Below are 57,359 nucleotides of genomic sequence, written 5' to 3'. Positions count from 1 at the left end.
AAAAATACCATCTGTGGAGGACTGTAATGAGTTCTGTAATAACAAAAGAAATGAGTAGTGATAAGCTTTACGGTGAAGCACATATCACGCCAGGGATGCAATCAATAGCGGCAGGAGCATTTTCAGTGCGGCCTAAGCTTCCTTCCATCACCGGAAGCAGGTTTTGGGCTGCTTTTTTAGTTTTTTTATTTCATGCATCACTGCCCAGCGATCTCGCCCCATTTGCCAATCCGACGATTCAACATATCTATACCGTTATTGTCGGCAAAGCTGGTTGGCTGGGAGTGTCATACTTCTTTATTTTGAGCGGGTTTATCATGGTATGGTCCGCGAAAGATACGGATACCGTTGGTGATTTTTATCTGCGGCGTTTTGCTAAAATTTATCCAACACATTTCCTGACATGGTTGGTTGCATTTTTAATTGGTGCAGTCAGTGTTTATCAATATAAATTATGGTCGACCAATCTGCTGTTGGTGAATACCTGGTTTAACGATGTACATTACTTTTTCGTTGGTAACCGGCCGAGTTGGTCTTTATGCATCGAAGCGATGTTTTATCTCTCTTTTCCATTCCTTTACCGGATTATGAAGACGATCCCGACAAAGCATGATTTACTTGCCCTGTTGTTGGTCACAATGACATCGTTAGCAGTCCAGGTTGCGATCTATCTGTGGGCTGAACCGAATAAAATGATGGGAGCATTCCCTATTTCTCAACATCATTTCTGGATTTCGTATATTTTCCCTCCGGCACGTATTTTTGAGTTTCTGGCCGGTATGTTTGCTGCACGACTACTCATCAATGGCCGGGCAATTATGTTGTCGAAAACGGTATCACTTGCCTTACTGGTGGCAACGTATATTGCTTCTATGTATATTCCATACCAATTTAGTATGAATGTCGTATTTATCATTCCTGTTTGCTTGTTAATTACCTCTTTTGCCGGCGATGACTTGAAAACCAGGAAAACTGCATTGAATTCGCCAACCTCGGTTTGGTTAGGAGAGATCTCTTATGCATTCTATATGGTTCATTTCTTAGTACTGTTTTATTTTTTGAATTTAACGGCAGGGAGAAAGTTTGATTTAGCTGAAGGAATAGGGCTTATCGCTGTTGCTCTGGTTCTGTCAATTGCTTTCGCCGCTTTTTTATACAAATACTTCGAAGTACCAATGATGAAAACGATTCTGGCAAAGTTTCGGGAAAGAAGGTTGGTCAGCCTGCGCGAACCCTCATGATGACAGATTGAATATTCAGCATTTCTGGTGGGAGGCATGCGTCAATGAGATGCACTCCCACGCTTTACTGCTTAATCAGTATGAAAGCCGTAGCTTTCTACAAGATTTTCCTTGAATGACAACATATCCCCGCTAATCACCTTTACCGATCGTCTTCAATAGGTAGGTGTATTTTATAATGTGGTGCGAGCATAATTTATGCAGTTCATATGAGTTAGTTAATAACCGATATCGCGCAGCCGAGGATCCTGGAACACAGAGGTCATCATACCGGTGAATTTGGCGATATCCAGATAGGCACAGTCTGTTCGGTACACCAACTCTATTTTGAAGTCATTGAACTGCCCGGAGAGCTGATGAATCTTAATCTTGCTCTTAACTTCACTACTAATAGAACAGCGCAACACCAACGATACCCCTTTACCCGCGGCAATGCTTGAGAACAGCACTGGATAAGATCCGCATTCAACGACACGTTTTGGCGTGATATTGCCTTCATTGAACAGCACATTGAAGTTGCGCGTAGACGTTGCACATTTTTTACTACTGAGCAAAAAGACTTCGCCATCCAGACTGGAGATATCAGTAATGGGAGGTTGATTTTTCTCGGTGATAATTACCAGCTCGCTTGAGAGCAATATGGAACGTGCATGTTGTGTATTGGAAAATCCGGCGCCAATAATTACTGCATCAAATTCGTTTTTATCAAAGGCGCTGAGCAAACTAATTGTGTTGCCGATTGATATGTCGATGTTCCAGCCCAGCTCCTGGCCTAAATCAATCAAGGAACTAATAATATAGGGGGGTAAACATTCAATTATTCCAACTCTTATCGTCAACTGACTGCTTTTAGAGTAGGAAATGTTGTTTTTGCAATCGTCCGCCAGGTTCAGAATTTTGAGTGCATACTCATAAAGTATCTGGCCTTGCGCTGTGGGAGTGCATCCTTCGGTTTTCCTGTCTAACAGGGTGACATCCAGGTTGTCCTCGAGACTTCGTATTCGGTGGGAAATGCTTGATTGCACTCGATTCAGGCGCTCTGCGGCTTGGGTTATATTCCCTGTCTCCACCACCGTCACGAACGCAAGAAGTTCACTTAGCTTCATTTGAGACCTCATGCTAAAAGTTGGTTTAATGTTGCAATTGTATTTATAATTTGTGACGTTTGTTTTGTCATCATGTTTCTAATTGCCAGTGTTGGTAGTGCTGGCCAGAGAGCGTCACAGCGAAGACGTTCGACATCAATAAGCTTATTCGTATATCAATTCGTATGTCCTGAATCTCCATTGCAATGAGCCATGCTCTGTTGAATATCATTAAGGTATCAATCTTTTCGATGAATACCTCGATTTTATTCGCTGGTTTTTTATTGCTGCGCCAATTACGATTTAATCAGTAAGGCCAATTATTCATTTTATAATCAAGTGGTTACGCATCCTCTTGTATTCAGTTATCTCGCTTTTCTGGCCTTTATTACTCGTATTGATGAAACCTTCATTTCGTTTATGGGATAAAACATGGCGCACGCTGAGTTTGATAAAATAATGATCGATCTGGTTGATTATGCCTACGAGCAAACAGCCTTTAATAATGAGACGCTCCGGATGGCGCGTTTTTGTCTGCTGGATTCAATTGGCTGCGCGATAGCCGCCTCTACAGATGCCGACTGTTCCAGACTCATGCGCAGCGCGCAATTCAGTCGCAACCCTCAGGGGGTCCCGGTCATGGGGACGCCATTGCGGTTAGGGCCAATCGAAGCGGCTTTTCAAATTGGTTCGATGATCCGCTGGCTTGAGTTTAACGATACCTGGCTTGCGCAAGAGTGGGGACATCCGTCCGATAACCTTGGGGCAATCCTGGCCGCTGCCGCGTGGCGGAGCCTCTCCGATAGCGCCCAGCCAGAGGTGAGTATGGCGGCGGTTCTGAACACCATGGTCAGGGCGTATGAAATTCATGGCGTACTGTGCCTGTCGAACTGTTTTAATGCGCTAGGTATTGATCATGTCGCGCTGGTCAAGGTGGCTTCGGCGATTGCAGCTGCACAGATCATGGGATTATCGAAGGATCAGGCGCTGAGTGCGCTTTCCAACGTGATAATTGATGGCCATGCGCTCAGAACTTACCGACATGCACCTAATGCAGGCACCCGTAAATCATGGGCCGCCGGCGATGCCACAGCTCGCGGACTGCAATTGGCACTGTTTGCCCAGGCAGATGAGATGGGGTATCCGACGGCGTTAACGGCTAAACGCTGGGGATTTGATGATGCGGTGCTACGCGGTCAGTCGTTCAACCTGACGCGAGATCTCTCAGACTTCGTCATCAATAATATATTGTTTAAAGTTCCCAATCCTGCTGAATATCATGCTCAGACCGCGGTCGAGGCGGCAATTAACCTGCGTGAAAAAATACTTGCCGCCGGTTATTCACCTGAATCAATCGAATATGTTCGCGTAGAAACGACGCGTCCGGCGATTCAAATTATTGATAAATCAGGTGTGCTGAATAACTCAGCCGATCGCGACCACTGCCTGCAATATATGGTAGCGGTAGGGCTACAAACTGGAAATCTGACGATTAGGGATTTCCATGAGCCATTGGCCTGCGATCCGCAACTGGAAGCCTTACGCCACAAAATTACCTGCACTGAACGTCCTTCTTTTACCGAAAGCTACTACGACCCAGAAAAACGCGCGATCCCGAATGCGCTGTACATTAAATGTCGTGGAATGACGGAGGAGATTGCCGAGCTTATTGAATATCCGCTTGGTCACGTCCGCCGTCGTGAGGAGTGTTTTGACGCACTGCTAACCAAATTCCATCTGAATCTTTCAGACAGCCCGCTACGCGATCGGGCGGACAGACTGGCCGATATCCTGACCACTGGCCCGGCGCTTGAGACTATGTCTGTTAATGAGTTCCTGAAACTTTTTTCCTGGCATTAATCCATTTCTGAATCATTGACATAAATTTATAACGCTAAAGGTGAATGAAGTGAAAAAGGCAATACTGGTTGGCTGTGGTGCGGAGATTGGCGCAAATCTGTTGATTCAAAACGATCCGCAGAATGATGGTTTCGTGGTGCAGACCGTAGTAACGAATCCGCCTGCTACTGATAAACACTATCCGGAGTTACGTCCGATTGATGGCATTGTGGCGCGTCTGGCGATGGCGCAACCTGGCATCCAGTCCCGGGTCGAGATAATCAATGACGATACGCTGCAAATTGACGGTCGTGAAATTCATTTCTTCTTTGGCGATTTAGCCAAAGTGTGCCCACCCGTTAACGGGCGCTTTGATATCGGTTTTATTGCCACCAGCAAACAGGATATGGATCAGCACAGTCCTGTGGCTCGCAACATGCAGGAGCTGGCCAATGTAGTTCTGGGTGTCGCTGAGGCTGATAGCCTAAAAAGTATTTATGGCTGCCTTGGCGATCTGACGAGTGACGATATCAGTACGATTCAGCGTAAGGTAGTAAGTTCTGGTATGTACTGTTTGGGTTCCTGCCAGACCAATGGGATGCATGCTTCATTACGTGTTGTGGTTGAGGCACTAAATGCTATCCATGGCAACGCTTCGCAAATTGTGTCGGTTGAAACCGATATTGTGCATCCAGATACGCCGAATGGCGTACTTGGCACTCGCTCCTTTGAAGGCCGTATGCAGGATGCTCGCGACAATCTGCGTCCCAGCTTCTCGCAAATTGCCATGAGCCAGAAAAAAGTTATGCCGTGGGCGCCGTTGGTGAATACGGTGTCGCTTCGCGCGCCAGTTCATGCCCCTGGCTATCAGATTAACCGCTTTATCGTCGAAGATAACGGTGCTTTAACGACTGGTTTAATTGAAGCTGCCATTGAGCGCGTGAACAAGCAGCATCCTCATGTAGTGATGGCCTCGCGGTCGCCTCTTGGGGGACGCGCTTATGCTTATGAGCGCCGCTGTTCGACAATTCTCTCTGACGCTAACCATTTACTCATTCTTCGACCCGCATATCTGGCGAAGCAGAATCTGAGCGAAGTGATTATCCAGTCCTTTGTTAACAATTCGGTAGGGTATACCGCAGTTGTTCGCGCCGTTGCGCGCAATATTGCCCAAGGTCTACCGGTGGCGACCTTTCAGGAGATTGAAAAATGACACGTTCCCATACCGTTGATTTTTTAAATTCTGGTTTTGTGGTGAAAACCGCCATGTCTCCTGATTTCAATAGCAAGCTAAAGGCTGAGGTTGAGCAAATCCGCGCGTTACATGCTCTTTACCCGGAGCTGATGGTGCCGGTGTTACACGAGGGGGTTGCCGCCGGACGTCAGTTTTATGTTATGGAAAAGAAAGCCTCACTTCCGCTATCGGCTATCGTGCTTGATGAACAAAGAACGCTCGCGGCGCGACGCAAAATAGTTCTGAATGCCCTGGAGAACATCCAAACCGCGATTGGACTGGAGATAGAAAACCAACCTGCACGGGTCAGCGATATGCCAGCCAGGTTGCAGGAGGAGTGGGAAGCTACGCGATTTGCGCACGATCTGTTTGATAAACCGGTTTTACTGAATGGCGTCCGTTTTAGCATTACCGCCAGAGAGGTTATCGAAAAAGCGATCGAGATGGCGCGTGGTGAAGAATTCCGATCGGTAGAAAAGGCTCATTTCAATTTTCACTTTGGCAACGTGCTTTATGACGAAGAACGTTCATTGACTCATTTCATCGATCCTGATTTTTCCGTCAGTGGCCTCGATCCCCTTTTCGGCTTTTCGCGCTTTGCTTTTTCGTTCTGGCATGAGCTGGCAGCCGAGGTTGAAGACGCAGTGAAAATGGTTCCGATGTCTGACGCGCTCATGTTTGTTCTGGCGAAACAGGATTACGGCAATATTCTCAGCGAAATTCCGGAAATTGGCGGTATTTCCGGGCTACTGCCGATAATGGGCGAGAATATGCGTCATCGCTTTTATGTCCTCACCGCTTACTGCTTCCTCAGGAGCATCCGTATTAATGGCAGCAAGCAGCCGTGGAAAACGCCGCGCTCTCCGGTTATCGCCCGGCCTGAGGAGGTACTTATGCTTGGGATGCTGACCTATCTCGAAGGGGCAAGCGTCGCGAGCGAAAGTCTGTGCGCGTAATTTCATTCTAATAAAGGACCTGCGGATATGTCGTTGGTAAGTAGTAGTACTCTTGATCAAGGTTTTGAGGCGCCGAGGCGCTATTTAGCCGCCGCGGCCATATTAATTGGCGTGCTGATGGCGGCGCTGGATAGCTCTATTGTCAATATCGCATTGCCCACCATTGCCAGTGCGTTACAGGTCGATTCGGCGTCCAGTATCTGGATCACCAACGGCTATCAGGTAGCCAGCGCGGCGACGATGCTGATTTGCGCGTCGCTGGGCAGCAGAATCGGTGAGAAGCGTTTTTACACGGCGGGAATGGTGTTATTTACGCTCTCTTCGCTGGGCTGTAGCCTTGCGCCGACCTTTGGCGTACTGGTTACCATGCGGATACTACAAGGGGTAAGTTATGCGGTCATGATAAGCGTGGGGCTGGGATTATATCGGGTTATTTTTCCACCTCGCGCGCTAGGAACGATATTCGGGCTGAATGCGCTGGCCTTTGCGGTTGGCACGGCAATCGGTCCGGCGTTGGGCGGACTTATCATTTCGTATCTTTCCTGGCCGTGGCTTTTCTATATCAATATCCCGCTTGGCGGCGCTGCGATTATTTTCTCCCTGATTTCATTAGGGGCGGATAACGAAAAGGAGAAGGGCTTTGATTGGGCAGGGGCTCTGAGTTCGGCAGCGGCATTGGGCTTGATGGTGGTGGCAGTCGATCAAATTGGCCGCTGGGAGAGCCTGACGCTTATCTATTGCGCGGCGGCGTCAGTGGCGTTATTTGCCTTCTTTATTATCGTCCAGACGCGAGCAAAGCACCCCTTATTGCCGCTTGATATATTTCGTTCACGGCAATATAGCTTTGCGGTGCTTTCATCCGTCTCTATGTTCGTGGCTCAGGGAATGGCGCTGGTCGGCTTACCGTTTGTGTTGCAACATAGCTATCACTATTCAGTACTTGAATCGGCGTTTATCTTTACGCCGTGGCCGGTAGCTGTCGCCTTCTGCGCCCCGGTAGCGGGAAGACTGTCAAACCGTTTTAATCCGACGCAAATTTCTACCGTCGGGGTGGTTATCTTTTGTCTTGGCTTAGGGTCGTTGGCGCTATTGCCGCACGCCGCGACGGTGAATGATTTCTTGTGGCGCGTTGCCGTTTGCGGGGTGGGGTATGGCTTATTCCTGCCGCCAAACAATAAGGAGATGTTTGCCAATGTCTCAGCAAATCGCACGGTAACGGCCTCCGGCGTGCTATCAACGGCCAGGACGACAGGGCAGTCCATCGGTGCGGCGCTGGTGGCGATGGTCATTGCGCTGTTGAACGGCTTAACCGGCCCAGGCGGCGCACAGTTTGCCGTTTATGTGTTTGGCTTCGCCTGCGCTATTGCGGCAATATCCTCTATTGCCAGCACTTTACGCTTGCATCGCTAAAGAAGGGAATGCCGGTAGTGGTGAAAATGCAACCGCTACTGGCACGTTCGATTATGTGTTTTTAGCATTTTTACCCGCTTAGTTCCGGTATAAAAATTTTAATACATTCAGCAAAACAGATTGTTTTCTTTCGTTATAATAAGGCACTTGAATGCGCTGACGCCCGGACTGGACCTGCTTTCTGATGCTGGAAATACAAAATATCGCCTGCCTGCGGGATGAACGAACCCTTTTTACCCACTTATCGTTTTCGGTACAGCCCGGCGAGATTATTCAAATTTCAGGCCCCAACGGCGCGGGAAAAACCTCGTTATTACATCTCTTAACCGGGTTATCGACGCCAGAAGAAGGGGAAATTCTCTGGCAGGGCAAACCGCTGCGGCGCATTCGCGATGGCTGGCATGCGCAGCTCTTATGGCTCGGTCATCAGGTGGGGGTGAAAGGGGCGCTAACGGCGGACGAAAATCTGCGCTTTTACCATCCCGAGGCGACCATTGATGCGCGCTGGCAGGCGCTGGCGCAGGTTGAGCTGGTGGGCTTTGAAGATGTTCCGGTAGCGCAACTCTCCGCCGGGCAACAGCGGCGCGTCGCGCTCGCGAGACTATGGCTCAGCCGCGCGACGTTCTGGATTTTAGATGAACCTTTCACCGCGCTCGATGTGGCTGGCGTGCAAACGCTGACCACCAGGCTGGAGCAGCACGTCGGCCAGGGCGGTGCGGTCATCCTGACCACCCATCAACCCCTGCGCCCGCTCTGCGTTCCCTTACGCACGATTATGCTGAGCGACGATGAGGCGGTCGCGGCATGATCAAGCAGATATTCTGGCGCGACCTGCGCCTCGCCTTTCGCAATTACGCCGAAATTATCAACCCGCTGTGGTTTTTCCTGATTATTATCACCCTGTTCCCCCTCAGTATCGGCCCCGAACCGCAGCTGCTCCGGCAGATTGCGCCGGGCATTGTCTGGGTGGCCGCGTTACTCTCTTCGCTGCTGGCAATGGACCGACTGTTTCGCGATGACTGGCTGGATGGCTCGCTGCAGCAACTGATGCTGATGCCGGTGCCGCTGTCGCTGGTAGTGCTGGCAAAAATCGCCGCGCATTGGGTAGTCTCCGGGCTGCCGCTGCTGATAATCTCCCCGCTGATCGCTATGTTATTCGGACTTTCGACGGCGGAGTGGCAGGTGCTGGCCTTGACGCTGTTAATGGGCACGCCAACGCTGAGCTTTATTGGCGCCATCGGCGTGGGGCTGACCGTCGGCCTGCGGCGCGGCGGCGTATTGCTGAGCCTGCTGGTGCTGCCGCTGATGATTCCGTTACTGATTTTCGCCACCGCCGCCGTGGGCGCGGCGCAGATGCAGTTGCCGGTTGACGGCTATATGGCCATTCTTGGCGCCTTTCTGGCGGGAAGCGCCACCTTAAGTCCGTTTGCTACCGCGGCGGCACTCAGAATTAGCGTGCAATAATTCCCGTTCCCTCGGGGCAATGAGGCAAAGAAAATGTGGAAAGTGTTACATCAACTCGCCATTCCAGAGCGCCTGTATAGCGTATGCGGACGATTCATTCCGCTAATGGCTATCCTCAGCGCGCTGTTTCTGGTGGTGGGCTGCGTCTGGGGATTTGTCTTCGCCCCGGCAGATTATCAACAGGGCGAAAGCTATCGCATCATGTATCTGCACGTCCCGGCGGCGATGTGGTCAATGGGGATTTACGGCTCAATGGCCGTGACCGCTTTTGTCGGCCTGGTCTGGCAGATGAAAATGGCGGATAAAGCGGTGATGGCGATGGCGCTGCCAGGCGCGGTTTACACCTTTATTGCGCTGGTGACCGGTTCCGCGTGGGGAAAACCGATGTGGGGAACCTGGTGGGTCTGGGATGCGCGTCTGACATCCGAACTGGTCCTGCTGTTTTTATACGTCGGGGTGATTGGCCTGTATCACGCTTTTGACGATCGCCGGCTGGCCGGGCGCGCCGCCGGGATACTGGTGCTGGTCGGGGTGGTCAACCTGCCGATTATTCATTATTCCGTGGAGTGGTGGAACACCCTGCATCAGGGCTCGACCAATATGCAGAAAACCATCGACCCGTCGATGCGAATGCCCTTGCGTTTAACCATTTTCGGTTTCTTATTCCTCTTTATTACTCTGACATTAATGCGTATGCGTAATTTAATTCTGTTGCAGGAGCGCCGCCGTCCGTGGGTCGTGGCGCTGGCTGGGGCTAGCAAGCGCGAGGAGAACTCATGACCAGCGCTTTTCACTCCTGGAGCGATTTCTGGCAGATGGGCGGCTACGCCTTTTATGTCTGGCTGGCGGTTGCAGTGACGGTCATCGCGCTGCTGATTTTGTTCATCCATACCCGCTGGCAGCGCCGGGCGCTACTGGCGGATATACGTCGGCAGATGGCGCGCGAGCGCCGGGTATCGGCGGCGCGTAAGCAAAGCTCAATGAAGGGAGATGCGTTGTGAATCCTCGGCGTAAAGTACGTCTCTGGCTCGCCTGCGGAGTGATTGGGGGGCTGGCGCTGACCGTTGGTCTGGTGATGTATGCATTAAGCTCCAATATCGATCTCTTCTATACACCGGGCGAAGTGATATACGGCAAACGGGAAAATGGCCAGAAGCCAGAGCCGGGGCAGCGTCTACGTATCGGCGGCATGGTGATGCCCGGCAGCGTGAAGCGTGACGATAAAACCCTCGATGTGACCTTCAAACTCTATGATGCCCGCGGTGTCGTCGAGGTGAGCTATACCGGGATCCTGCCGGCGTTGTTCCGCGAAGGGCAGGGGGTTGTAGCACAGGGGACGCTGCAGGACGGGACGCATATCCGCGCGAAGGAAGTGCTGGCGAAACACGATGAAAATTACACCCCTCCGGAAGTGAAAGAAGCGATGGAAGAGAATCATCATCCGGCTGAGAAGCCACAGGGAGCCGCGCAATGATCCCTGAAATCGGCCTCTTCCTGCTGTGCCTGGCGCTGGGCATTTCCTGCCTGCTGGCGCTATTTCCCTCCTGGGGCGCGATGCGGCAGGATGCGCGGATGATGGCGCTGGCGAAGCCGCTGTCGGTAGCGATGTTTGCCGCCATCCTCGGGGCGTTTCTCATTCTGGTGTACGCCTTTGTGGTGAATGACTTCACCGTTCTGTATGTCGTCAGTAACTCGAATACGCTGCTGCCGGTGTGGTATCGCGTAGCGGCGACCTGGGGGGCCCACGAGGGATCGTTGCTGCTATGGGTATTGCTGATGAGCGGCTGGACCTGCGCGGTCGCGGCCCTGAGCCGTAATATTCCGCTGGAGGCCTCTTCGCGGGTGCTGGCGGTAATGGGGATGATCTCCTTCTGCTTCCTGGCGTTCATCCTGCTGACCTCAAATCCGTTCGTGCGCACGCTACCTGATTTCCCCATCGAAGGGCGCGATCTGAACCCGATGCTGCAGGATATCGGGCTGATCTTCCACCCGCCGATGCTGTACATGGGCTATGTGGGTTTCTCCGTGGCCTTCGCTTTCGCCATTGCGTCGCTGATGACCGGGCGTCTTGATAGCGCGTGGGCGCGCTGGTCGCGCCCGTGGACGCTGGCGGCGTGGAGCTTTCTGACGGTCGGTATCGTGCTGGGGTCGGCGTGGGCCTATTATGAGCTCGGCTGGGGCGGCTGGTGGTTCTGGGATCCGGTAGAAAACGCCTCTCTGATGCCGTGGCTGGCGGGAACGGCGCTGATTCACTCGCTGTCGGTCACCGAAAAGCGCGGCAGCTTTAAATCCTGGACCGTGCTGCTGGCGATTCTGGCGTTCTCGCTGTGCCTGCTGGGCACCTTCCTGGTGCGTTCCGGGGTACTGATTTCCGTACACTCCTTCGCTTCCGATCCTACGCGCGGCATGTTTATTCTGGCGCTGTTGGTGATCACTATCGGCGGTTCGCTGCTGTTATTCGCCATCAAAGGCGGCAAGGTCCGTTCCCGGGTGCGTCACGAACTGTGGTCGCGCGAGTCGCTACTGCTGGGCAACAATGTGCTGCTGATTGCCGCCATGCTGGTGGTACTGCTGGGGACGCTGCTGCCGCTGATACACAAGCTACTGGGGTTAGGCAGCATTTCTATCGGCGAGCCGTTCTTTAATTCCCTCTTTATTGCGCTGATGGTCCCGTTCTCGCTGCTGCTTGGCATCGGGCCGCTGGTGCGCTGGCGTCGCGATGAATTCCACAAGCTGCGTAAACGGCTGCTGATTGCCGCGGTGGTTGCCATCGTACTGGCCATCGCACTGCCGTGGCTGATGCAGGATCGTATTAAAGCCATGACCGTGGTTGGCCTGCTGATGTCGCTATGGGCATTCGTGCTTACCGTGATGGAAGTGGTGGAGCGCGCCACCGACCGCCACCCCTTCTGGCGCGGGCTGACCCGCCTCGGACGCAGTCACTGGGGAATGGTCGCCGGCCACGTAGGGCTGGTGGTCACCGTCATTGGCATCGCCTTCAGTCAGAATTACAGCATCGAACGTGACGTGCGGATGAAGCCGGGCGATAGCGTCGATATCCACCAGTATCACTTTGTGTTCCGTGACGTGCGGGATATCACCGGGCCGAACTACTTCGGCGGTGAAGGGGTGATCGAAGTTTCTCAAAATGGCCGTCACGTGAGTACGCTGCGGGCGGAAAAACGCATTTACAGCAGCAGCCGCATGGAGATGACCGAAGCCGCCATCGACGGCGGGCTGGTACGCGACCTGTACGCTGCGCTGGGTGAAGAGCTGGCCGACGGTAGCTGGGCGGTGCGCTTGTACTATAAACCTTTTGTTCGCTGGATCTGGTTCGGCGGGATGTTAATGGCGTTTGGCGGCGTGCTGTGCATCCTGGACCCACGTTACCGCTTACGTAAATCACTGCCGGAGAACGCGTGATGAACCGCAAAGTCTTATATTTACCGCTGGCTATCTTCCTGATTCTGGCGGCGGCGCTGATGTGGCAACTGATGCGCAATAGCGACGGCGACGATCCTACCGTGCTTGAATCTGCGCTGGTGGGTAAGCCTCTGCCGGATTTCCGCCTGGCGTCGCTGGAAAAACCGGATGTCATGCTGGATCCCTCTAACATTATCAATGGTAAACCGGTGCTGATTAACGTCTGGGCCACCTGGTGCCCCACCTGTCGGGCGGAGCATCAGTATTTGCGCTCCCTGGCGGCGCAGGGCATTCGCATCGTTGGCATCAACTATAAAGACGATCGCCAGAAAGCGGTGAACTGGCTGCACGAATTGGGCAACCCGTATACGCTGGGGGTGTTTGACGGCGACGGTATGCTGGGGCTGGATCTTGGCGTGTATGGCGCGCCGGAAACTTTCCTCATCGACGGCAAAGGCATTATCCGCTACCGCCATGCCGGCGATGTGAACGAGCGGGTCTGGCAGCAGGAGATTCTGCCGCTGTGGAATAAATACAGCCAGCAGGGGGGCGCGTGAAATATCTTCTCATCACTTTACTGACGGCGCTGTTCTCGTTTCAGGCGCTGGCGGCGATTGATACCTATCCATTTAAAGATGAGGCTCAGGAGCAGCAGTTCCGCCAGTTGACCGAACAGCTGCGCTGCCCGAAATGCCAGAACAACAGTATTGCCGATTCGAACTCGATGATTGCCGCCGACATGCGCAAAAAGGTCTGGCAATTGATGGAGCAGGGACAAAGCAATCAGCAAATCACCGATTACATGGTGGCGCGCTACGGCAACTTCGTCACCTACGAACCGCCGGTGACCCCCGCGACGAGTATCCTCTGGCTGCTGCCAGCTTGTTTTGTTGTGGGCGGCGCGCTGGTGATTTTCCGTTTAAGCCGTCGCTCACGGGCTGAACGCGTCAGCGAACTGAGCGCGCAGGAACAGGAACGCCTAAAGGCGCTGCTTGATGACAATAAAAGGACCCTGAAATGATTGTCGCTTTGCTCATCATGTTGGTTTTACTGCTGGGAACCGCGGCGCTGCTGTTTATCCCGTGGAGCGGCAGACAGCGCGTTGACCGCAATACCATGAACCATATGATTTATCGGGCGCGCCTGCAGGAGCTTGATGAGGACATTTCAGCGGTGAACGCGGCGCAGCAACAGCAGCTGGTTGACGATTTACGCTTGAATTTATTGGAAGATTTGCCCGAATCTGCCGAAACGAATCACAAAAATAGTAGTTATTGGGTGTATATTCTTGGGGTTATTATACTAACCTCTTTATGCGTAGGGGTTTTTATCCGAACGAGTTACATGACCCGCGTGGTTGAGTGGCAGCAAGTTGTCCAGCAAACGCCGCAGTTGATGCAGCGGGTGATGGATCCACAGGGCAAACCGTTGTCGGAAGAAGAGCTGTTTCGACTGGCGCTGGGGCTACGCACCCGCCTGCAGCAATACCCGGCCGACCAGCTGAGCTGGACGATGCTCGGCAGGTTGCAGCTGGTGCTCAATAATCCAGGAGCCGCGTTACAGGCGTTTGATAAGGCGCGACAGCTGGCGCCAGGCAACGCCGATGCGCAACTGGGATATACCGAAGCGTTACTTCACTCTACGGATCCCAACGATAGCCGTGAAGCCCAGCAACTGCTCGATACGTTGCTGAAGAATAACCATAACGATGTACGGGTGCTTAGCCTGGCGGCGTTTAACGCCTTTGAGCACCAGCAGTATGACAAAGCGATCGCGGCGTGGCAGCTGATGCTGCAACTGTTACCGGCGGATGATGCTCAGCGAGAAATTATCATTCGTAGTATTGACCGGGCTAAAAAAGAACAAGCCGCTACACTGAAATAATTAAAATAACGTGAGTATTGCTCGAAGGCATATTGGATTTGCAATGGGTTATCGCTCTGAAATCACAGGATAATCATCCCCGGCTGATTATCCTGGCTCCGAAAATCTCCATAAATACAGTTGGATTAGAAGGTGAGTGCAATCGTTATAGATTTATTTATATAACGATTGCCATCTGGCAGGGACTTTTGCGTCTTTCATTTAGGAAAAGGGTTAAATAATAAGATGAGTAAACTTTCACTGGAACGCTCTGGTAGGCGAAAAATTATATTTATCGCCTTGCTGGTTGGGATCATTATTGGCGTGGTATTGCTGGCTGGTACCGCGACTATTATGCATAAAACCAGCGATACTGAATTTTGTGTGTCATGTCATACCATGCAGCAGCCTCTGGCGGAATATCAGGGCAGCGTGCATTTCCAGAACGATAAAGGTATTCGCGCCGAGTGCGCCGATTGCCACGTTCCTCATCAGCCGATCGATTATATGCTGACCAAAATTGGCGCCCTGAAAGATGTCTGGGGTGAAATGACCGGCAAAATCGACACTCCGGAAAAATACGAGGCGCATAAACTGGCGATGGCCCAGAGCGTCTGGGATGGGTTGAAGAAGAGCGATTCGGCGACCTGCCGTTCCTGCCACGACTATAAAGCGATGGATATTCTGGCGCAAACCCCTGAAGCCCGTAAGCAGCACCCGGTCGCGATCAAAGAGGGCGAAACCTGTATCGACTGCCATAAAGGCGTGGCGCATATTCTGCCGAACATGAGCGGCCTGGCGGCGGCAGGGGCCAGCGAGCTCGCTAACGCGGCGGCGAAAACCCCGGCGACCGCGACCACCCTTTACACCATTCAGACCCAGCCGTTCTGGCTGAGCGAGAAAGCGGGCGACCATAACGACGGTAACCTGATGGCCTCCACTGAAGTGAAAGTGGTGAAACGTGAAGGCGACATGGTGCTGGCGGATGTTCATGGCTGGCAACAGGATGGCGTCACCGAAGCTTTCTACGCCGCGCGCGGCAAACGCATTATGAGCGCGCTGCTGGGCGAAGAAGCTCGCAAAGCGTTAAAAGTCTCTGGCTCCGTTACCGATGAAGAGACCAAACAGGTCTGGCATGAAGTCGATCTGCAGGTCTGGCTGCCGGCGAAAAATCTGATTGGCGATCAACAAAAAATCTGGAGTTACGCTTCTGAATTAATGGCTAACAACTGTACCGGCTGTCATGGCCTGACCGAGTTGAATCGCTTTAACGCCAACCAGTGGATTGGGGTGGTTAAAGGTATGTCCGGCCGTACTTCACTGACTCAGGAACAGGTTCGTCTCCTGACCCAGTACGTACAAAAACATGCGAGCGACATGCCAGCAGCGGCCAATCAGGACAAACAATAAGGAGCCATGATGAAAAAGAATAACGATTATGACATGGCGGATCAGAGCCAGGAACCCGGTATGAATCTGACGCGTCGCCGTTTTCTGGCTGGCGCCAGCGCCCTGATGGCGGCGCCGCTGCTGGCGGGGCTGTGGCCGCGTTCGGCGCTGGCGGAGGCCATTAGCCAGGCGATGCCGCAGTTTATCGCATTACGCCAGGCGGAAAGCGGGATTCTCACCGGCGCCCACTGGGGCGCGTTTGAAGCCATCGTCCGCGACGGCAAAATGGTTGACGTTCGCCCAATAAAAGACGATCCGTATCCCAACGAACTGATTACCATGGCGCCGTATCAGGTTCACGCCGAAAACCGGATTAAATATCCGATGGTGCGTAAAAGCTGGTTAGAAGGCGGGGCGAAAAACAGTAAGCCAGAGCTGCGCGGCCGCGATGAGTGGGTCCGCGTCAGCTGGGATAAAGCCCTGCATCTGGTGGCGGGTGAAATCAGCCGTCTGCAAAAAGAGCATGGCCCATCATCTATTTATGCCGGTTCTTACGGCTGGAAAAGCGTCGGGATGTTCCATAACCCAAGAACGCTGCTGCAGCGCATGATGAACCTGGCGGGCGGCTTTGTCGGCTATTCCGGTGACTACTCCACCGGCGCGGCGCAGGTGATTATGCCGCACGTGGTCGGCTCTGTTGAAGTTTACGAACAGCAGACCGCGTGGCCAAACGTAATTGATAACAGCGAGCTGGTGGTGATGATCGGTTGTAACCCCATGATCACGCTGAAAAACAGCTGGAACCTGCCGGATCACGTCGGCCAGACGGGCTTTGAAGCGCTGAAGAAAAAGGGCACCCGGATGATCTGTATCGACCCGGTGCGCAGCGACAGCGCGCGTGAGTTAGGCGCCGAGTGGATCGCCCCGCGCAGCTACACCGACTGCGCGCTGATGGCGGGGGTGGCCCATACGCTGTTGGCTGAAAATCTGCATAACCCTGATTTCCTGAAAACCTACACCGTAGGGTTCGATAAATTTGAAGCCTACCTGAACGGTAAAGAAGATGGCGTCGTTAAGGATGCCAACTGGGCTGCGGATATCAGCGGCGTTGATGCTGAGACTATCAAGCAGCTGGCGCGAGATATGGCGAAGCATCGCACCATGATCATGGGCGGCTGGGGCATTCAGCGTCAGCATCATGGCGAACAGGCCCACTGGATGATGGTGACGCTGGCGGCGATGCTGGGGCAGATTGGCCTGCCCGGCGGCGGTTTCGGCTTTAGCTATCACTACTCTTCCGGCGGTAGCCCAACCGCGCGCGGCGGTATTCTGGCGGGGATCTCCGCCGGTAGCCCAACGTCGCCGGCGGCGAAAGATATTACGCCGTTCCCGGTGGCGCGCATCGCCGATGCGCTGGCGAACCCAGGCAAGACCATCGACTATAACGGCACGAAAGTCACCTATCCGGATATTAAAATGGTGTACGTGGCGGGCGGTAACACCTTCCACCAGCATCAGGATACCAACAACCTGGTGAAAGCCTGGCAGCATCCGGAAACCGTGGTGGTGAACGAACCGTACTGGACGGCGACGGCGAAACATGCGGACATCGTACTGCCGGTGACCACCACCTACGAGCGCAACGACATGGACATGGGCGGCGACTATTCGCAGCTTTATGTCTTCCCGCTGCGCCAGTGCGTACCGCCGCAGAACGAAGCGAAAAACGACTTTGATGTCTTTGCGGGGATTTCCGAGATCCTTGGGGTGCACGAGGCCTTTACCGAAGGCAAAGATGAGATGCTGTGGTTGAAGGGTATGTATGACGAGATGAAAGCCCAGGCGCGCAACGCCCGCGTGGCGCTGCCGCCGTTTGATATGTTCTGGGCTTCCAACAACTACATTCGCTTCCCGATCCCGCAAGAGAATACCCAGTGGGTGCGTTTCGCCGATTTCCGCGAGAACCCGCTGCTCAACCCGCTGGGGACGCCGTCAGGGAAAATCGAGATCTACTCTGACGCCATCGCCAAAATGGGCTACGAGGACTGCAAAGCGATTCCAACCTGGATGCCGCCGCACGAGTGGTATCGCGGCCCAGAAGCCGAGAAATATCCGCTGTCGCTCAATACCGGTCACCCGATTAACCGTCTGCACTCTCAGCTCGATAATACGCCGCTGCGCAAGAAATACGCGGTAGCCGATCGCGAAGCCATCTGGATCCATCCGAAAGATGCGAGCGCGCGCGGCATCAGTGAAGGCGATCTGGTTCGCGCCTTTAACGATCGCGGGCAGATCCTTGTCGGAGCGGTGATTACCGATAACGTTCGCGAAGGTGTGGTGCGCATCAGCGAAGGGGCATGGTTTGATCCGGCCGATCCGTCACAGCCGGGATCGCTGTGTAAAAACGGTAACGTCAACTGTCTGACCTTTGACGTCGGCTCCTCCAGCCTGGCGCAGGGGAACTGTGGCCAGATGTCGCAGCTGCAGATCGAGAAGTACACCGGACCGGCGCTGAAAAACACCGCGCACGATGTGCCGGTAGGCGCGTAACCCGCAGCTGACGTTTGAAAGACAAAACGGACACTTCCGTGAGGGAGTGTCCGTTTTATTGTTGTGCTCTTTCCGGTAAGAGAGATTGCCGCGGCGCAGGTTTGCTATGGTTACCTGCGTATTCATATTAACAGTAAACGATCTTCTTAATGTGGATTAGAACTTACTGAATAAGATATTTTTGATACTAATGTTTTAATAAAAAAAGAGTTTTCTCCAGGAAGGTACGCCATGTTTCACCCCACGGTTCGGGATGGAACCTGTCATTCGCAATTTTCTCCATAATGGAGGTAAGCACTTCCTCATCTTCGATTTCTAATAAAGAGGAAATTTCTAATTTAGTATTTTCAATTGATGAGATACTGTAGTCACGATAGCTGCCGATAATCTCATTAATTGAATTGCCAAAATCATCGTGCTCGTTACTAAAATAAATAGTGAGCATATCCTGTATGGCAGGGTACTTACGGCCCGGGTTTTTATCCCATATATGGTTAAGACGTGAGAACATAGTACGGTTTCCCCTGATAAACTTGTTTCAGTAACACTACACGGACAGTATAACTGGTTTCTTTGACATTTAGTCCTTGCCGGAACCCGTATCCAATTGCACTACCGGTTTTATAGGTCAATTCAAGTGGACGAGAACCTGCGCCTGAATTTGCCCAATATACTACTTTGAGTTTATTGGCTTTTAATGCGCTACTGATAGCCTTTTCCGCATGTTGTACAGAATAAAATGATGATACAGACCTCATCTGAGGGCGTCGCGCCAGACGTTCCAGTAACTCTTTTTCTGAAATCGATACGTGTTTGGATAGCGTGTGACCGCCAATTTTTACTGGGCGTACGGCTTCATGCTCTATGATTCTAAAATTTCCTGCGCGGACATAAGCAACACGAGCAGCGCCTAAAGCGAGGCCAAATGCAGCCGGGGCAGCAATATCTACGGTCAGGCCAATGCTCATTGCTATCTTTTCGTCGGCGCCGAACTGACGCGCAGTTTCAACAGCTAACTGGTAAGCCGCTGTACGGGTATCACGGCCTGTGATGATTTGGTCAATTGATGCATGAAGGCTATCGAGTCCATGGGCGCCAACGACGACACAGGCCGCTTTGGTCAACATAGTTGGGTCAGGAGCCGCGCATAAAATCGTAGCTCCGGCTAATTCAACAGTACTCATTGCTACATCGAGCCCACCTAGCAATCTGTTTTGTAGTGTCTCCGCTTCTGTCACTGTTTTATCTGACATTACTGCCGCCAACTGAACTGGCGACATTACAATATATAATCCATTATTCATAGTGCCCCCTGATATTTATCTGGCGATAGTAAAAAACATTATCGTGATTCGCAAATGAATCTCTACAAGTAATTTTTTGTTTCTTGGCTTTTGGTTTTTTTTACGGGTGGGTTTTGTCGGCGGAACCTATAATTTTGGCTTATATTAAAACTATGTTTAATATGATCGAGTGAGGTGTCAGTAAATTTTTTTACATGGTGTCTTTCTATATTTAAAACTATAGCGATTGATTCACTTTAAGTTGTTAGACAATATTTTTATAAGTTTTATATATGGTGCTGGGTTTTATTCGTAGTATAAGACTGGCAGGATCTTCTACCGGGGGGGGGGCAGTCCACTTTTGCCGGGTTTCCATAGTTTTAGGCACCTCAAAAACAATAAAGCTTTATGAGGTGCCTAAAAGCTTCGAATTTAATTAGTTCTCTTCGGACTTCACGGGACAAATTGAGGGCACAAAAAAGCCTGCAAGGCTTGCGCCGTGCGGGCTCTCAGGACTTCATCGGATGACTCTAATAATCACCGATGGAGAATTTTGGGCTAGCGTCCTTGTAATTGATGGGGGAGGTGGTTGAGTTTGTTGGGGATTTTGATTTTTTTCGCGAAGGGGAAGTTGCATGCTTGTCGTTCGTTTAAAGTAGTGAGCGTTTCTGTCGGGTAATTCACTCTCTTGATTTTTCCCGCCTGTAGACCATCCTTATCTAATATATGTGAAAAACAATGACGTCATCTATCGTTAGAAAGAGATACGGATAGTTGGCTTTTGGTATATCTAATGATGCCCCTTTAACAATAAGAGAGAACCATGCTTGAACTCCGTCCTAATTGCGAGGCTGTGATAAAGATCTGCCCCCTGAATCAAAAGAGGCATTCATCTGTTCATTTGAATGCACATTTTGTATTGATTGCGTGACCCAACGGCTTAGTGGCCTGTGCCCGAACTGCGGAGGGGAACTGGTGCGACGTCCAATACGCCCCGAAGCATCTCTCCTGCGATATCCTGCATCCAGTCAGCGTCACTTTAAATAGTAGAGATGAAAACTATGTTCGCTCCTTGCTTATAACGTCTTAAGTGATCCTGCTAGCCGTCTGCATAGTGTCAGGAGCGGACATTCCACACTTCTGCTAATGTGGTCAAAATCGGTATGCCACTGCAATCTAGCAAAGGATAGATAATGGATAAAAATGAGCCATCAATATGGCCTCCGTACCAAGTCTTCTATATCCAATCGATGTTGTTTAATACAACATCGGCTCTACAGGCCGTGGATAGAGCATCTAAGTACATCCAAGCTATCAGTGAAGGGAAGCTAGGGCCACAAGATCGGAAAGATGAGCTTCTAGACTGTCTACAAAACTTCATCAATCATAGTGCTGCTATAGCTCGGTACTTCTTTCCATCAATGATTGGTGGAAAAGGTGAGAAGGTTTTACATAAGAACCGTGCTGAGTTTCTGAGGCAAATTTTTGATGTGGCAGAAAGCAGCCCTTTGCATGATAAGAAACTTAGAAATGCAATAGAGCACTTTGATGAACGACTGGATATGTATCTTGAAGGTGGAATTGTAGGAAATATCTTCCCAAGTCTAATCTTGAACAAGCCAGAAGAAACAGATGTGCCGCATCACATCTTCAGAGCCTACTATCTAAATGATGGAATTTATCAAGTATTGGGGGAAAGACATAATGTTCAACCTATTCTTGATGAAGTCATGAGAGTTCATGAACTGTTGGAGATATTTGATGAAAATGGTGGAATATTTGGGAAATAAAAAAGCACCTTCGGGTGTAATGCCATTTTTTCTTTGCTCGTGTGCCATTCCCAAATCAGAAATGGATGACAGTCAATATAATTTTGTGACGGGCATGGCGGGCGGCATTGACGTTTTTTTAAATAACGACCTTATGGATTACCAGATAGCTGGGACAGGAAAAAGTTTTATCGGAAAATACTTGGACGTGTGGAACTAAGATAGCGCGAAATATCAGCAACGTTACCAACAGGCTGTCAAAACGTTTACGAATAAACCGATGACAAAAGGAGATTGTAATCAACTGAGTGCTGATATTTACAGGCAGAATCAGGCTCTGGCCAGCGTCGACCAACAGCGCCAGCAGGAGCAACAGGAACGCCAGACCCAGTCTCTCAATGATGTCTTGAAAGGACCTGTGCAGACCAACTGCACCCGGTACGGGAATTCCGTTTACTGTACGTCCTATTAGCTCTTTATGACGCGTATTGTCACCACTATCTGGCGCCACGCTGATTTATCCCGGTAAAGGAAATGCGCGCCTTTACACCCTGTTCAGAGGTAAAGTAAGAACATTCAGTTAGGAAATTTGTTTAGTGGAGTGATTGCATTTTGGAAAAGATCCAGGCGACTGCGGTTAAATATATCAAGCTGGGAGAGGGAGGCGAATGGGAACATGAGTGCCTGACATCTGGCATTATTAAGTTTGGGTACCACAAAACGCCCCATCAGATGTGCCTTGAGGGAAAGTGGGAGGATGTGAATAAAGTCTGGTTAGAAGAAAGGAAAAATAACCAGTCCACTGCCACCAGTGATGTCAGACAGATAAGGACGTTTTACACCGCCACCCCCGATATACTCTTCATTACGTTCAGCCAGGGGTTATTGCATTGGTGCCAGCCTTCCGGAGAGGTCACCGAACTGGATGATGGCAGTAGGACCCGCCCCACGGTGAGCGGATGGCACAGCCATAGTCTGGCCGGGAACCTTCTATCCCACAGCGTCCTGAGCGGTGCTTTACTCGCTACACAGAATTACCGGGGGACCATCTGCGATGTGCGTTTGGCCGATTACGCCCTGCGAAAAATCAATGATGAGCAATCGCCGGAAATCATCAGCGCTGATATTGCTAAAGCTCAGTACCTGAAGGCTATTACCAGGCTGTGTAGTTTGCTTACCTGGCAGGACTTTGAGTTGCTCGTAGATCTGATTTTCTCCGCCAGCGGATGGAGAAGAACCGGGAGCCTTGGCAGGACACAGAAGACTGTCGATATTGAGCTTGAACTGCCCACCACCGGAGAACGGGCATATGTGCAAGTGAAGTCTGTTGCTGAGCAGTCTGTATTCTCTGACTATCTGTCACGGTTCCAGACCAGTGACAGCTATGATCGGATGTTCTTTGTCTGGCATCAAGGGACATTGAGTGAGGATCTCCGTGCTGAAGGCGTCACTATGATTGGGCCCACGAGGCTTGCAGAACTCATACTGGACACCGGGCTGGCACGATGGCTTAGAAATAAGGTTTCGTAATAGCCCGGTACCTTATCGGTTACGGGCATTTATGCTAGAAGATGCCTTTTCTTATTCTGTGTAGTGGATAGCTAAATTTGGCCACTTTCAAAGGTATGTTAATTTCCGCTCCTCGCTCATAAGGGACAACCATACTCAAATCTCCCACATTGCAGGAGATTTGAGTATGAACACGTCACCGTGGAACAAAGACCGTATCATCGGCCAAAAAAGACCACTTCAGATATCTCATATCTGGGGGATCCAAATCCGGCTTGAACTAGAAGGTAAAACGCGCGATTTGGCTCTCTTCAATATGGCCTTGGACAGTAAGCTACGAGGCTGTGATCTGGTCAAACTCAAAGTATCTGATGTTTCATATGGTAGCTCTGTTTCAAGCAGAGCTACGGTGTTGCAACAGAAAACCGGTAGCCCTGTGCAATTTGATATAACCAAAGGGACAAGAGAAGCTGTTGCTGCATTGATAAAGCATGGCAATTTGCATAGTAAAGACTTCTTGTTTCGGTCTCGAGTCGGAACTAACCAGCCCATATCAACCCGGCAATACAACCGAATTTTTCATGGGTGGGTAGAAAAGCTTGGTCTCGATGATTCGCTTTATAGCACACATTCCATGAGAAGAACAAAACCTTACCTAATCTACAAGAAAACCAAGAATCTCCGGGTGATCCAACTTCTGTTGGGCCATAAGAAACTGGAAAGCACAGTCCGTTATCTGGGCATTGAAGTCGATGATGCATTAGAGATCTCTGAATCGATCGAAGTCTAAGGTTGTCAGGGCTGCAACAGCAGCCCTGTGCCAAAAGCGGATGTGACCCATCGACATGTTTTAGTCGACGCAAGCAAATCATAACGGTTAATGGTTGAGTAGATTTTTCATATCAATTTATATTATTGTAGATAAGTCTGATAAAAATTTGAGTCACACCCTCTGGGATAATAAGGAAATTATATGAAAGCTCGTTTGATACCGCCGTTCGAAAACTACAGCGGCAATGTTTTATGGTGCAAAGAGGATTTTATTAATAAAGTGGATGATATCTTAACATCTCTAATAAAGTTGAGAGGTATCGGATATTGGGCTAGTGCCTTTCCTGAAGGAAACGGCATTACATTTAATTATAACAAAGATAGATATCAAAAAAGCAGTATTGAAATACTAGAAGACTTCTCAAGATGCTTTGAGTGGGTAGTTATAGAATTAGCTAAATCAAGGAACTCTGACCTAGAATTAGCTGAGTTAGAAGATGAAAGCAAAAAGATGGAGTGCATAATTATTGTGCCGATTGAGAAGATTTTAATTCAGGAAACAATCGAGATCGGACAGTATACTTTTTATTGCGAAAGACACTTTGATGAAGAGCCACATGAGCGCTTGTCAGATCAAGATGGTTCGTATATACAGTTTAACTGCCACCTACCCTATATTGATTTATTAAAGCTTAATTCAAGCATTGATCATAACAGCCATGTTATAAACATGTGTTTGTCTATAGCTGAATGTGCGCTTGACTTGGTCAGATTTTCTCACGGCTCATTTACACGTAAGGAATTTACCCCTAACCCTGCAGGTCAACGCTCAAGCGGATTTTATGATGTAGAAATCATTCCTTGTGAGATAACTCATCTTAAACCAATTATAATAGGTGGAATATCAAGACCCCTTGCCGTGAGTAATAATTGGCTCGGCCCTCAGGTTGATAGCTTGTGTTATCCTGGGTTGCAATATTTATCTTCCGTCTACGATGGAATCGTGGAAAATGAACTTTCAAAATTAGTTAGCTCCGTAGTTAGAGCATATAGGCAATCTTTTTATTCAATTGGCGAGGAATCACAATTTCTAAACCTAGTCTTTGCACTTGACGGTCTTGCTAATATTGACTCAAATTGGAAAGGATGGAAGCAACGAACCTACATTGCAGCACTTACATGTAATAACTCACTACTTAAATTTAAGAAAAACTTAGAAGTTTATGACGAGTTATATACTGAAGTAAGAAACAAGCTTGTTCATGATGGTAAAGATTTTTACGAACTCAATGTCAATGCGAATGAATCCTCTGAACAAATTTTTACGTATATTAAGACAATTATAATATTCATCGAAAGTAACAGCCTTTCCACTTTGCAAGAATTAAGAGATCATGCAGTTCACCTACTTCAGCAGGAGGATTATAAAACTGCTTTTATTGAGATAATTGACAGAGTATCTCTTTTCAGAGGAAAAACCCCTAATTATCCTTTATGGTGATTTTAATGAAAATGCTAATTACTTGTTAATATAACTTCCGCTCCTCGCTCATAGAGGACTGGGGGCCTTTCCTTCAGCCAGTTCCGCTTTGGGCCAAGAGCTGAAATCGTAAAAAACCAAGCATATTGATTACTTAGTAGCGGTACAGAATCACGAAAAGCACATTAAAGATTGGCACGGGGTATCAGTAGAGCTAACAGTTGCTGTCATAATTTTTACCAAGCAATTGGGGGAAAAATGGCACGCCGAATTGAATTGCGGGGCATAGCTAATGCTCTTAATGAGAGCTTTGTGAGCCGTAACAACGATTTTAAAGGATACTGGGCTATTGGTCAGTTAAGGTTATTTTCTCTCAATAACAATCTGATTGCGATGGATTTTTTACTTACTCCCCCTAAAAGCGCCCCGAACTTTAATCTGATACATTATGTTGAAATCCACTATGCAATCATGCTTGAACGCTTATTAAGAAAGCAACAAATTCCTGATACCTGGTAAGTGAAGCTAGTATTACACTCGATTTCAATGTTAATGCTAAAAACGAGCAGTTGAATAAATGCTCAACCTCAAGTGAACCTTTTCAGTGCTGTTGTCAGATAATTGATGACACTGGTCGTGGTTACTCTTCCGTTGTTTATGGTCGGAGCCAAGTTCACTCACCCGTGAAAGAACTAAAACGACTCGAATACTAATTACATAAAAATCTTCTGGCCTTCCGCTTCTCGCTCACAGCGGACATTCAAACCAGTAAACTCCTCGGCTTCGTGCCAGGAGCGGACCTTGTAACTCCCAGCCCGCCAATTTTAGTGGACTTATGCTGATGGTAAGCACTTGCATGAAAATCTCGATATAACGCGGGCCGGCATGTCGGGGATACGAGTGCACACAACTAGTATAAACCTTGATGATTAGCTACTATCGATAGCGCATTTAGTTAAAGGATACTGACAGCATATCAACATAGATAAGGTATAAATGATGTCATTAAAAACCATTAGAGAGCAGGTTCTGAATTTTTTATCACAATCCAGTCCCTCAGTGATGGCAATTAAAGGTGAATGGGGTGTAGGTAAAACTTATGGTTGGGAGGCTTTACTACTTGAGGCCCAAAAAAGAACTATGTTGTCAGCTAAGAGATACTCATATGTTTCTTTATTTGGCATTTCCTCTCTGGATAAGTTGAAGTACACGATTTTTGAAAACTCAATCCCCAAAGATTCAATTGGTACTGAGCCTAATTTAGAAAGTTTAAGAACAAATACCTTGGGTATGTTAGAAGTGCTAGGTCGAGGATCTTGGAGTAAGCTTAAAGAAATGCCTTTTATAAAGTCAGCGGCCCCGGCGGTGGAAGCATTTTCTTTTATGTCTATATCTGAAGCGCTGATTTGCATTGATGATTTAGAAAGAAAAGGAGCAGGCCTTGATTTAAAAGATGTTCTCGGGTTAGTATCGCTATTAAAAGAAAAAAAGAAATGCAAAGTGATTTTATTATTGAATGCGGGAACTGAGGCGACGGATGATTACGAAACCTATAAAGAAAAAGTTATAGATATCGAATTGGACTTTTCTCCTACGCCTGAGGAGAGTGCTGCGATTGCATATGACAACAGAAAGACCTATCACAAAGAGTTATCAGCATTCACAGTCTCTTTAGGTATTAAAAATATTAGAGTTCTAACAAAAATTGGTAAGTACATTGATTTAGCTATTGGATGCTTTGAGGATACCGAACCTGAGCTTAAGACACAATTATTACAGACTACTGCTTTGTTTAGCTGGGCATATTACTGTTCGACACATGATGAGGATATCCCGAGCTTAGATTTTATAGAATCAATGAAAAGTATCTATTCTGTTGATTCCAAAAAACTAAGTGATAAAGAAAAACTTTGGAAAAATATTCTATTGGGGTATTCATTTACGAGGGTTGATGCATTAGACCGAGAGATAGCTAAGTTGGTGAGACAAGGATATTTAGATCGTGAGAAGTTCACACTTTCTATGACTGACGTAAATCAGCAAGTTATCAATAATAAGAAAAATAATAGCTATAGGCGTGCATGGGACAGTTTTCACAATAGTTTCTCAGACAATCAGCAATTAGTGATTCAGCAACTTTTTGATAGTTTTATTTTAAATATCCATCAAGTCAACCCTGGAGATTTAGATAGTTTGGTAAATGTTTTTAGAACGCTTGGTGAAAACAACAAGGCTTCTAGAATTATTGACGAGTTTATATCGAAGAGAAAAGGTGATGTTGAATTGTTTAATCCTGATAATTTCGATTTTAATCGTAAGTTAGAGGATGAGGAAATAGTTGATAAGTTCAGGGTGATTTATTTACAGGATAAGCCAAGAACAACTATTAAGATAGTTCTTGAGCGGATTTCTGGTCAGAATGGTTGGAATGAAGAAGATATTGAGACACTTTCTAATGCGACTGAAGATGAGTTTTATACATACTTTAAAGAACTTAACGGCCCCAATTTAACATCACATGTTTCAACATGTTTGAAATTTGGTGGTTTCAGCAATGGTAGCGAAAAAATGGAGTCAATAGCTTTAAAAGCAAAAGCCGCCCTACGTAAAATCGCATCTGAAAGCAAGATTAATGAGATGCGAATGCGTAAGTTTGGGTTGTAATTCCAAAGTGTATGAGTGTGATGACAAGGGAATACTGAGTGTATAATTATTGGGCAGTTTTGTCGTTATCACACTTAATACATTTAATGAGTCGACATATGTATGCCAACTTCCGCTCATCGCTCACAGCGGACCTTCAGCTTAGGTAACTTGCTCGCTTCGTGCCTGGTGCTAACATTGCTAAACTCAACGAGATCTATGCAACCTGAATACGGAGCTCTTGATGGTCACCACACATGTTTTCATCGCGGTCAGTCTTGATGGTTATATCGCCCGACAGGATGGCGATATCGACTGGCTGTTGAAGCGCGATGACCCGACAGAAGATCATGGCTATGCCGCATTTATTGCAGACAAAGATTGGATCATTATGGGGCGAGGCAGCTATGAGAAGGTGCTGACTTTTGACGAATGGCCTTATGATCGGCCCGTGCTGGTGCTTTCCCGGCAGCTAACTGATACTCCCGTGCCCGAGGCGCTGAAGGGTAAGGTGCAGTTTTCATGCTTCACGCCAAGCGAGGCTCTTGCTCACCTGAAGGAGAAAAACGTGCACAGGGTATATATCGATGGCGGGCAGTTAATACAGTCATTCCTGCGCGAAGGCCTGGTTGCCGATATCGTTGTCACTATCGTTCCTGTCCTGCTCGGGTCGGGAAAACCGCTGTTCGGAGTACTGCCCCATGATATCGATTTGACGCTATTATCCAGCCGCAGCTTCCCTTCGGGTCTGGTGCAGTCGCACTATCGGCTGATGTCATAAGCTGAATCTGAGCATAGTGGCGACCTCCGCCGATAACCGCTGTGGTGATTGTGGGATCAGCCGAAAAGGATGCCATCTCTACAGGGACATCACTGTTCCTGCAAAAAATATCTGGCCCGAATATAAACAACTCGATATTCTGAAATGCTTTGTATTTTTTGTGAACAGGAAAAAGTATGCTGAGTACATTACCCGATTTACACAGAAGTTTTGCAGAGCAACTCAAACTTAAATTTCAGTCTGATTCGCGAATTCACTCCCTTCTCGCTGGTGGCTCGATTGTTCATGGCGGGTTTGATAAATACTCCGATCTCGATTTTGTCGTTGTCGTAGACACTCTCCACTATGACGAAATCATGATGCAGCGTAGGGAGCTTGCCGGAACATTAGGCCATCTGCTCCATGCTTTTACCGGGGAACATGTCGGAGAACCTCGCCTGCTAATATGCCTGTATGGCCCAGAACTTCTTCATGTCGATCTGAAATTCGTCACTCTGGAAATGCTCACTCAACGCGTTGAGGAGCCCGCAGTGCTATTTACCCGTGATAACACTGCTCTGCAGCGACAACTGGCAAAATTTAGTGCTCACTGGCCTGATATGACGCCGGAGTGGTTTGAGTCCCGAGCCTGGATCTGGCTGCATTATGCAGTGGTTAAGTTGGGAAGGGGCGAACTCTTCGAAGCGATGGGTATGCTGTCATTCTTCCGTGAGCAGGTGCTGGGGCCAATGTTGTACCGTCGTGCCAATCTTCCGCAACGTGGGGTTCGCCGCATTGAATTCCACGGCATTGACCCTGATGGCCTGCTGACTTCCACGCTGGCAACGCACGATCGTGACTCCGTCAGCATGGCCATCAGAATGGCTGTTGACGCTTATATCAATCTGCGAGCTGATGCTCTGCCTGAGAATATCGCAGATGATGCGGCTCGTTGGGCGGTTCTTGCGATGCTGAAAGCGTATTCTGACGGGGTTTAAACATGTACTCCGGTCGCTTACACGGCCGGAGTAAAAGTACCAGCGATCTAAATCCCAGGATTGGCCGTCTCAGTTTAGTTTCTAAAATCCCATGCTAAAGCCAGGTTCAGGTGTCAAGAGTAAGGTCCGCTATCTAAAAAAAGTGACCTGCCTGTATGCGATATTTACACCATCACCACCATCATAGAGCACATAGTCCGCTTCTCTGGGTTTAGCAGATTCGATTTCCTTAACGGATAGAGGTTTGGTTTGTCTTGCCATTGCCGGGTTTCCATAGTTTTAGGCACCTCAAAAACAATAAAGCTTTATGAGGTGCCTAACAAGGTGCCTAAAAGGTTCGGATTTAATTAGTTGGCATCAGACTTCGCGGGACAAATTGAGGGCACAAAAAAGCCCGCAGGGCTTGCGCCGTGCGGGCTCTTAGGACTTCATCGGATGACTCTGGTAATCACCGATGGAGAATTTTGGTGGAGCTGGCGGGAGTTGAACCCGCGTCCGAAATTCCTACATCCTCGGTACTACATGCTTAGTTTGTCTTTACATTCGCACGCCAGCTGCGGACAGACACGCCACTAACGAACTAGCCTGATTAGTTTTAGCACTTCAACCCCAGGCAGGGCATCCGCGCGATCTCTTTTGGGTTTGACCTCTCTTGATCCCCGTCCTAAGAGCGGAGGCTAGGGAGAGAGGGCTCTAAGCAGGTTATTAAGCTGCTAAAGCGTAGTTTTCGTCGTTTGCGACTATTTTTTTGCGGCTTTTTACGAGGCCAACCGCCCCTCGGCATGCACCTTGGGTTTCGCGAATCCCGTCGAATCCAGAATCAGCCCCAATGTGTACTTGAAGTATAACAGATTTGTGAAGGTGGTTTCCAGCCCCCGAAGCGAGGATTCTGGCGGCATATCGAGTGAAAAAGCAGCAACAACAGCAATATAGCGTGGGGCCAGGGGGAGCTGGCCCGCAGAGAGGGGGAATTACCGCCCGGCGTTCTTCATGATGCGCGCCTTATCGACCGCCCATTCACGATCCTTCACGTCGGTGCGCTTATCGTGTTGTTTCTTACCTTTCGCCACGCCAATTTTCACTTTGCACCAGGCGTTCTTCCAGTACAACGACAGGGCGACGACGGTATAACCTTCGCGGTTGATGCGGCCGTATAGCGCATCGAGCTCGCGCTGATTGAGCAGCAGCTTGCGGGTACGGGTCGGATCGCAAACGTAATGCGTGGAGGCGACCGCCATTGGCGTAAAGTTGGCGCCGAAAAGATAGGCTTCGCCATCTCTCAGAATGACATAGCTATCGCCGATGTTGGCTTTGCCGGCACGCAGAGATTTCACTTCCCAACCCTGCAGCGCGAGGCCTGCCTCGTATTCATCTTCGATAAAGTATTCGTGACGGGCGCGTTTATTCAGCGCAATGGTGGCTGATCCAGGTTTGTGGGCTTTTTTCTTAGTCATAATGTCCTGAAGTCATCGCTAGTTCTAAACATTGTTACCTCAATCCTTCCTGCGAGGCGTAATGGGCTATCTTAGCACGAGTTATGGTACAGCGTTTTTTTTAGCAGCAGATAAATGATATTATTTGCCCTGTGTTTAAATGTGGAACCTGCTATGCCTCAGATTAGCCGTACTGCGCTGGTGCCTTTCAGCGTGGAACAGATGTATCAACTCGTAAATGATGTGAAGTCCTATCCCGATTTCCTGCCTGGCTGCACCGGTAGCCGAGTGCTGGAGGCCGGGCCGACGCAAATGACGGCGGCGGTTGATGTGTCCAAGGCCGGCATCAGCAAGACTTTCACGACGCGTAATACACTGACCGATAACCAGAGTATTCTAATGAGCCTGGTCGATGGGCCGTTCAAAAAGCTGATTGGCGGCTGGAAGTTTATTCCGCTCAGCCCGGATGCGTGCAAAATTGAGTTTCATCTCGATTTTGAGTTCACCAACAAGCTGATTGAAATGGCTTTTGGTCGCATCTTTAAAGAGCTGGCTGCCAATATGGTGCAGGCGTTCACCACGCGCGCCAAAGAGGTGTATCGTGTCGGCTAATATTGTGGTTGAAGTCGCCTATGCGTTGCCGGAAAAACAGTACCTGCAGCGCGTGAAGCTGCAGGCTGGGGCAACGGTCGAGCAGGCGATTATCTCCAGCGGTATTCTGGCGCTACGCGAAGATATCGATCTGGCGAAGAATAAAGTCGGCATCTACAGCCGTCCGGTCAAGCTGCATGACGAAGTCCATGATGGCGACCGCGTAGAGATTTATCGCCCGCTGATTGCTGACCCGAAAGAGCTGCGCCGGCAGCGGGCTGAAAAGCACGCTGAGAAATAAGCGGGAATGCACAATTAAAAAAAGCGCTCATTGAGCGCTTTTTGCATTTCTACTGGCCTGAGATTACTTGGTCAGCGCCGGTTTGTTATCAATGTTGGTTAACACACCGCTGCTGTCGAAGGTCAGCGTCAGTGTCTGCTGGCTCACTTTCTCATGGCCCGGCTGCTGGCGGAAAACGTAGAACCAGGTGTTGCTACCAAATGGATCTGACATCATCGGCGTACCCAGCGCATAAGCAACCTGCTGTTGCGTCATGCCGACACGGATTTTTGCTACATCATTAGGTGCCAGATAGTTACCCTGGTTGATATCAGGACGGTAAACCACTCGTTCCAGAGTGGAACAGCCTGCGGTCAACATAAGGAGAACCGCTGCGGCAGCAGTCAGCGTTTTACAGCGCATAGTGATTTGATTCCTTTTTGGGCCCGAGCAATACGTGGCTCATCTGTAATATGCCGATAATAATAGACCTTTGCCCGGTTGGGAACCTTCGACTGCAGGTCTATTGGCAATTTGCTGTTCACTATGACTCTGTGAAAATCAAAAAGTTTACGCCGCAAGCAACTCTTTCGCGTTCGCCAGGGTGTTGCGGGTCACCTCGCTACCGCCCAGCAGACGGGCCAGTTCCTGCAGTCTGGCGCGTTTATCCAGCGCATGCATGTGCGTCTCGGTCATCTCGCCATCGGTCTCTTTGCAGACGAAGAAATGATGGTGACCACAGCCAGCAACCTGCGGCAGGTGAGTCACGCACATGACCTGCGTGGATTCTCCCAACTGGCGGAGCAGTTTGCCGACCACCGCCGCCGTCGGGCCGCTGATGCCGACATCGACCTCATCGAAAATCAGCGCCGGGGTCTCCATTTTACGAGCGGTAATAACCTGAATAGCCAGTGCGATACGCGACAGCTCGCCGCCGGAGGCCACTTTAGCGATCGGCTGCAGCGGTTGCCCCGGGTTGGTGGTAACGCGGAACTCAATATGGTCGGCGCCTTCGGCGGTCAGATGGCGTTCATCAAAGGCGACATCAATGGCAAACACGCCGTGAGGCATAGAAAGTGAGTGCATACTTTCAGTAATCAACTGGGTGAGTTCGTCGGCGCTGCGCTGACGCAGGGCGTGCAGTTCTTGCGCCGTTTCCAGCGCCTGGCGGTGATGCTCAACGACCAGCTGGCTCAGCGACTCCAGCGAACCGGCGCTGTCGTCCAGCAGACGCTGCTCATCCAGCATGGCCTGATAGAACGCCGGCAGCTCTTCCGGCGCAATCTGATGCTTACGCGCCAGAGCGATCTGCCGGGAAATGCGCTGCTCCAGTTCGAACAGACGGTTAGGGTCGAGATCGAGACGGTCATTGTAGTGGCGCAGTTCATCGGTCGCCTCGCTGAGCTGAATAGAGGCTTCTTCCAGCATATCGAGCACGCTGGAGAGTTTGCTATCCATACCGACCAGCTCGCTAACCAGCTGTTTAGCGGTATAAAGCTGGCTTTGCAAATTGGCCTCTTCGCCGTCGGCCAGTACCGTTAATGCATGCTGACAGGTACTGAGCAGCTGGCCGCTGTTGGCCAGACGTTTGTACTCTTCGTCAATCTGTTCGAACTCGCCCGGCAGAGGATTAAATTCGTTCAGTTCTTTGAGCTGGTATTGCAGCAGGTCTGCGCGGGCGGCGCGCTCCTGGCTCTGCTGCTGATGCTGCGCAAGCTCCCGGCAGCTCTGGTGCCACTGGCGGTAGCGCTCCGCCATGCGTTGAGTAAGCGCATACTCACCGGTATAACCATCAAGCAGCGTTTTCTGATGTTCGGCTTTGGTGAGTAACTGATGGGCATGCTGGCCGTGGATCTGGATAAGCAACTGGCCCAGCTCGCGAAGCTGAGAAAGAGGCACGGCGGTGCCGTTGATGAAACCGCGGGAGCGGCCGTCAGCGCTGATCACGCGGCGAAGTAAACACTCACGCCCGCTCTCCAGTTGGTTCTCTTCCAGCCAGCGCTGGGCGGCAGGGGTATCTTTCAGCGCGAAGCGCGCGCACAGGTCGGCACGGCTGGCGCCGCGGCGCACCATGTCAGCTTCGGCTCGGCCGCCGAGGCACAGCCCCAGCGCGTCGATGGCAATGGATTTCCCGGCGCCGGTTTCCCCGGTGATGGCGGTCATGCCGCTGTGAAAATCAATTTCCAGTTCACGAACGATAGCGAAATTGCTGATGGTGAGTTGCGCCAACATAGCTGCCTTCCTGTATGAAAAACCATTACTGTGTTTTCGTACAGTATAGACTGGTTTTTTATCCAGTAAAGAGGCAGCTTGTAAAATCAGAACAATTTTTTCGACCACCCAAGCTTGGTGCTTAATGTATTGAAATAACTATAGTCTTTCGGGTGAATCAGATTGAGGTGATAATCACAGCGGCGGATGAGCACATCTTCGCCGTCCTGGATGGGCAGCGCAATCTGGCTGTCGCAGCTGATTTCCAGATCGTTGCAGCGCTGCGAGAAGCGCAGGCGAATGGTGCTATCGCCGTTAATCACCAGCGGTCGCGCTGATAGCGTATGCGGGAACATCGGCACCAGGGTGATGGCGTCCAGAGAAGGGGTGAGAATAGGGCCGCCGGCAGAGAGCGAATAGGCCGTCGAACCGGTAGGCGTGGAGATGATCAGGCCGTCGGAGCGCTGGGAGAAGGCGAACACTTCATCGATATAGACCTCGAACTCAATCATGTGCGCGACTTTACCCGGATGCAGCACTACTTCATTGATAGCCGTGCTGATGCGCTTCTGGCAGTCATGCTGGCACACCTGGGCTTCCAGCAGAAAACGTTTTTCGGCGATATAGTGGCCTTCAAGTACGTCGGCCAACTGCTGGAGCGCGTTATCCGGGTCAAGGTCGGTAAGAAAACCAAGATTGCCGCGGTTAATGCCGATGACGTTGATGTCATAGCGCGCCAGGGTACGCGCCGCGCCGAGCATATTGCCGTCACCGCCGACCACCACCGCCAGATCCGCCTGCTGGCCGATTTCCGCCAGCGTGCCGGTTTTAACATTGCTAAGCTGGAGTTCATTGGCGATTTGCTGCTCGACCAGCACCTCATAGCCTTTGCCGCATAGCCAGCGCCAGAGCATTTCATGTGTGGTCAGGGCGGTTGGGTGACGAGGGTGTCCCACAATGCCGATACACTTGAAATGGTTCTTCATGATCTGGATGTCCTTGGGTTAAATGAATGATGACAATCTGTCTGCTTCCCTTGAATCCCGGAAACTGATCCCCATAATAAGCGAAGTTAGCGAGATGAATGCGAAAAAAACGCGGAGAAATTCATGAGTAGTAAAGAACAGAAAACGCCTGAGGGGCAAGCCCCGGAAGAAATTATCACGGAGCAGCACGACAACGTAGAGGCGGTAGAGCCTGAGGTTTCTGCTGAGCAGGTGGATCCGCGCGATGAAAAAATTGCGAATCTGGAAGCACAGCTGGCCGAAGCGCAAAAGCGTGAACGTGATGTGATGCTGCGCGCAAAAGCGGAAGAAGACAACCTGCGTCGTCGCACCGAACAGGATATCGAGAAAGCGCATAAATTTGCCCTGGAGAAGTTCGTCAACGAACTGCTGCCGGTTATCGATAGCCTGGATCGCGCGCTGGAAGTGGCTGATAAAGCTAACCCGGATATGGCGCCGATGGTTGAAGGGATCGAACTGACTCTGAAATCGATGCTGGACGTCGTGCGTAAGTTTGGCGTGGAAGTGGTTGCCGATACCAACGTACCGCTGGATCCTAACGTGCATCAGGCTATCGCCATGGTCGAGTCTGACGATGTGGCTGCCGGTAACGTACTGGGTGTTATGCAGAAGGGTTATACCCTGAACGGTCGTACTATTCGCGCCGCGATGGTAACCGTCGCGAAAGCGAAGTAATTCGTTAGTTCGCCAGTAACGGCTGCCTGCGGGTGGCCGTTTTTATTGGCTTTAAATAAAAAAACGGCGAACCGAAGTTCGCCGTTGTTCTTTGCTGGCTGCGCTATTCCGCCACGCTTTCGCGTAATGATTTCACCGGCATCACTTTCACCTGCTTAATCATATTGTCCTGTACGTCGAGAATATCGATATCATACTGTTCGATACGTACGCGGGTTCCAGGGACTGGGATCTCCTCCAGCGCTTCCAGAATAATGCCGTTAACGGTACGCGCGTCGTCTTCCGGCAGGTGCCAGTTGAACGCTTTGTTGATTTCCCGCACGTTGGCGCCGCCGTCAATAATCACCGAGCCGTCATTAAGCGGCGTCACTTCTTCGGCAAGGGTCGGCGACATCGAGGTGGTGAAGTCTCCCACGATCTCTTCAAGAATATCTTCAACGGTGACCAGCCCCTGAATATCACCATATTCATCGACCACCAGGCCGACTTTCTTTTTATTACGCTGGAATTTCACCAATTGCGTGCTGAGCGGCGTACCTTCCGGCACAAAGTAAATCTCATCTGCCGCTCGCAACATGATCTCTTTTGTGAACTCTTTCTTTTCCGTCATCAGACGATAGGCTTCACGGACGCGCAGCATGCTGATGGCATCGTCCAGCGAATCACGATACAGCACGATACGGCCATGCGGCGAGTGGGTTAGCTGGCGGACGATAGATTTCCAGTCATCGTTGATATCGATACCGACGATCTCATTGCGCGGCACCATGATGTCATTAACGCTGACCTTTTCCAGATCCAGGACCGACAGCAGCATGTCCTGATTCCGCCGTGAGATTTGTGAACGGGATTCATTCACAATCGTTCGCAGTTCATCTTTACTCAATGCGCCGCTAATAACGTGATCGGTCTTAATGCCCATCATGCGCATCAGTACGCGGGTAATGGTGTTCAACAGCCACACCAGCGGCATCATCAGGACCTGTAGCGGCGCCAACAGGAAACTGCTGGGGTAGGCGACCTTTTCCGGGTACAGGGCGGCAATGGTTTTAGGTAAGACTTCGGCAAACACCAGCACGACAAAGGTGAGCACGCCGGTGGCGATAGCCACGCCGGCGTCGCCGTACAGACGCATGCCGACGATGGTTCCCAGCGCCGAGGCCAGGATATTGACGAGGTTGTTGCCGATGAGCACCAGGCTAATGAGGCGATCCGGTTTACGCAGCAGCTTTTCCACCCGCTTAGCCGGGCGGTTGCCTTGTTTCGCCATATGGCGCAGCCGATAGCGGTTCAGCGTCATCATGCCGGTTTCGGAACCGGAGAAATAGGCGGAGATAATCACCATGATGATCAGCGTGACGATCAGCGTGGTGGTAGAAATGTGTTCCAGGAGAGACTCCTTAGTCTTTAACTAACAAACTGCTGCAGGACGCGGCTGCCAAAATAAGCCAGGGTCAGCAACCCGGCTCCGGCGACGTTAAACCAGACCACCCGGCGGCCGCGCCAGCCTTCGTGGTAGTGCCCCCACAGCAGTACGATATAGACAAACCAGGCCACGATAGACAGCACCGCTTTATCAATATTTTCGGTATTGAACAGGTTGTGCATATAGAACAACCCGGTGCACAGCGTCAGGGTCAGCAGCACTACGCCAACCTGGGTGATATGAAACATTTTACGCTCAATACTCATCAGCGGCGGCATTTCGCTGCTGAAAGCCAGCTTTTTATTTTTAAGCTGATAGTCAATCCACGCCAGCTGCAGCGCGTATAGCGCGGCGATGATAAGCGTGGCGTAGGCAAAGAGCGACAGGCCGATATGCACCAACATCCCCGGAGTGGTTTCGAGGTGGGTGATGTACTCGTTAGGCACGAAGGTGGCGAAGGCGAGGTTGATTAGCGCAAACGCGTATACGATCGGTAGCAATAGCCAGCCGCGATTACGCGAGGCGACGATGGTCATCACCGTACAGATCATCAGGCTGACCAGCGAGCCGACGTTAAGTAAGCTGAGATTTTGCCCACCTTCGCCGCCGGGGAAAATACGTGACTCCAGCGCGAAGGCGTGGCAAATCAGCGCTATCGTCGCGGAGAGAATCGCCATCCGCCGCCAGCTGCTGTTTTTTTGCAGCAGGCCAGGGATGATCAGCGCAAGGCTGATGGAGTAGGCGACAAGGGCAAGTAGAGCAAACACAGGCATAGGAGCGTCGACTGTTGACTAAATAAGAAAGAGAAGCAGTATAGCGTCACGCGACGTCTGCTCCAACCGTTGCAGCACATTCAGGTTTATGTCGTGTTATACTGCGCCAAATTCGTATTTTTGTGTCGCTGCGGCGACCGACCGTTTCCACCTCAGGCGAGAGACAATGTTTGATAATTTAACCGATCGTTTGTCGCGTACGCTGCGCAACATTAGCGGCCGCGGACGCCTTACCGAAGACAACATTAAAGACACCCTGCGCGAAGTGCGCATGGCGCTGCTGGAGGCCGACGTCGCGCTTCCGGTGGTGCGTGATTTCATCAGCCGCGTCAAAGAGAGCGCGGTAGGCCACGAAGTCAATAAAAGCCTGACGCCAGGTCAGGAGTTCGTCAAGATTGTCCGCAACGAGCTGGTTGCGGCGATGGGCGAAGAAAACCAGACGCTGGATTTAGCCGCGCAGCCGCCGGCCGTCGTCCTGATGGCGGGCCTGCAGGGTGCGGGTAAAACGACCAGCGTCGGTAAGCTGGGCAAATTCCTGCGCGAGAAGCACAAGAAAAAAGTGCTGGTCGTTTCCGCGGACGTATACCGCCCGGCGGCGATTAAACAGCTGGAAACGCTGGCAGAGCAGGTCGGCGTGGATTTCTTCCCGTCCGACGTTGGCCAGAAGCCGGTTGATATCGTCAACGCGGCGCTGAAAGAGGCGAAGCTGAAGTTCTACGACGTGCTGCTGGTGGATACCGCCGGTCGTCTGCACGTCGATGAAGCGATGATGGACGAAATCAAACAGGTCCACGCCGCGATTAATCCGGTTGAGACGCTGTTCGTCGTCGATGCGATGACCGGTCAGGATGCGGCGAATACCGCGAAGGCCTTTAACGAAGCGCTGCCTTTGACCGGCGTGGTGCTGACCAAAGTAGACGGCGACGCCCGCGGCGGCGCGGCGCTGTCGATTCGTCATATCACCGGCAAGCCGATTAAATTCCTCGGCGTCGGCGAGAAAACCGAAGCGCTGGAGCCGTTCCACCCGGACCGTATCGCTTCCCGTATTCTCGGCATGGGTGACGTGCTGTCGCTTATCGAAGATATCGAGAGCAAAGTTGACCGCGCGCAGGCCGAGAAACTGGCATCCAAGCTGAAGAAAGGCGACGGTTTCGACCTGACCGACTTCCTTGAGCAACTGCGCCAGATGAAAAACATGGGCGGCATGGCCAGCCTGATGGGCAAACTGCCGGGCATGGGGCAAATTCCCGATAACGTGAAAGCGCAGATGGACGACAAAGTGCTGGTGCGTATGGAAGCGATCATCAACTCGATGACGATGAAAGAGCGCGCCAAGCCGGAAATCATCAAAGGTTCGCGTAAACGCCGTATCGCCGCCGGTTGCGGGATGCAGGTGCAGGACGTGAACCGCTTGCTGAAGCAGTTCGACGACATGCAGCGCATGATGAAGAAGATGAAGTCGAAAGGCGGCATGATGAAGATGATGCGCGGGATGAAAGGGATGATGCCGCCAGGTTTCCCTGGCCGCTAATACGCGTCATAATTCAAGCCGCAGATGCGTTGGCTGCGTTCGTTCACCCCGGTCACGTACTTGTGTACGCTCCCGGGGATTTACTCACTTGCCGCCTTCCTGCAACTCGAATTATTTAGCGTATGTAGTTTTGAATTGATTTTTGCACAGAAATCAGTAAAATTTTCGGGCTTTTAATATGACACCGGGCTCCGTTCCTCGATGGGGCCCGGTTGTTTTATTCACACAAGAGGATGTTATGGTAACTATTCGTTTAGCACGTCACGGCGCTAAAAAGCGTCCGTTCTACCAGGTTGTTGTCACCGACAGCCGTAATGCACGCAACGGTCGCTTCATCGAGCGCGTTGGCTTCTTCAACCCGATCGCTACCGAGAAAGAAGAAGGCACCCGCCTGGATCTGGATCGTATCGCTCACTGGGTTGGCCAGGGCGCTACTGTTTCCGATCGCGTTGCCGCGCTGATCAAAGCCGCTAACAAAGCAGCTTAATCTGTCACGGTGGTCATGATGAGCAAGCAACACACCGCACAAGCACCTGTTGATCCGATTGTATTGGGCAAAATGGGTTCTTCCTACGGTATCCGTGGTTGGCTCAGAGTGTTTTCCTCCACCGAAGACGCTGAAAGCATTTTTGACTATCAGCCCTGGTTAATCCAGAAGGCGGGTCAGTGGCAGGTTGTTGAGCTGGAAAGCTGGCGCCACCACAATCAGGACATCATCATCAAGCTGAAAGGCATTGACGATCGTGATGCGGCGAATCTCCTGACTAATTGCGAAATTATCGTGGATTCATCGCAGCTGCCGGCGCTGGAAGAGGGCGACTATTACTGGAAAGACCTGATGGGCTGCCAGGTAGTTACCACCGAAGGCTATAGCCTGGGTAAAGTCATTGATATGATGGAAACCGGGTCGAATGACGTTCTCGTCATCAAGGCAAACCTGAAAGATGCATTTGGCATCAAGGAGCGGTTGGTTCCGTTCCTCGATGGGCAGGTTATCAAGAAAGTCGATCTCGCTACTCGTACTATCGAAGTAGATTGGGATCCTGGTTTTTAAATTCTCCGGATAAACGGTAAAAGACGGCGCTATGTGGATTGGCATAATTAGCCTGTTTCCTGAAATGTTCCGCGCAATTACCGATTACGGGGTAACTGGCCGGGCAGTAAAAAATGGCCTGCTGAGCATCGAAAGCTGGAGTCCTCGCGACTTCGCTCATGACCGGCACCGTACCGTGGACGATCGTCCTTACGGCGGCGGACCGGGGATGCTAATGATGGTTCAACCCTTACGGGATGCCATTCATGCAGCAAAAGCCGCGGCAGGTGAAGGCGCAAAGGTGATTTATCTGTCACCTCAGGGACGCAAGCTTGATCAAGCGGGCGTCAGCGAACTGGCAACGAATCAGAAACTGATTCTGGTGTGCGGTCGCTACGAAGGGATAGACGAGCGCGTAATCCAAACCGAAATTGACGAAGAATGGTCAATCGGCGATTACGTTCTCAGCGGTGGTGAGTTACCGGCAATGACGCTGATTGACTCCGTTTCCCGGTTCATTCCGGGAGTACTGGGACATGAAGCATCAGCAACGGAAGATTCCTTTGCTGATGGGTTGCTGGATTGCCCGCACTATACCCGTCCTGAAGTGTTAGAAGAGATGGAAGTACCGCCAGTATTGCTGTCGGGAAACCATGCTGAGATACGTCGCTGGCGTCTGAAGCAGTCGCTGGGCCGCACCTGGCTTAGAAGACCTGAACTTCTGGAAAACCTGGCTCTGACTGAAGAGCAAGCAAAGTTGCTGGCGCAGTTCAAAAGCGAACACGCGCAACAGCAGCATAAACATGATGGGCAGGCGTGAGCCCCCAATATCAGTTTACCCAGGATAAGAGATTAAATTATGAGCAACATTATTAAGCAACTTGAACAAGAACAGATGAAGCAGGACGTACCTTCCTTCCGTCCGGGTGATACCGTGGAAGTGAAAGTATGGGTTGTTGAAGGTTCCAAAAAACGTCTGCAGGCATTCGAGGGCGTGGTTATCGCTATTCGTAACCGCGGTCTGCACTCTGCATTCACTGTTCGTAAAATTTCCAACGGCGAAGGCGTTGAGCGTGTCTTCCAGACTCACTCTCCGGTAGTTGACAGCATTGCTGTTAAACGTCGTGGTGCTGTACGTAAAGCTAAACTGTACTACCTGCGTGAGCGTACCGGTAAGTCTGCTCGTATCAAAGAGCGTCTTAACTAAGATTCGCTTTCGCGACATCCTGATAGAAAGGGCTGGCCAGATGGCTGGCCCTTTTTTTATCTAAATTTTAACTATTTTGATGTAAATCAATTACAATATCGCCCGGATTTCGGAGGGGCGGTGAACGGCACTATTTTCTCACAATCAGCATTTCAACGGCGGGCCGGCTGGCTGGCGCTGTTTGCGATCCTGCTGATCGTGGTGGCGCCGCTGATCTCCATTTCGCTACAGAAAGATCCAATGAGCGCAATGCCGGGCATGCATCATGCTATGCCGATGGGCGAGTCTCATGATGGGATGTCCGGGCATGAGATGGCCATGATGCACGGCGCTGACAGCGCGTCGCAGCCGGCGCATAGCATGCCGGTCGATCACGCCGAAGCCTGCGGCTATTGCGTGCTATTAGCGCACGTACCGGGGCTGCTGTTCGCGCTGGCGCTGTTCTTCGCCATGATCCTGCGGCGCATTCGCCTGCCGGCTTCTCGCCCGGTATTAAAACACTGGCGCTACTTCCCCTGGCTCTACCCTGAAACCCGCGCGCCGCCGCGGCTGTCTGCTTTTTCCCTTTAATAAAAATGAATCTGCGTACTGCGCAACGACCTCTTTTGCTTTAAAAAAGGAAGAGTATGACAACCTGCACCTCGCGCGCGGCATGGTTAAACCTGCTGCGGCGCCTCCATTTCTATATTGGTCTGTTTATTGGACCATTTATCTTTGTCGCGGCCTTGACCGGCACGCTGTATGTCGCCACGCCGCAGCTGGAAAACTGGCTGTACCATGAGGCCTTACAGGGCTCGCTCAACGGCGAAAAACAGCCTCTTAGCGCGCAAATTGCCGTCGCCAAAGAGGCTACGCAAAACAACCTCCGCCTGCAGGCCGTGCGCCCGGGTATTACCGCCGGCGAAACGACGCGGGTGATGTTTGCCGACCCGCGGCTGGGGGAATCAGAAAACCGGGCTATTTTTGTTGACCCGGTGACGCTACGGGTCAAAGGCGATCTGACGGTTTACGGTACCAGCGGTATTTTACCGCTGCGCCAGTGGATTGATTACGCGCATAAATCATTGCTGCTGGGCGACGGCGGCAGACTGTACAGCGAACTGGCGGCCTCCTGGATGTGGGTCGCGGCGTTGGGCGGTATTGCGCTATGGGCGATGACCCGTCCGAAACGGCGGATAAATAATCGGCTGCAAAATACCCGCCGTCTGCACGTGATGCTGGGCTGGATGTTACTGGTTGGGATGTTACTGTTTTCCGCCACCGGCTTAACCTGGTCGCAGTGGGCGGGCGGTAACGTCGATAAGATGCGCGCCGCGTTTGGCTGGCTAACGCCGCAGGTCAATACGCAACTTCATGGCGGGGAGGCGATGCCGCCCGATCCGCACGCCGGGCACCACATGGCGCATATGGCAATGGATGAGCCACAGGTGAAAGTGACTGCGGATCGGTTCGATAGCGTATTACAGGTGGCGCAGGCCGCAGGGCTGACGGCCAGCAAGCTGGAGATCCGGCCGCCAAAAGGCGCGGGAATGGCGTGGACGGTGAATGAAATTGACCGTAGCTGGCCGACGCGGGTCGATGCGGTGGCCATCGATGGCGAGACGTTACAAGTCGTGGATCGTACCCGCTTTAGCGATTTCCCGTTAATGGCTAAGCTGACCCGTTGGGGCGTCGATTTTCATATGGGTTTACTGTTCGGGGTGGCGAACCAGTTGCTGTTGGTGGCATTCGGATTGGCCCTGTGCGTCATGATCGTCGTCGGCTATCGCCTGTGGTGGATCCGCCGTCCGGCGCAGAGTGCGTTTAATCCTGCACAAACGTTGGTGCAAGCGTGGCTGGGGTTAAGTGTCGCCGCCCGGGCGCTTGCGCTGTTAATAGCGCTCCTGCTCGGGCTGGCGGTGCCGCTGATGGGCGTCAGCCTCGCGGCGTGCCTCGTGGTTGATTACCTGCGCTGGCGCGCGGCTTCAGCGATGAGGCTGGCAAAGTCGGTAGACTAACGTACTTAAGGCGTGCTGATCACCACGGTAACGCGGCGGTTTTCAGCACGGCCTGCCGCGGTATCGTTGCTGGCGATGGGGTACTTTTTACCTAACCCGCGGGTGGTTAAATTACTGCGCGGAATCTTCGCGCCTTCAGCCCAGGCATCCGCCACGCTGTTGGCGCGCTTTAATGACAGCGCTTCGTTGTAGCTGTCTTCGCCGTAGTTATCGGTATGACCTTCAAGACGGCTATGGGTAATACCGGTTTCAGCTAACCGTGCGGCCATACTGTGGATTTGCTGCTGGCTGTCGGGACGCAGGCGATAGTCGTTTTTGTCAAACAGAATGCTGTCAGACAAACCTAAAGACCAATCACCGGCGGCTTCGGTAAAGCCGTAAGACTTCATTGCCGCGACCTGTTCTTTCGAGAACTTACCTGGCGCCTGGCACCCAGTGAGGAGAAATGCAGCCAGAAGAGTGGGCGCAATAAATTGCCTGAGCATAGTAATTCCTTCTTATTTTTGTGTGTGATGAAAACGCTGGTTTTTCATCCGATACATATTCTGATCGGCCAGTTCCTGCAGCTCCTCCACCGAGGTGTGTTCCCAGGTCAAAGCATAGCCAATACTTAGAGAGAGCGTTGCCGTGTGGCCATTGTGGAGGTTGAATGGCTGAAGAAACTGCTCGGACAGCGTTGCGCAAAGCGCCTGGACTTCGGTTTCTGTATGCACATCGTGCAATAAAATGGCGAATTCATCGCCGCCCAGGCGCCATGCCTGGTGTTGGTCGCCAACGAATGCCATCAGGCGGCTGGCGACCTCAATAAGGACTTTATCGCCGGCGGCGTGTCCCCAGTTATCGTTAATGAGTTTGAAATTATCGCCGTCAAGAAACAGCAGCGCCGAACTATGACGTGCCGCGTCATCGTCCATCAGCTTCCCGATGACGTTGCGAAACGCCGCGCGATTCGCTAATCCCGTTAGTGGATCATGCAACGAGCTGCGCAGCAGTTGCGCATTTTTCGCCTGTAGTTGACGCTGCCAATCCTCCATTTCTCCGAGCAGGCTATTGAAGTCCTGGGCGAAGAGATGGAATTCCTCAATACGCTCTTCCGGTACACGGCGCGAGAAATGACGGTTTTCGCGGATATCATGTACCACTTCGGTAATACTTTGCAGCGCGGCGACAATACCGCGGTGCAGAGAATGGGTGAGCATCAGGGCGATAACGGACGCCAGCAGAATACTACCGGTCAACACGATCAGCGAAGTACCAAGAAAATGACTGATTAACCGATCGAGCGCTTTCAGACGAAGCTCACCGATTATTTTCCCCTGATGCCAGATTGGCTGGACGGTCGGTTCAGGAAACAGCCATTTACTAATATAACCACTGAATTTTTCGTTTTTAACTAAGGCGTCATTACGCCAATCGGCGAAATGACGCTGACGGCTATCCAGCAGCATTGCTTCGGAAAATTGTCCCTGTCTTCCAAGCGTCGCCAGCGTATCTTCTGCGGCGGTAGCATCGCCAAAAACCAGCGCCGCTTCGAGACTGCGGCCCATGGTTGCCGCGGTGAGCTCAAGATTTTTTTGCGCGTACTGTTTTAAAGTGATGACAGAGGCGGCACTGAGCAAAAGCCAGACCAGCGTCATCGAAATCACTACGCTTATCATACTGATTCGGCGTAACGCGTTTTTGAAAGTGGGGCGCGGGGCCTGAGAAAAATCCTTATTCATGTGATTTCTTCCGGGCAAGCATCAGTACGTCCGGATTGACCCGTACACCGCTATGCGTCAGGACATCCAGATTAACGGAAAACCTCACCCTATCGTCATTTATGAGCAAGCAAAAAGCGCTGCCAAAAGAGCAATCGGTATTTTGTTCCGCTATGAGTAATAGAGGACGGGAGCCATATTTTTTTGTTAATGCAGACTGCTGATCCGGGGTTTCGCTGCCGAAATACAAACCGTCGCAGCTGGCCTTTAGGGCTTCCTGTGAATTTCGAACTATCACCGGTTGATAAGGTAAATTTTCCGGCGCTTCCTGAGCCAAACTGCGGATATATCGGGAGGTGGAAAAAACGCATAACTTCGGCGGGCCGGATAAATTTGGCCAGCGCGTATAAGTCACAATCCCCGAAACTATGGCGCGAACGTTCTCAGATGTCTCAGCGGCAAAAGCGGGAACTCCCGCGATGAGCAAAAAGAAAAGCAAAAATAGACGGTAAAACTCTTTCATTAACGGGTCCGTCAAATCGTTATTGCACGGGAAACGCAGTTCGCAGTTGCCTGAGCGGAGAATAGCATTATTGGCAAAAAGCGTCATTAGCTGCCCCGGCCGCTTTGAGATAATCCTTACCAGGAATTTTAGTAAAGGAATGCGTAAAGCGCGGCGGAAAAAAGAGTCTTTCGTTGTGTGTACATTTATGTGAACACTTTTCTGCTAATCCAATGTCAATTATTTTGCTGGTGTAAATTAATGTTTACGTAATATGGATTGATATCTTTACTTTATATGGTATGGTTACGTCATGCCCGCTGAGGCAACAACTATCGCAAACGAGCTATACAGGATCGCCATCATGCAAAAAGACGCGCTGAATAACGTACATATTACCGATGAACAAGTTCTGATTACCCCGGATCAGCTGAAAGCCGAATTCCCGTTAACCGTGGAGCAGGAAGCGCAGATCGCGCATTCCCGCCAGACTATTTCCAACATTATTGCCGGCCGCGATCCGCGTCTGTTGGTGGTCTGCGGTCCTTGCTCAATCCACGATCCGGAAGCTGCTATCGAATATGCTCGTCGATTTAAAGCCCTTGCCGCAGAGGTCAGCGATAGCCTCTACCTGGTGATGCGCGTCTATTTTGAAAAGCCACGTACCACCGTTGGCTGGAAAGGGCTGATTAACGATCCGCACATGGATGGCTCGTTTGATGTTGAAGGCGGTCTCAAGATCGCGCGTCGCCTGCTGGTTGATTTGGTCAATATGGGCCTGCCGCTGGCGACAGAAGCGCTCGATCCTAATAGCCCGCAGTACCTTGGCGATCTGTTCAGCTGGTCCGCCATCGGCGCGCGTACCACCGAATCGCAGACTCACCGTGAAATGGCATCCGGTCTGTCGATGCCGGTTGGTTTTAAAAACGGTACCGATGGCAGCCTGGCGACGGCGATCAACGCCATGCGCGCCGCCGCGATGCCGCACCGCTTCGTCGGTATCAACCAGGCCGGCCAGGTTTGTCTGCTGCAGACCCAGGGGAATCCGGATGGTCACGTCATTCTGCGCGGCGGCAAAGCGCCTAACTACGGCCCGGAAGACGTTGAGAAGTGCGAAAAAGAGATGGCGCAGGCGGGACTGAAACCGTCGCTGATGATAGATTGCAGTCATGGTAATTCCAATAAAGACTACCGTCGTCAGCCGGCGGTTGCGGAATCCGTCGTCGCGCAGATCAAAGATGGCAACCGTTCCATCATTGGCCTGATGATTGAGAGCAATATCCACGAAGGCAATCAGTCTTCTGAGCAGCCCCGTTGCGATATGAAGTACGGCGTATCCGTCACCGATGCCTGCATCAGCTGGGAAACTACCGATGCACTGCTGCGCGAGCTCGATAGCGATCTGCGCGGACATCTGGCGGCACGTCTGGGTTAAGAGGATTGTATGGTTGCTGAACTGACCGCATTGCGCGATCAAATTGATGAAGTTGATAAGGCGCTGCTTGATTTGCTGGCAAAGCGCCTGGAGCTGGTGGCGGAAGTTGGCGAGGTTAAGAGTAAATATGGCCTGCCGATTTACGTACCGGAACGCGAAGCCGCGATGCTGGCTTCCCGCCGGGAAGAGGCGGCGGCGCTCGGCGTGCCGCCGGATCTTATCGAGGATGTCCTGCGCCGGGTGATGCGCGAATCGTATTCAAGTGAAAACGACAAAGGCTTCAAAACGCTGCATCCGAATCTGCGCCCGGTGGTTATTGTTGGCGGCGGCGGGCAGATGGGGCGTCTGTTTGAGAAGATGCTGACGCTGTCAGGTTATCAGGTGCGGGTGCTGGAAAAAGAAGACTGGCCGCGGGCGACAGAGATTGTCGCCGATGCCGGGATGGTTATCGTCAGCGTTCCGATCCATACCACAGCAGAGACGATTTCGCGTCTGCCGCCGCTGCCGGCGGATTGCATTCTGGTCGATCTGGCTTCCATCAAAGCCGAGCCGCTGCAGGCGATGCTGGCGGCGCATAACGGCCCGGTATTGGGATTACACCCGATGTTCGGTCCGGATAGCGGCAGCCTGGCGAAACAGGTGGTGGTGTACTGCGACGGGCGTCAGCCGGAAGCGTATCAGTGGTTCCTTGAACAGATTCAGGTCTGGGGCGCGCGACTGCACCGCATCAGCGCCGTTGAGCACGATCAGAACATGGCGTTTATTCAGGCGTTGCGTCACTTTGCCACTTTCGCCTATGGCCTGCATCTGGCCGAAGAGAACGTTCGTCTTGAGCAACTATTGGCGCTCTCTTCGCCGATTTATCGGCTGGAGCTGGCGATGGTGGGGCGTCTGTTTGCCCAGGATCCGCAGCTGTATGCCGATATCATTATGTCGTCAGAAAATAATCTGGCGTTGATTAAGCGCTACTACCAGCGTTTCGGCGAAGCGATTGGCCTGCTGGAGCAGGGCGATAAACAGGCGTTTATCGACAGCTTCCGTAAAGTCGAACACTGGTTTGGCGATTACGCCCAGCGCTTCCAGAGCGAAAGCCGCACGCTGCTGCGTCAGGCGAATGATAATCGACAGTAAGTCCGCTAAACGCGTATACAATAAAGCCAGAGGGGTAACCCGCTGGCTTTTTTTATAGGGATGAAAAGATGGTTCAACCGCAACCGCTGTTTGATTACGTCGGGCACCTGCCGGAATGCCCAACCTGGAGCGATGCCGAACAGGCACTGTACTGGGCGGATATTCTGGAGTGCGAAATTCACCGCTACGATACACGCAGTAAAGAACATCAGGTTCTGCAATTTCCCGAAGAAGTGGGCTGCTTTGCTCTACGCGAGAAGGGCGGTTTTATCGTCGCCTTACGTAGCGGTATCTGGCTTTGTGATGCCCGCGGTCTGCTGCAACGCAAAATCTGTGATAACCCAAGTAACCCGGATCTGGCGCGTTTTAACGACGGCGGTACCGACCGGGATGGCCGTTTTTACGCAGGTACCTTCTGGGGGCCGGGGGATTACAATGGCGCGCTGTTGGTACGGATTGATAATGACCTGACGCCAAAGGTGGTGCAGTGCGATATTCATGGTGCTAATGGTCTGGCGTTTAGCGACGATAAGCGCTGGATGTATACCTCCGATACGCCGAACGCGGTGATTTACCGCACGCCGCTGGATGAGCAGGGCGAGCCGGGCATACGGGAAGTATTTCGTCGTTTCCATCCGGGAGAGGGGATCCCTGACGGTGCGGCGGTTGATGAAGAAGGCTGTTACTGGAGCGCGATGTTTGACGGCTGGCGGATTGCCCGCTTTTCGCCGAACGGAGAACAACTGGAAGAGTATCGCGTGCCGGTGCGTTGCCCCACGATGGTGTGTTTCGGCGGCGCGGACATGAAAACGCTCTATATCACTACCACTCGGGAAAATATGGACGCCGACGAAGTGGCGCAATATCCGCTTTCCGGCGCCATCTTCACCCTGCCGGTTGCGGTGGCAGGGATGAAGAAACGGCAATTTATTGAACGTTAAGCCGGGTCGACCGGCACGACGTTTTCGCTTGGGTAACAGCCCAGTACTTTCATCGAACGGGTAATTTCGGCCAGCTCTTTTAAAGCCTTACGTAGCGGAAGGGATTCCAGGTTGGCCTGAATATCCAGATAAAACATCTCTTCCCACGGGTTACCGTGGATTGGCCGCGATTCCAGCTTGCTCATGATCAGGTTGTGGTTACGCAGCACCAGTAGCGCTTCAACCAGCGCGCCTGCCTGTTGGCCGGTGGCGATTAACAGCGTCGTTTTCGCCGGCACCTGATCGGATACGTTCACCGCTTTACGCGCCAGTACCAGGAAACGAGTGATGTTTTGCGTCTGGTTAGCCTGGCAGTGCTCCAGCACCTGCAGCCCGTACAGCGCGCCGCCGGCCTCGCTACCCAGCGCGGCAACGGTGGGAGATTTTGCCTGCGCGACCTTTTCCATCGCCGCCGAGGTGCTCTCGGTGTACTCGATTTTCCAGTGCGGATAGCGGCTTAAATACTGGCTGCACTGCTGGAACGGCTGCGGATGGCTATAGACGGTCTTGATCTTATCGGCGTCCGTTGAGGAGGAAACGAGCACACAGTGATCGATTGGCAGCGTCAGTTCGCCGACGATCGACAGACTGGTATGCTGCAGCAGATCGTACACATCGTTGATCCCGCCGGAGCTGGTGTTTTCAATCGGCACGACGGCGTAATCGGCCTGACCGGTTTCGACCTGCTCAAAGATATCGGCGAATTTCGCACAGCCGCTTTCGATAAATTGCTCAAAATGACGCGCGGCGTACTGGCGCGCGGCAAGATGTGAGTACGAGCCTTTAGGCCCCAGGAAGGCGATACGCGCGGAGTGGGGGTTAATCTTATTAAGATGCTGCTGCAGAAGCGCCTGCTGGGTAAGAACGGAGTCTTCAATAATCAGCTGGAACAGGCGGGTAATGTAGTGGGCGTCCAGATGGTGCTTTTTGCCAAGCGTCATTAAACGCTCCAGCAGGTCGCGTTCGCGGTCGATATCGCGTACCGGACGGTGCGATTCCAGTTTCGCTTTCCCGACCTCCACCGCCAGGCCGCGGCGTTCAGCCAGCAGCGCGAGCAGTTTTTCATCCAGGGCGCTTATTTTGTCGCGCAGGGCCAGTAATGGGTTTTCGTCGGTCATGATTGTGTTGCCTTTCTTGTTATCAATAAAAAAGGCCTCCCGCGTGGGAGGCCTTGTTATTCGTCTTCGCATTCTTTCTTATACGACGAACCGCCTCCCAGTCAGGGGAAGGTAAAAAAGAATGCGAAGAAGAACGGGAGTCGTTTCACGATGAATTCCTTAGGTTAGTGTGGATTACAGTACCTGTACTGTTTTCATCCTGTCAATAAAAAACGAAAAACGCGCCCGAAGGCGCGTGGCATGACACAACTTAAGTTAAGGATTACTCTTCTTCTTCCACAAAGCCTGCCTCTTTCACCGATGTGGCGGCGCGGCGGGCTTCCCCTTTGTGTTGCACTTTATTCAGCTGCCGTTCCAGCTTGTTGATCAATTCGTTAATGGCGGCGTACATGTCTTCATGACGCGCGCTGGCAACCAGATGACCGTTCGGCGTATTGATGGTTGCGTCAGCAATAAAACCCTGCGGCTCCTTAGAGAGAATGATGTGCGGGTTGATTAAATGAGTTTGCCACTTATCCAGTTTGGCGAGACGGTCTGCGACATGCTGGCGGATTGCCGGAGTAATTTCCATTTGTTTACTGGTAATGTTCATTGTCATAAATTTTACCTCTTGTCTTTCCCGTCTTGGTGAAACCAGCATACCTCGCCCAATGTCAAAATGTGTGATTTAAATCACATTTAAATGTCACTTTTTGTCAACGAATTCATTTTGTGAGACAGGACAGGAACGGGTGAGATTTTACTTGTCGAAATGAAGAAAGGGGGCCATATTTGATGAGTTAACTCGGCGCTAAACCGCTTCAGCGCTGGTGTTCATTGAATAAAAAAACGGCAGCCGCGTGGCTGCCGTTTTGCTTTCTGCTATCACCCTCAGGTGTTTTTGCCGTTGGCGGCGATGATTTTGGCGACTTTGTCAGCCTGCGCGTTCATTTGCATCTGACGATAGGCGTTTTCCATCTTCGGCAGCGCATCGCGAGTGGCCTGCGTATCCGGGTAGTTACGCAGCATACCGTCAACGCGGTTCACAACGGCAACCCAGGCGCCGCGGTCGGTGTAATAATCCACCACCGATAGCTCATACTTCGCCAGACGGTCTTTCAGGAACACCAGACGCTTGTAGGCGTCAGTGGCGTACTGGCTGTTCGGATAACCGCGAACCAGCTTCGAGAAATCATTGAATGCGTCGCGAGCGTGCTGCGGGTCGCGGTCGGAACGATCGACGCCGAAGAAGCCCTGCAGAGCGCTGTCATCGAGGGCCATGTTAGTCAGGCCGCGCATATAGATGACGTAGTCAATGTTTGGATGCGTAGGATTCAGACGAGCGAAACGATCGATTGCGGCCTGAGCCAGCGGCAAATCGGCATTTTTGTAATACGCATAAATCAGGTCCAGCTGTACCTGTTGGGAGTAAGGACCAAATGGATAGCGATTATCCAACGCTTCCAGTTGCGTTATTGCCTGTTTCCAGTTACCGTCCTGCAACTTTTGCTGGGCGGTCGCGTAAATTTCATTCGGCGGATTATCAGGCACCTCCTCCTTTGAGCCAGAGCAACCCACCAAAGCCAGGCTCAGTGTGGCTGCTGCCACCAGGTATTTCATGCGCGTCATGACGTTTTGACTTCCTCAAAATGTTTATGCGGGAGAATCTCTGTTCCTGCTCCCGATTAAGACCAGCTACAATAGCACACTATATTAAACGGCAAAGCCGTAAAACCCAACGTTAAACGAAGAAGCTGTATATGGCACAACGAGTACAACTCACCGCAACGGTGTCCGAAAATCAACTCGGTCAACGCTTAGATCAGGCTTTGGCCGAATTGTTCCCGGATTATTCACGTTCGCGGATAAAAGAATGGATCCTTGACCAGCGCGTGCTGGTAAACGGCAACGTCATCGACAAGCCGAAAGAAAAAGTTTTTGGCGGCGAGACCGTCTCTATCGATGTTGAGATCGAGGAAGACGTGCGTTTTGAACCGCAGGATATTCCGCTCAATATCGTCTATGAAGATGACGACATCCTGGTCATCAACAAACCACGTGATTTGGTTGTGCACCCCGGTGCGGGCAACCCTGACGGTACTGTGCTGAATGCGCTGCTGCATTACTATCCGCCCATTGCCGATGTCCCTCGCGCGGGTATTGTTCACCGTCTGGATAAAGACACCACCGGCCTGATGGTCGTGGCGAAGACTATTCCGGCGCAAACGCGTCTGGTCGAGTCGCTGCAGCTGCGCGAAATTACCCGCGAGTATGAAGCGGTGGCCATCGGCCATATGACCGCTGGCGGTACGGTTGAAGAACCAATCAGCCGTCACCCAACCAAGCGTACGCATATGGCGGTTCACCCGATGGGTAAACCGGCGGTGACCCATTACCGCATTATGGAGCATTTCCGTATCCACACCCGTTTGCGCCTGCGTCTGGAAACCGGCCGTACCCACCAGATTCGCGTCCATATGGCGCATATCACCCATCCTCTGGTGGGCGATCAGGTTTACGGCGGCCGTCCGCGTCCGCCGAAAGGGGCCTCGGACGAGTTCATCAACGCGCTGCGCAAATTCGATCGCCAGGCATTGCACGCGACCATGCTGCGTTTGTATCACCCAATAACCGGCATTGAGATGGAATGGCACGCGCCGATCCCGCAGGATATGGTGGAACTGATCGACGCCATGCGCGCCGATTTTGAAACCCATAAGGACGATATTGACTGGCTATGACAAAGCTGATTGTTCCGCAGTGGCCTATGCCGAAAGGCGTAGCGGCCTGTAGTTCTACTCGTTTGGGCGGCGTGAGCCTGCCTCCGTATGACTCGTTGAACCTTGGCGCCCATTGCGGCGACGATCTCCTGCATGTCGAAGAAAACCGCCGGCGGATGTTTGCCGCTGGGGGTTTACCCTCTTATCCGGTGTGGCTGGAGCAGGTGCACGGCACCACGGTACTAAAATTGGATGGCGGGCCGTACGTGTCAAAACGCGCCGATGCGTCATACTGTAATAGGCCGGGTACCGTTTGTGCGGTGATGACCGCGGACTGCCTTCCGGTGCTGTTCTGTAACCGCGCCGGAACCGAGGTGGCGGCGGCGCACGCCGGATGGCGCGGCTTATGTGAAGGCGTACTGGAAGAAACGGTCGCCTGCTTTAATGATAAACCGGAAAATATTCTGGCCTGGCTTGGTCCGGCAATTGGCCCTGAGGCCTTTGAAGTCGGTGCGGAAGTACGCGAGGCTTTCATCGCCAAAGATGCCCAGGCGGAGAGCGCCTTCCGTCCTGCCGGTGAAAAATATTTTGCTAATATCTATCAATTGGCTCGTCAGCGTCTGGCTAACGTCGGCGTGGAGCAGATTTTCGGCGGCGATCGTTGCACTCTAAGTGAAAAGGATGATTTTTTCTCTTATCGTCGCGACAAGACCACAGGTCGTATGGCAAGTTTCATTTGGCTGATATAACCTAGAGAATCAAGACGATCCAGAAGGCAAACTTATTTTTCACATAGTTCAGGTCTTTAACCTTGAATAATTGAGGGATGACCTCATTTAATCTCCAGTAGCAAATTTGACCTGTTTATGGGAGGAGTTATGCGTCTGGATCGTCTTACTAATAAATTCCAGCTTGCTCTTGCCGATGCCCAGTCGCTAGCACTCGGGCACGACAACCAATTCATCGAACCACTTCATCTAATGAGCGCCTTGCTGAATCAGGAAGGGGGATCGGTGCATCCTTTATTAACCTCGGCGGGTGTTAACGCCGTGGCGTTACGTAGCCAAATCGAACAGGCGCTGAGCCGTTTACCGCAGGTAGAAGGTACCGGCGGCGACGTCCAGCCGTCTCAGGATCTGGTGCGTATTCTCAATCTTTGCGACAAGCTGGCGCAAAAGAGAAAGGATAACTTTATTTCGTCAGAACTGTTCGTTCTGGCGGCGCTTGAGTCACGCGGTACGCTGACCGACCTGCTGAAATCTGCCGGAGCAACAACCGCCAATGTGACTCAGGCGATTGAACAAATGCGCGGAGGTGAAAGCGTGAACGATCAGGGTGCCGAAGACCAACGTCAGGCATTGAAAAAATTTACCGTCGATCTGACCGAGCGTGCCGAACAAGGCAAACTGGACCCGGTGATCGGCCGTGATGAAGAGATCCGTCGTACCATCCAGGTGCTTCAGCGCCGTACTAAAAACAACCCGGTGCTGATTGGTGAACCCGGGGTGGGTAAAACGGCAATCGTCGAAGGACTGGCGCAGCGTATCGTCAACGGCGAAGTACCAGAAGGGCTGAAAGGCCGTCGGGTATTGGCGCTGGATATGGGCGCGCTGGTGGCTGGGGCGAAATATCGCGGTGAATTCGAAGAGCGTCTGAAAGGTGTGCTGAACGATCTGGCGAAACAGGAAGGCAACGTTATCCTGTTTATCGATGAGCTGCACACCATGGTCGGCGCGGGTAAAGCCGACGGCGCGATGGATGCCGGCAACATGCTGAAACCGGCCCTGGCGCGCGGTGAACTGCACTGCGTCGGCGCCACCACCCTTGACGAATACCGCCAGTACATTGAAAAAGACGCCGCGCTGGAACGTCGTTTCCAGAAAGTGTTCGTTGCCGAGCCGACGGTAGAAGATACCATCGCCATACTGCGCGGTCTGAAAGAACGTTATGAACTGCACCACCACGTGCAGATCACTGACCCGGCCATCGTGGCGGCGGCGACCCTGTCGCATCGCTATATTGCTGACCGTCAGTTGCCGGATAAAGCCATCGACCTTATCGATGAAGCGGCCTCCAGCATCCGTATGCAGATAGACTCGAAGCCGGAAGAGCTGGACCGTCTCGATCGCCGTATCATCCAGTTGAAGCTGGAACAGCAGGCGCTGAAGAAAGAGGCGGATGAAGCGAGCCTGAAGCGTCTCGATATGCTTAATGAAGAGCTGGCGGACAAAGAAAGTCAGTATTCGGTGCTGGAAGAAGAGTGGAAAGCGGAAAAAGCATCGCTCTCCGGTACGCAGACTATTAAAGCTGAGCTGGAACAAGCCAAAATTGCCATCGAACAAGCACGACGTCTTGGCGACCTCGCGCGGATGTCCGAACTGCAATACGGTAAAATTCCGGAGCTGGAAAAACAGCTGGCGGCAGCCACCCAGTCTGAAGGCAAAACGATGCGCCTGTTACGTAACAAAGTAACCGATGCCGAGATTGCCGAAGTGCTGGCGCGCTGGACCGGCATTCCGGTGGCGCGCATGATGGAAAGCGAGCGTGAGAAACTGCTGCGTATGGAGCAGGATCTACATCATCGCGTCATTGGCCAGGATGAGGCGGTTGAAGCGGTATCCAACGCCATTCGCCGTAGCCGCGCCGGGTTGTCTGACCCGAACCGGCCAATTGGTTCGTTCCTGTTCCTCGGCCCGACCGGGGTGGGTAAAACCGAGCTTTGCAAAACGCTGGCTAACTTCATGTTCGACAGCGACGACGCGATGGTGCGTATCGATATGTCCGAATTTATGGAGAAACACTCCGTCTCGCGTCTGGTCGGTGCGCCTCCGGGATATGTGGGTTACGAAGAGGGCGGGTATCTGACCGAAGCGGTTCGTCGTCGTCCTTATTCCGTCATCCTGCTGGATGAAGTGGAAAAAGCGCATCCGGATGTATTTAACATTCTGCTACAGGTGCTTGACGATGGTCGCCTGACCGACGGGCAGGGGAGAACGGTCGACTTCCGTAATACGGTTGTCATCATGACCTCTAACCTCGGTTCCGATCTGATTCAGGAACGTTTCGGCGAGCTGGACTACGGTCATATGAAGGATCTGGTGCTTGGCGTGGTTAGCCAGCGCTTCCGTCCGGAGTTTATCAACCGTATTGATGAAGTGGTGGTCTTCCATCCGTTGGGTGAAAAACATATTGCTTCTATTGCGCAGATCCAACTGCAGCGTTTGTATAAACGTCTGGAAGAACGCGGCTATGAAGTGCATATGTCCGATGAGGCGCTGAAGCTGCTCAGCGAAAATGGCTATGACCCGGTATACGGCGCGCGTCCATTGAAACGTGCTATCCAGCAACAGATAGAGAACCCGTTAGCTCAGCAAATCCTCTCTGGCGAGCTGGTTCCGGGGAAAACCGTCGAGCTGGTGGTGAAAGACGATCGTATCGTGGCAGTGCAGTAAGTCACAAAACGACAAAAACGGGCCCTCAGGGCTCGTTTTTGTTTAAAAACCAGGCAAGAATTAAAGTTCAAGCGATGGTTTGGTTGAAAAGTGAGCGCTTGAATTGTTTTTTTGAATTTATGCTTGTCACTTCAGAATTACTCCCTATAATGCGCCTCCACTGACACGGAACAACGGCAAACAAGCCGCCGGGTCAGCAGGGTTTCAGCAATGAAATACGACGCTGAAAACCGACAGGGAAAAGCGAAATAAGCGCTTGACTCTGAATGAGGAAAACGTATTGTACGGGACCTCGCAACGGTGAGCTGAAAGCCGCGTTGCAACTGCTCTTTAACAATTTATCAGACAATCTGTGTGGGCACTCAAAGTGACATGGATTCTTAATGTCTTCGGACAATAAATGAATACCAAGTCTCTGAGTGAACATACGTAATTCATTACGAAGTTTAATTCACGAGCATCAAACTTAAATTGAAGAGTTTGATCATGGCTC

57 protein-coding genes, 1 other RNA gene, 2 pseudogenes and 1 other annotated feature are annotated in these 57,359 nt (G+C 51.5%); of the genes and pseudogenes, 42 read left to right on the top strand and 18 right to left on the bottom strand.

The genetic code is table 11. The features are described 5' to 3' along the window. Positions 1–26 precede the first annotated feature (26 nt). Positions 27–1,241 carry an acyltransferase family protein gene (locus tag PGR79_RS04870; RefSeq protein WP_430921172.1) on the top strand — a complete coding sequence of 405 codons (1,215 nt, stop codon included), beginning with the start codon at positions 27–29 and terminating at the stop codon, positions 1,239–1,241. A 218-nt stretch (positions 1,242–1,459) separates the two neighbouring features. Here the strand turns inward: PGR79_RS04870 and PGR79_RS04865 are convergent, their stop codons facing one another. Continuing rightward, positions 1,460–2,347 (bottom strand): LysR family transcriptional regulator, encoded by an 888-nt coding sequence (locus tag PGR79_RS04865; protein ID WP_047044392.1) that lies wholly within the window; start codon positions 2,345–2,347, stop codon positions 1,460–1,462. 411 nt (positions 2,348–2,758) lie between these two features. On the opposite strand from PGR79_RS04865, the gene PGR79_RS04860 reads away from it, so the two are divergent. The 15 genes from PGR79_RS04860 to torA all read left to right on the top strand — a co-directional run bounded on the left by PGR79_RS04860 (position 2,759) and on the right by torA (position 18,454). Beyond that, on the top strand, positions 2,759–4,186 hold the full coding sequence (locus PGR79_RS04860; RefSeq protein ID WP_430921170.1) for a bifunctional 2-methylcitrate dehydratase/aconitate hydratase: 1,428 nt from the start codon (positions 2,759–2,761) through the stop codon (positions 4,184–4,186). A 49-nt stretch (positions 4,187–4,235) separates the two neighbouring features. Then, positions 4,236–5,378, top strand: a complete 1,143-nt coding sequence (locus tag PGR79_RS04855; RefSeq protein ID WP_113374602.1) for a hypothetical protein — start codon at positions 4,236–4,238, stop codon at positions 5,376–5,378. Beyond that, positions 5,375–6,355, top strand: a complete 981-nt coding sequence (locus PGR79_RS04850) for a hypothetical protein (protein WP_087858652.1) — start codon at positions 5,375–5,377, stop codon at positions 6,353–6,355. Before PGR79_RS04855 ends, PGR79_RS04850 begins: the two co-directional genes overlap by 4 nt. 27 nt (positions 6,356–6,382) lie before the next feature. Continuing rightward, entirely contained in the window at positions 6,383–7,765 is a 1,383-nt protein-coding gene (locus tag PGR79_RS04845) for an MFS transporter (RefSeq protein ID WP_047050258.1), read from the top strand. A 184-nt stretch (positions 7,766–7,949) separates the two neighbouring features. Then, positions 7,950–8,573 (top strand): cytochrome c biogenesis heme-transporting ATPase CcmA, encoded by a 624-nt coding sequence (gene ccmA, locus PGR79_RS04840; RefSeq protein WP_113374601.1) that lies wholly within the window; start codon positions 7,950–7,952, stop codon positions 8,571–8,573. Then, positions 8,570–9,229: a heme exporter protein CcmB gene (gene ccmB / locus PGR79_RS04835; RefSeq protein WP_015370111.1), complete on the top strand. Its 660-nt coding sequence runs from the start codon at positions 8,570–8,572 to the stop codon at positions 9,227–9,229. Before ccmA ends, ccmB begins: the two co-directional genes overlap by 4 nt. Positions 9,230–9,262: 33 nt before the next feature. Continuing rightward, entirely contained in the window at positions 9,263–10,009 is a 747-nt protein-coding gene (locus PGR79_RS04830; protein ID WP_087858648.1) for a heme ABC transporter permease, read from the top strand. Continuing rightward, positions 10,006–10,230, top strand: a complete 225-nt coding sequence (ccmD, locus tag PGR79_RS04825) for a heme exporter protein CcmD (protein WP_063415583.1) — start codon at positions 10,006–10,008, stop codon at positions 10,228–10,230. The genes PGR79_RS04830 and ccmD overlap by 4 nt, the downstream gene beginning before the upstream one ends. Beyond that, positions 10,227–10,703 (top strand): cytochrome c maturation protein CcmE, encoded by a 477-nt coding sequence (gene ccmE / locus PGR79_RS04820; RefSeq protein ID WP_015703212.1) that lies wholly within the window; start codon positions 10,227–10,229, stop codon positions 10,701–10,703. Before ccmD ends, ccmE begins: the two co-directional genes overlap by 4 nt. Further along, positions 10,700–12,652 (top strand): heme lyase CcmF/NrfE family subunit, encoded by a 1,953-nt coding sequence (locus PGR79_RS04815; protein WP_308957872.1) that lies wholly within the window; start codon positions 10,700–10,702, stop codon positions 12,650–12,652. Before ccmE ends, PGR79_RS04815 begins: the two co-directional genes overlap by 4 nt. Beyond that, positions 12,652–13,209, top strand: a complete 558-nt coding sequence (locus tag PGR79_RS04810; protein WP_113374599.1) for a DsbE family thiol:disulfide interchange protein — start codon at positions 12,652–12,654, stop codon at positions 13,207–13,209. Before PGR79_RS04815 ends, PGR79_RS04810 begins: the two co-directional genes overlap by 1 nt. Further along, on the top strand, positions 13,206–13,673 hold the full coding sequence (locus PGR79_RS04805) for a cytochrome c-type biogenesis protein (protein ID WP_113374598.1): 468 nt from the start codon (positions 13,206–13,208) through the stop codon (positions 13,671–13,673). Before PGR79_RS04810 ends, PGR79_RS04805 begins: the two co-directional genes overlap by 4 nt. Next, positions 13,670–14,536 (top strand): c-type cytochrome biogenesis protein CcmI, encoded by an 867-nt coding sequence (gene ccmI / locus PGR79_RS04800; protein ID WP_087858643.1) that lies wholly within the window; start codon positions 13,670–13,672, stop codon positions 14,534–14,536. The genes PGR79_RS04805 and ccmI overlap by 4 nt, the downstream gene beginning before the upstream one ends. A gap of 225 nt (positions 14,537–14,761) precedes the next feature. After that, a complete protein-coding gene (locus PGR79_RS04795; RefSeq protein ID WP_006798114.1) occupies positions 14,762–15,925 on the top strand; it encodes a NapC/NirT family cytochrome c in 1,164 nt (387 codons plus the stop codon). Between the two features lie 9 nt (positions 15,926–15,934). After that, positions 15,935–18,454 carry a trimethylamine-N-oxide reductase TorA gene (torA, locus tag PGR79_RS04790; protein ID WP_072206485.1) on the top strand — a complete coding sequence of 840 codons (2,520 nt, stop codon included), beginning with the start codon at positions 15,935–15,937 and terminating at the stop codon, positions 18,452–18,454. Between the two features lie 187 nt (positions 18,455–18,641). Here torA and PGR79_RS04785 read toward each other — a convergent pair whose 3' ends face one another. Together PGR79_RS04785 and PGR79_RS04780 are read right to left on the bottom strand one after the other, a co-directional pair. Then, positions 18,642–18,965 carry a contact-dependent growth inhibition system immunity protein gene (locus tag PGR79_RS04785; protein ID WP_113374597.1) on the bottom strand — a complete coding sequence of 108 codons (324 nt, stop codon included), beginning with the start codon at positions 18,963–18,965 and terminating at the stop codon, positions 18,642–18,644. Continuing rightward, on the bottom strand, positions 18,949–19,758 hold the full coding sequence (locus PGR79_RS04780) for an RNase A-like domain-containing protein (RefSeq protein WP_430921165.1): 810 nt from the start codon (positions 19,756–19,758) through the stop codon (positions 18,949–18,951). Before PGR79_RS04780 ends, PGR79_RS04785 begins: the two co-directional genes overlap by 17 nt. Before the next feature lie 802 nt (positions 19,759–20,560). Between PGR79_RS04780 and PGR79_RS04775 the strand changes: the two are divergent. The 10 genes and pseudogenes from PGR79_RS04775 to PGR79_RS04730 all read left to right on the top strand — a co-directional run bounded on the left by PGR79_RS04775 (position 20,561) and on the right by PGR79_RS04730 (position 29,667). Next, positions 20,561–20,784: pseudogene (locus PGR79_RS04775) on the top strand (DUF1272 domain-containing protein). 146 nt (positions 20,785–20,930) lie between these two features. Beyond that, the gene (locus tag PGR79_RS04770) at positions 20,931–21,527 is read left to right on the top strand and encodes a hypothetical protein (RefSeq protein ID WP_113374595.1); all 597 of its coding nucleotides are present in this window, start codon (positions 20,931–20,933) and stop codon (positions 21,525–21,527) included. After that, positions 21,499–21,726: a hypothetical protein gene (locus PGR79_RS04765; RefSeq protein WP_162750226.1), complete on the top strand. Its 228-nt coding sequence runs from the start codon at positions 21,499–21,501 to the stop codon at positions 21,724–21,726. The genes PGR79_RS04770 and PGR79_RS04765 overlap by 29 nt, the downstream gene beginning before the upstream one ends. Positions 21,727–22,118: 392 nt before the next feature. Continuing rightward, on the top strand, positions 22,119–23,036 hold the full coding sequence (locus PGR79_RS04760; protein ID WP_046876678.1) for a restriction endonuclease: 918 nt from the start codon (positions 22,119–22,121) through the stop codon (positions 23,034–23,036). 166 nt (positions 23,037–23,202) lie between these two features. Further along, a complete protein-coding gene (locus tag PGR79_RS04755) occupies positions 23,203–23,805 on the top strand; it encodes a site-specific integrase (protein ID WP_113374593.1) in 603 nt (200 codons plus the stop codon). A 183-nt stretch (positions 23,806–23,988) separates the two neighbouring features. Continuing rightward, the gene (locus PGR79_RS04750) at positions 23,989–25,287 is read left to right on the top strand and encodes a hypothetical protein (protein WP_430921162.1); all 1,299 of its coding nucleotides are present in this window, start codon (positions 23,989–23,991) and stop codon (positions 25,285–25,287) included. A gap of 237 nt (positions 25,288–25,524) precedes the next feature. Then, positions 25,525–25,785: a hypothetical protein gene (locus tag PGR79_RS04745; RefSeq protein ID WP_430921160.1), complete on the top strand. Its 261-nt coding sequence runs from the start codon at positions 25,525–25,527 to the stop codon at positions 25,783–25,785. Between the two features lie 480 nt (positions 25,786–26,265). Next, on the top strand, positions 26,266–27,930 hold the full coding sequence (locus PGR79_RS04740; RefSeq protein WP_430921158.1) for a hypothetical protein: 1,665 nt from the start codon (positions 26,266–26,268) through the stop codon (positions 27,928–27,930). A gap of 223 nt (positions 27,931–28,153) precedes the next feature. Further along, positions 28,154–28,690 carry a dihydrofolate reductase family protein gene (locus tag PGR79_RS04735; protein ID WP_113374589.1) on the top strand — a complete coding sequence of 179 codons (537 nt, stop codon included), beginning with the start codon at positions 28,154–28,156 and terminating at the stop codon, positions 28,688–28,690. A gap of 176 nt (positions 28,691–28,866) precedes the next feature. Continuing rightward, a complete protein-coding gene (locus PGR79_RS04730) occupies positions 28,867–29,667 on the top strand; it encodes a nucleotidyltransferase domain-containing protein (RefSeq protein ID WP_113374588.1) in 801 nt (266 codons plus the stop codon). 159 nt (positions 29,668–29,826) lie between these two features. Here PGR79_RS04730 and PGR79_RS04725 read toward each other — a convergent pair. The 3 genes and pseudogenes from PGR79_RS04725 to smpB form a co-directional block, all read right to left on the bottom strand. After that, a pseudogene (locus PGR79_RS04725) lies at positions 29,827–29,928 on the bottom strand (integrase arm-type DNA-binding domain-containing protein); the annotation flags it as partial. 204 nt (positions 29,929–30,132) lie between these two features. After that, positions 30,133–30,495: a transfer-messenger RNA gene (gene ssrA / locus PGR79_RS04720) on the bottom strand. 143 nt (positions 30,496–30,638) lie between these two features. After that, a complete protein-coding gene (smpB, locus tag PGR79_RS04715; RefSeq protein WP_015370247.1) occupies positions 30,639–31,121 on the bottom strand; it encodes an SsrA-binding protein SmpB in 483 nt (160 codons plus the stop codon). A 153-nt stretch (positions 31,122–31,274) separates the two neighbouring features. Here smpB and PGR79_RS04710 point away from each other — a divergent pair, with 153 nt between their 5' ends. Both PGR79_RS04710 and PGR79_RS04705 read left to right on the top strand, forming a co-directional pair. Beyond that, a complete protein-coding gene (locus PGR79_RS04710) occupies positions 31,275–31,712 on the top strand; it encodes a type II toxin-antitoxin system RatA family toxin (RefSeq protein WP_015370248.1) in 438 nt (145 codons plus the stop codon). Then, positions 31,702–31,992: an RnfH family protein gene (locus tag PGR79_RS04705; protein ID WP_015370249.1), complete on the top strand. Its 291-nt coding sequence runs from the start codon at positions 31,702–31,704 to the stop codon at positions 31,990–31,992. Before PGR79_RS04710 ends, PGR79_RS04705 begins: the two co-directional genes overlap by 11 nt. Before the next feature lie 63 nt (positions 31,993–32,055). Here the strand turns inward: PGR79_RS04705 and bamE are convergent, their stop codons facing one another. The 3 genes from bamE to nadK form a co-directional block, all read right to left on the bottom strand. Beyond that, entirely contained in the window at positions 32,056–32,394 is a 339-nt protein-coding gene (bamE, locus tag PGR79_RS04700; protein ID WP_020078157.1) for an outer membrane protein assembly factor BamE, read from the bottom strand. Between the two features lie 147 nt (positions 32,395–32,541). After that, the gene (recN, locus tag PGR79_RS04695) at positions 32,542–34,203 is read right to left on the bottom strand and encodes a DNA repair protein RecN (protein WP_020078158.1); all 1,662 of its coding nucleotides are present in this window, start codon (positions 34,201–34,203) and stop codon (positions 32,542–32,544) included. 86 nt (positions 34,204–34,289) lie between these two features. After that, positions 34,290–35,168 (bottom strand): NAD(+) kinase, encoded by an 879-nt coding sequence (nadK, locus tag PGR79_RS04690; RefSeq protein ID WP_113374587.1) that lies wholly within the window; start codon positions 35,166–35,168, stop codon positions 34,290–34,292. A 123-nt stretch (positions 35,169–35,291) separates the two neighbouring features. On the opposite strand from nadK, the gene grpE reads away from it, so the two are divergent. Beyond that, positions 35,292–35,882 (top strand): nucleotide exchange factor GrpE, encoded by a 591-nt coding sequence (gene grpE / locus PGR79_RS04685; RefSeq protein ID WP_015370253.1) that lies wholly within the window; start codon positions 35,292–35,294, stop codon positions 35,880–35,882. A 103-nt stretch (positions 35,883–35,985) separates the two neighbouring features. Here grpE and PGR79_RS04680 read toward each other — a convergent pair whose 3' ends face one another. Then, positions 35,986–37,272 carry an HlyC/CorC family transporter gene (locus PGR79_RS04680; protein ID WP_026612238.1) on the bottom strand — a complete coding sequence of 429 codons (1,287 nt, stop codon included), beginning with the start codon at positions 37,270–37,272 and terminating at the stop codon, positions 35,986–35,988. A 17-nt stretch (positions 37,273–37,289) separates the two neighbouring features. Continuing rightward, positions 37,290–38,081, bottom strand: a complete 792-nt coding sequence (locus PGR79_RS04675) for a cytochrome C assembly family protein (protein WP_015703199.1) — start codon at positions 38,079–38,081, stop codon at positions 37,290–37,292. 166 nt (positions 38,082–38,247) lie between these two features. Here PGR79_RS04675 and ffh point away from each other — a divergent pair, with 166 nt between their 5' ends. The 7 genes from ffh (at position 38,248) to PGR79_RS04640 (ending at position 43,849) form a co-directional block, all read left to right on the top strand. After that, positions 38,248–39,612: a signal recognition particle protein gene (gene ffh / locus PGR79_RS04670; RefSeq protein ID WP_020078159.1), complete on the top strand. Its 1,365-nt coding sequence runs from the start codon at positions 38,248–38,250 to the stop codon at positions 39,610–39,612. Between the two features lie 238 nt (positions 39,613–39,850). Beyond that, the gene (gene rpsP, locus PGR79_RS04665) at positions 39,851–40,099 is read left to right on the top strand and encodes a 30S ribosomal protein S16 (protein WP_015370257.1); all 249 of its coding nucleotides are present in this window, start codon (positions 39,851–39,853) and stop codon (positions 40,097–40,099) included. 18 nt (positions 40,100–40,117) lie between these two features. After that, positions 40,118–40,666: a ribosome maturation factor RimM gene (gene rimM, locus PGR79_RS04660; RefSeq protein ID WP_015703198.1), complete on the top strand. Its 549-nt coding sequence runs from the start codon at positions 40,118–40,120 to the stop codon at positions 40,664–40,666. Between the two features lie 31 nt (positions 40,667–40,697). Further along, positions 40,698–41,465 (top strand): tRNA (guanosine(37)-N1)-methyltransferase TrmD, encoded by a 768-nt coding sequence (trmD, locus tag PGR79_RS04655; protein WP_008806092.1) that lies wholly within the window; start codon positions 40,698–40,700, stop codon positions 41,463–41,465. 39 nt (positions 41,466–41,504) lie between these two features. Beyond that, positions 41,505–41,852, top strand: a complete 348-nt coding sequence (gene rplS, locus PGR79_RS04650) for a 50S ribosomal protein L19 (RefSeq protein WP_002914145.1) — start codon at positions 41,505–41,507, stop codon at positions 41,850–41,852. A gap of 120 nt (positions 41,853–41,972) precedes the next feature. Further along, positions 41,973–42,422, top strand: a complete 450-nt coding sequence (locus PGR79_RS04645) for a DUF2946 domain-containing protein (protein WP_113374586.1) — start codon at positions 41,973–41,975, stop codon at positions 42,420–42,422. A gap of 56 nt (positions 42,423–42,478) precedes the next feature. Next, the gene (locus PGR79_RS04640) at positions 42,479–43,849 is read left to right on the top strand and encodes a PepSY-associated TM helix domain-containing protein (RefSeq protein WP_213317239.1); all 1,371 of its coding nucleotides are present in this window, start codon (positions 42,479–42,481) and stop codon (positions 43,847–43,849) included. A 5-nt stretch (positions 43,850–43,854) separates the two neighbouring features. Here the strand turns inward: PGR79_RS04640 and PGR79_RS04635 are convergent, their stop codons facing one another. The 3 genes from PGR79_RS04635 to PGR79_RS04625 are packed head-to-tail and all read right to left on the bottom strand — an operon-like array spanning position 43,855 to position 46,072. Further along, positions 43,855–44,334 (bottom strand): OmpA family protein, encoded by a 480-nt coding sequence (locus PGR79_RS04635; RefSeq protein ID WP_047066771.1) that lies wholly within the window; start codon positions 44,332–44,334, stop codon positions 43,855–43,857. A 12-nt stretch (positions 44,335–44,346) separates the two neighbouring features. Continuing rightward, positions 44,347–45,570 carry a diguanylate cyclase DgcN gene (gene dgcN, locus PGR79_RS04630; RefSeq protein ID WP_087858625.1) on the bottom strand — a complete coding sequence of 408 codons (1,224 nt, stop codon included), beginning with the start codon at positions 45,568–45,570 and terminating at the stop codon, positions 44,347–44,349. Beyond that, a complete protein-coding gene (locus PGR79_RS04625) occupies positions 45,563–46,072 on the bottom strand; it encodes a YfiR family protein (RefSeq protein ID WP_026612240.1) in 510 nt (169 codons plus the stop codon). The genes dgcN and PGR79_RS04625 overlap by 8 nt, the downstream gene beginning before the upstream one ends. Positions 46,073–46,415: 343 nt before the next feature. Here PGR79_RS04625 and aroF point away from each other — a divergent pair, with 343 nt between their 5' ends. From aroF to PGR79_RS04610, 3 genes are all read left to right on the top strand, one after another. Next, entirely contained in the window at positions 46,416–47,486 is a 1,071-nt protein-coding gene (gene aroF / locus PGR79_RS04620; protein ID WP_015370264.1) for a 3-deoxy-7-phosphoheptulonate synthase AroF, read from the top strand. Between the two features lie 9 nt (positions 47,487–47,495). After that, the gene (gene tyrA, locus PGR79_RS04615; protein ID WP_015703194.1) at positions 47,496–48,617 is read left to right on the top strand and encodes a bifunctional chorismate mutase/prephenate dehydrogenase; all 1,122 of its coding nucleotides are present in this window, start codon (positions 47,496–47,498) and stop codon (positions 48,615–48,617) included. A 68-nt stretch (positions 48,618–48,685) separates the two neighbouring features. Beyond that, the gene (locus PGR79_RS04610; protein ID WP_430921153.1) at positions 48,686–49,558 is read left to right on the top strand and encodes an SMP-30/gluconolactonase/LRE family protein; all 873 of its coding nucleotides are present in this window, start codon (positions 48,686–48,688) and stop codon (positions 49,556–49,558) included. Here the strand turns inward: PGR79_RS04610 and pheA are convergent. The 4 genes from pheA to bamD form a co-directional block, all read right to left on the bottom strand. After that, positions 49,555–50,715, bottom strand: coding sequence for a bifunctional chorismate mutase/prephenate dehydratase (gene pheA, locus PGR79_RS04605; protein ID WP_430921151.1), 1,161 nt, complete (start codon positions 50,713–50,715; stop codon positions 49,555–49,557). The two genes, PGR79_RS04610 and pheA, sit on opposite strands and share 4 nt — an antisense overlap. 25 nt (positions 50,716–50,740) lie before the next feature. Continuing rightward, positions 50,741–50,865: a sequence feature (Phe leader region), on the bottom strand. Then, on the bottom strand, positions 50,817–50,864 hold the full coding sequence (gene pheL / locus PGR79_RS04600) for a pheA operon leader peptide PheL (RefSeq protein WP_100279143.1): 48 nt from the start codon (positions 50,862–50,864) through the stop codon (positions 50,817–50,819). Its footprint overlaps the feature before it by 48 nt. Positions 50,866–50,977: 112 nt before the next feature. Next, the gene (raiA, locus tag PGR79_RS04595) at positions 50,978–51,313 is read right to left on the bottom strand and encodes a ribosome-associated translation inhibitor RaiA (protein WP_002914111.1); all 336 of its coding nucleotides are present in this window, start codon (positions 51,311–51,313) and stop codon (positions 50,978–50,980) included. Between the two features lie 272 nt (positions 51,314–51,585). Next, positions 51,586–52,323: an outer membrane protein assembly factor BamD gene (gene bamD, locus PGR79_RS04590; RefSeq protein WP_015370268.1), complete on the bottom strand. Its 738-nt coding sequence runs from the start codon at positions 52,321–52,323 to the stop codon at positions 51,586–51,588. 131 nt (positions 52,324–52,454) lie between these two features. Between bamD and rluD the strand changes: the two genes are divergently transcribed. From rluD to clpB, 3 genes are all read left to right on the top strand, one after another. Next, positions 52,455–53,435, top strand: coding sequence for a 23S rRNA pseudouridine(1911/1915/1917) synthase RluD (gene rluD, locus PGR79_RS04585; protein WP_411325278.1), 981 nt, complete (start codon positions 52,455–52,457; stop codon positions 53,433–53,435). Beyond that, complete coding sequence (gene yfiH, locus PGR79_RS04580) at positions 53,432–54,163, top strand: purine nucleoside phosphorylase YfiH (RefSeq protein WP_213317997.1); 732 nt, start codon at positions 53,432–53,434, stop codon at positions 54,161–54,163. Before rluD ends, yfiH begins: the two co-directional genes overlap by 4 nt. A 129-nt stretch (positions 54,164–54,292) precedes the next feature. Next, positions 54,293–56,866, top strand: a complete 2,574-nt coding sequence (clpB, locus tag PGR79_RS04575; RefSeq protein WP_015703191.1) for an ATP-dependent chaperone ClpB — start codon at positions 54,293–54,295, stop codon at positions 56,864–56,866. Positions 56,867–57,359: the final 493 nt, after the last annotated feature.

Origin of the sequence: Klebsiella sp. 141161, assembly GCF_050600815.1 — a bacterium.
Lineage (GTDB): Bacteria > Pseudomonadota > Gammaproteobacteria > Enterobacterales > Enterobacteriaceae > Klebsiella > Klebsiella aerogenes.
This window is presented reverse-complemented; position numbering and strand designations above follow the sequence as displayed.

Coding starts and splice junctions, on each gene's coding strand:
- bamE (WP_020078157.1), bottom strand. CDS start 32,394: ATGCGCTGTAAAACGCTGACTGCTGCCGCAGCGGTTCTCCTTATGTTG.
- PGR79_RS04870 (WP_430921172.1), top strand. CDS start 27: ATGAGTTCTGTAATAACAAAAGAAATGAGTAGTGATAAGCTTTACGGT.
- rimM (WP_015703198.1), top strand. CDS start 40,118: ATGAGCAAGCAACACACCGCACAAGCACCTGTTGATCCGATTGTATTG.
- PGR79_RS04780 (WP_430921165.1), bottom strand. CDS start 19,758: ATGAATAATGGATTATATATTGTAATGTCGCCAGTTCAGTTGGCGGCA.
- PGR79_RS04730 (WP_113374588.1), top strand. CDS start 28,867: ATGCTGAGTACATTACCCGATTTACACAGAAGTTTTGCAGAGCAACTC.
- PGR79_RS04755 (WP_113374593.1), top strand. CDS start 23,203: ATGAACACGTCACCGTGGAACAAAGACCGTATCATCGGCCAAAAAAGA.
- PGR79_RS04740 (WP_430921158.1), top strand. CDS start 26,266: ATGTCATTAAAAACCATTAGAGAGCAGGTTCTGAATTTTTTATCACAA.
- PGR79_RS04635 (WP_047066771.1), bottom strand. CDS start 44,334: ATGCTCAGGCAATTTATTGCGCCCACTCTTCTGGCTGCATTTCTCCTC.
- PGR79_RS04815 (WP_308957872.1), top strand. CDS start 10,700: ATGATCCCTGAAATCGGCCTCTTCCTGCTGTGCCTGGCGCTGGGCATT.
- PGR79_RS04640 (WP_213317239.1), top strand. CDS start 42,479: ATGACAACCTGCACCTCGCGCGCGGCATGGTTAAACCTGCTGCGGCGC.
- trmD (WP_008806092.1), top strand. CDS start 40,698: ATGTGGATTGGCATAATTAGCCTGTTTCCTGAAATGTTCCGCGCAATT.
- PGR79_RS04860 (WP_430921170.1), top strand. CDS start 2,759: ATGGCGCACGCTGAGTTTGATAAAATAATGATCGATCTGGTTGATTAT.
- PGR79_RS04770 (WP_113374595.1), top strand. CDS start 20,931: ATGGATAAAAATGAGCCATCAATATGGCCTCCGTACCAAGTCTTCTAT.
- PGR79_RS04785 (WP_113374597.1), bottom strand. CDS start 18,965: ATGTTCTCACGTCTTAACCATATATGGGATAAAAACCCGGGCCGTAAG.
- ccmA (WP_113374601.1), top strand. CDS start 7,950: ATGCTGGAAATACAAAATATCGCCTGCCTGCGGGATGAACGAACCCTT.
- aroF (WP_015370264.1), top strand. CDS start 46,416: ATGCAAAAAGACGCGCTGAATAACGTACATATTACCGATGAACAAGTT.
- smpB (WP_015370247.1), bottom strand. CDS start 31,121: ATGACTAAGAAAAAAGCCCACAAACCTGGATCAGCCACCATTGCGCTG.
- grpE (WP_015370253.1), top strand. CDS start 35,292: ATGAGTAGTAAAGAACAGAAAACGCCTGAGGGGCAAGCCCCGGAAGAA.
- bamD (WP_015370268.1), bottom strand. CDS start 52,323: ATGACGCGCATGAAATACCTGGTGGCAGCAGCCACACTGAGCCTGGCT.
- yfiH (WP_213317997.1), top strand. CDS start 53,432: ATGACAAAGCTGATTGTTCCGCAGTGGCCTATGCCGAAAGGCGTAGCG.
- rpsP (WP_015370257.1), top strand. CDS start 39,851: ATGGTAACTATTCGTTTAGCACGTCACGGCGCTAAAAAGCGTCCGTTC.
- ccmB (WP_015370111.1), top strand. CDS start 8,570: ATGATCAAGCAGATATTCTGGCGCGACCTGCGCCTCGCCTTTCGCAAT.
- PGR79_RS04810 (WP_113374599.1), top strand. CDS start 12,652: ATGAACCGCAAAGTCTTATATTTACCGCTGGCTATCTTCCTGATTCTG.
- PGR79_RS04850 (WP_087858652.1), top strand. CDS start 5,375: ATGACACGTTCCCATACCGTTGATTTTTTAAATTCTGGTTTTGTGGTG.
- dgcN (WP_087858625.1), bottom strand. CDS start 45,570: ATGAATAAGGATTTTTCTCAGGCCCCGCGCCCCACTTTCAAAAACGCG.
- PGR79_RS04830 (WP_087858648.1), top strand. CDS start 9,263: ATGTGGAAAGTGTTACATCAACTCGCCATTCCAGAGCGCCTGTATAGC.
- ccmD (WP_063415583.1), top strand. CDS start 10,006: ATGACCAGCGCTTTTCACTCCTGGAGCGATTTCTGGCAGATGGGCGGC.
- nadK (WP_113374587.1), bottom strand. CDS start 35,168: ATGAAGAACCATTTCAAGTGTATCGGCATTGTGGGACACCCTCGTCAC.
- torA (WP_072206485.1), top strand. CDS start 15,935: ATGAAAAAGAATAACGATTATGACATGGCGGATCAGAGCCAGGAACCC.
- PGR79_RS04735 (WP_113374589.1), top strand. CDS start 28,154: ATGGTCACCACACATGTTTTCATCGCGGTCAGTCTTGATGGTTATATC.
- PGR79_RS04765 (WP_162750226.1), top strand. CDS start 21,499: ATGAAAATGGTGGAATATTTGGGAAATAAAAAAGCACCTTCGGGTGTA.
- recN (WP_020078158.1), bottom strand. CDS start 34,203: ATGTTGGCGCAACTCACCATCAGCAATTTCGCTATCGTTCGTGAACTG.
- PGR79_RS04675 (WP_015703199.1), bottom strand. CDS start 38,081: ATGCCTGTGTTTGCTCTACTTGCCCTTGTCGCCTACTCCATCAGCCTT.
- rplS (WP_002914145.1), top strand. CDS start 41,505: ATGAGCAACATTATTAAGCAACTTGAACAAGAACAGATGAAGCAGGAC.
- PGR79_RS04625 (WP_026612240.1), bottom strand. CDS start 46,072: ATGAAAGAGTTTTACCGTCTATTTTTGCTTTTCTTTTTGCTCATCGCG.
- raiA (WP_002914111.1), bottom strand. CDS start 51,313: ATGACAATGAACATTACCAGTAAACAAATGGAAATTACTCCGGCAATC.
- PGR79_RS04745 (WP_430921160.1), top strand. CDS start 25,525: ATGGCACGCCGAATTGAATTGCGGGGCATAGCTAATGCTCTTAATGAG.
- ccmI (WP_087858643.1), top strand. CDS start 13,670: ATGATTGTCGCTTTGCTCATCATGTTGGTTTTACTGCTGGGAACCGCG.
- PGR79_RS04610 (WP_430921153.1), top strand. CDS start 48,686: ATGGTTCAACCGCAACCGCTGTTTGATTACGTCGGGCACCTGCCGGAA.
- tyrA (WP_015703194.1), top strand. CDS start 47,496: ATGGTTGCTGAACTGACCGCATTGCGCGATCAAATTGATGAAGTTGAT.
- clpB (WP_015703191.1), top strand. CDS start 54,293: ATGCGTCTGGATCGTCTTACTAATAAATTCCAGCTTGCTCTTGCCGAT.
- pheA (WP_430921151.1), bottom strand. CDS start 50,715: ATGACCGACGAAAACCCATTACTGGCCCTGCGCGACAAAATAAGCGCC.
- rluD (WP_411325278.1), top strand. CDS start 52,455: ATGGCACAACGAGTACAACTCACCGCAACGGTGTCCGAAAATCAACTC.
- PGR79_RS04845 (WP_047050258.1), top strand. CDS start 6,383: ATGTCGTTGGTAAGTAGTAGTACTCTTGATCAAGGTTTTGAGGCGCCG.
- PGR79_RS04750 (WP_430921162.1), top strand. CDS start 23,989: ATGAAAGCTCGTTTGATACCGCCGTTCGAAAACTACAGCGGCAATGTT.
- PGR79_RS04865 (WP_047044392.1), bottom strand. CDS start 2,347: ATGAAGCTAAGTGAACTTCTTGCGTTCGTGACGGTGGTGGAGACAGGG.
- ffh (WP_020078159.1), top strand. CDS start 38,248: ATGTTTGATAATTTAACCGATCGTTTGTCGCGTACGCTGCGCAACATT.
- PGR79_RS04795 (WP_006798114.1), top strand. CDS start 14,762: ATGAGTAAACTTTCACTGGAACGCTCTGGTAGGCGAAAAATTATATTT.
- PGR79_RS04710 (WP_015370248.1), top strand. CDS start 31,275: ATGCCTCAGATTAGCCGTACTGCGCTGGTGCCTTTCAGCGTGGAACAG.